Here is a 42,573-nt window from a genome sequence, read left to right as displayed (position 1 = left end):
GTTCCTCTCCCTCGGCGATCCATCTCGGCCTCCTCGACCACGTTGAATCTCCCTTAATATGCGATTCTCAACCCTCCAGATCGCGGCTTTCTGACTCAGTAAGACTAAGGCGCGATGAGATTAGGTTGAATCGTCATCGCGCTTTAGTTCTTTGTTTGAGCATGATCTTTTCGGAAAACCGCTTCGCACTTTTCCGGATCATGCTTTAGCACTTCTCTCTGGCTAACGCTCCGATCTGTGCGCGCTCATGCTCCGCTCTTGCGTGGCAGCGTGAGCGTTCAGCGCTGTCCCGTCGGTGCAATCGGCATCGGCAGTGGCGCGACCGGCTCGGTAATCACCTCGGGCACAGCGGTGTTCAGCTGCAGCACGGTGGCGGCCGCGGGGACCGCGGCATCGGCCATCGCCGCATGGCCTTCGGCGCTCGGATGCACCGCGCCGCCATACACCGCCGACAGGATGCCCCATGTCGCGTCGTGGATGTCGCTTGGCTGCATCGAGGACGGCAGGCCCTGCGGGTAGGTCATCGCCGTGAAGTAGCTGTCATTGGCGTCGCGGATCCAGCGCGCGCGCGGCAGGTAGGCGCGGTATTCGCCGGCGCTGCGGCCGCATTTGAGCGGCTGGTTGGCGGCGGCGACAATGTCCGACACGAAGCTGTCGCCATTGGCGGCAAAGCAGTCGCGGTCGAATTCCGGATCGGTCGACGCACGTGCGCAGAAGCCATGGCTCGCAAACGCGTCCTGATGCGCGTCGATGAAGGTCATGCGGTCGGCCTGCGGATTGCGGCAGATGATGCCGGACTGGCACTGCGCGATCGCCTTGAGCTGCGGCAGGAACTCGTTCTGCACGAAGCTCGAGACCGACGCGAGGCGGTTGGGATCCGCGTTGAACGAGGGATGGATCTCGAAGCCGGCGCGGCCGCCGGGGCAGGGCGCGCCGCCATTGGCCAGCGCCGGATTGGCATAGGCCGTGTAGATCACGTGCGAGAGATCGCCGCCGACCAGCGGCTTCAGCGCGTCGCGCAGCTTGGCAAAATCGGCCGGCAGGTCGCGCGCCAGCGCCGAACGGGCATCGTCGACGCTGGCCATCGAGCCGCCGCGGCTGAACAGCGTGCGCTCGGTCGGCGTGTCGACGATCACGTTGGCGACGAGGCCGGAGAAGTAGATATCGTTGGCGCCGATCGACAGCAGCACGAGGTCGAGGGTGCGGTCGGGCTGACGGCGCTTGGCGGCGGCGAGTGCCGTGCGCAGCTCCGCGATCTGGCCGTTGACGGTGCCCGAGCAGGTGTTGGCTGTCTTCGTCGGCAGGCATTCCCGCGCCTGCTGCGAGCCGAGCAGGCCGTCGGCGATGCTGGCGCCGGTGCAGGCCAGCGGCAGATAGGTCACCGCGATGTGCGGATATTGCACGGCGAGCGCGAGCGCGGTGCGGGTCTGGTAGCTGTACAGCGACCGGTGACAGGCCGAGTTGAGCCAGAGCGCGCTCTGGCGTTGCCAGTTGGTCAGGGTGTCCGGTGCTTCGCAGGCGCGGCCGCCTTTGTAGCCGGCGCGGCTCGGCCGGTAATATTGCGCCCCGCCGAGATAGGAGCGGAAGCAGAAGCCCTCGTCGGAGAGCGCAATCGCGCGGTCGGGATTGCCCTCGCCGGATGCGATGCTGTCGCCGAGGCCCGCGATCAGCAGGTCGCGCACCTCGATCTGCGTCGCCACACGCTGGTTGGCGTCCGAGCCGCTTGCGACGTCGACGGTCGCGACCGTGGTGCGGCCGTAGCGGACGCGCAGGTTGATCGGCTCGGCGCAATCGAATGTCGAGGATTGCGGCCCGTCGCCGTCGTCGAACGACCAGGCACAGGTCGCGCCGACCGGAACCGGGCCGGTGAGCCGCACGACGATCGGATGATCGATCGGCGTCAGATAGCTTTCCTTGACGTTGTCGCGCGTGCAGGGCTCGCTGACGCGGCCCTGCAGGTCGATGCAGAGCCGGTTCACGGTGTTGCGCGCCCAGCCGCGGCCGTCGCTTTGCAGTTCCAGCGTCTGTTCCGAGGCCAGCACGGTGCGGCCAAGCCCGCTTTCGACATGCAGGCGGAAGTCGCGTTCCTCGCGGAACAGGCGGAAGCGGTTGCGGACCTCCCAGGAGATCTGCAGCTGGTTGTCCTGCGCGTCCGCGGCCGATGCGAACACCGCGGCCAGCGCGCTGCCGAGCAGCACGCTGCAGACCGTCACCCGAAACGAAAATCGAACCAAAAAGCCAATCATGGCGCGGTTTGACGCGAGCGGTACGGCGAAAATAAGAGAAGCGGCCGCGAGGATCGAAAATCCGGGGTCGAGGGGCCCGCACAGGGGGCCGATAACGTTGTCCGTTACCGTTTCAGCTGCCTGACCCGCTGCTGCCGGCTTTCGATCGGTTGCCGCACGGTCGCCGAAGCCGTGCAGGCTTGGCTTAGTCGTTTCCGCTCTTGCCAGGGCTGCACCACGTTGAGCCAGAGCTCGCGCATGCCCATGATCGAGATCGAAATCCCGAACGGGATCAGGAAGTAGAGGATGCGGAACACGACCAGCGTCGCCAGCAATTGTTCCTTGCTGAACTCCGGCAGCGCCACCAGCATCGCGGCATCGAACACGCCGATCGAGCCGGGGGCGTGGCTGGCGAAGCCGAGCAGCGTCGCCAGGATGAACACGACCGCCAGCGAGACGAAGTCGATATGCGGCTCGGTCGGCATCAGCAGGTACATTGCGAGCGCGCAGAAACCGAGATCAACCACGCCGATCAGGATCTGCAACAGCGTCAGCTTGGCCGAGGGCAGCACCACCTTCCAGCCGTTCTGGCCGAGCTCGCGGCGCTTCTCGCCGGTCAGGAGCCAGACGAAATAGGCGCCGATGCCGGCAAGGCAGCCGAGCGCGATCAGCCGGTTCATCGCCGGCGGCAGCAGGTCCATCGCCGACGCCGCCGCCGGGTGCCAGGCCATGCCGAAGCCGAGCACGAACAAATTGCCGAGCCAGAAGGTCAGGCCCGACAGAAAGCAGATCTTGGCGACGTCGATCGCGGAGAGGCCATAATCGGAATAGATCCGGAAGCGGATCGCGCCGCCGGTGAAAACCGTGGCGCCGATATTGTGGCCGATCGTGTAGCTCGTGAAGCTCGACAGCGCTGCGATGCGGTAGGGGACATGGATCTTGCCGATCGTGCGCAGCGCGAAGAAGTCGTAGAAGGTCAGCGTGCAGAACGCCCCGACCACGCAGAGCGCCGCCAGCGCGATCCGGTGCGGCGCGATGTTGGTGAGCGCGGAGAGAATGATGCCGGTATCGACGCCCTTCAGAGTGTGAACAAGCGACGTGATCGCGAACGCGATGATCAACACACTCGCGGCGATCCCGAGCCGTTTCCAGCCGATCTTTTCCTTGAAACCACGCCCGAGCGTGGTCAGCAGCCGAAGCATTCATCCTCCCGGCGGGGCGGCAAATTTCAGTGGGACCCGATCACGGACGGCGACGGGGGACGGGCAAACGCACCGTACGCGATGACCCATAAGGCAAAACCGATGCGTTGTGCAGCCCTTGACAAGCCAACCTTCGGCCCTCGTCCAGCGTCATTGTCATATTGGCTACATATGTTCTCGCTCTGCGAAATGTGAGTCGCAGGACCGCGATGGGGCCACTGCATGTTCCGCCGTTTCAGGCGGTTTCGCCGGCTTTTTTGCCGATTTTGCGGCCGTCCCGGCGTCGATGCGGGTTCATTGGCGCGAAGCGAATGGACGATATGCGTCAGCATGGGGACGGCTGAGCCGGCTGTGAGTTTACCAAAGTGTGAAGTCGGCGCGCGCATGCGCATGATCCGCCCTGCGCTCGGGCCGGTGAGCCGCGCGAGGGCGGTCCGTAGGTCTATTGAGGCAAAACGCCGCGCAAGCGGGCCGCCGTCGGACAGATCGGCCAGGCACGCGATTTCACACTTCGATCCGTGGCGAAGTGTTGCGGCGAAACGAAGGCCTATGTCTCGCATTGGTTGCCGAGAGCAAGGACAAGACCATGCAACAGACCTCCCTGAACGTCCGGCACATGCCGGACCGCCGCGCTGCATCGCATCGGCAAACGAGCGGGCTCGCGGCGACGTTGACGCTCGCCGCGATGAGTCTCGGCTATGGCGTCGTGCAGCTCGACGTCACCATCGTCAACACGGCGCTCAACGCGATCGGCGCCTCGCTCGGCGGCGGCGTTGCCGAACTGCAATGGGTGGTCAGCGCCTACACGATCGCCTTTGCGGCCTTCATCCTGACCGCGGGCGCGCTCGGCGACCGGATCGGCGCCAAGCGCATCTTCATGGCCGGGTTTGCGATCTTCACCGCGGCATCGGTTGCCTGCGCGGTCGCGCCTGATGCGACGACGCTGATCGCCGCCCGCTGCGTTCAGGGGCTGGCCGCCGCCATCCTGGTGCCGAACTCGCTGGCGCTGCTCCGCCATGCCTATGAAGACGAGAAGGCGCGGGGACGGGCGGTCGGTGTCTGGGCCGCGGGCGCGAGCCTTGCGCTGACCGCCGGCCCGTTCGTCGGCGGCGGACTGATCGCGCTGGTCGGCTGGCGCGCGATCTTTCTGGTCAACCTGCCGATCGGCCTCGCCGGCTTGTGGCTCGCCTGGCGCTTTGCCAGCGAAACCACGCGTCATCAGCAACACCGGCTCGATCTGCCGGGGCAGGTCGCGGCGATCGCCGCGCTCGGCACGTTGGCCGGCGCGCTGATCGAAGGCGGCACGCTCGGCTGGGGCAACCCGTTCGTGATCGCAGGCTTCGCTCTCGCCGCCGTCTTCTCCGTGCTGTTCGTCTGGCGTGAGTCGCGCGCGCCGCAGCCGATGCTGCCGCTCTCGCTGTTCCGCCACCGGATGTTTGCCCTGACCTCGCTGGTCGGCCTCCTGGTCAATGTCGCGTTCTACGGCCTGATCTTCGTGCTCAGCCTCTACTTCCAGCAGGTCAACGGGCTGTCGGCGTTCGCCACTGGCCTCGCGTTCGTGCCGATGCTCGGCGCCGTGCTGCCCGCCAACCTGATCGCACCGCATGTCGCGGAGCGGATCGGCGCGCCGGCGACAATCGCGCTCGGCGCCGCTCTCTCCGCCACCGGATGTCTTGCGCTGCTGTTCATCGGCCCCGGCACCAGCTACCTCGCGATCTGCCTGCAATTGCTGGGCATGAGCGGCGGCCTCGGCCTGCTGGTGCCGCCCCTGACATCGGCGCTGCTCGGCAGCGCCGAGCCGCAGCATGCCGGCATCGCGGCCGGGGTGTTGAACGCGACCCGGCAGACCGGCAGCGTGCTCGGTGTCGCGCTGTTCGGCTCGATGGTCAGCCGGTCCGCGGCCTTCATCACCGGCCTGCATGCGGCCCTCGTCATCTCCGCCGGCGTGTTGCTGGCGGCGGCTGCGCTGATCTGGATCGGCGCATGGTCACAGGCTCGGCGCTGAGACGAACCGCAGCGAGGCATCTCCGCGTTGCCCTGACCCGATCGCCTGCATTCAAGGCTTCTTGACCATGCGTGGAACCTTGCTGCGGTGCGGTTACCGTTCCTACACGAATGCGTCTGTTCTTATAGGTCCATAAAGGGGGCCTATATGTATCGCGTTCTGACCTGTCTCACTTTGGAACATGACTGGCGGTTGGTCGCCCTCGGCGGGGTGATCTGCCTGCTCGCCAGCGCCGTCGCGATCAGCCTGTTTCACCGTGCCCGCGCTGCGCAGGGGCGGGCCCGCGAGATCTGGATCGGCCTCGATGCGGCGGTCGGCGGTTGCGGTATCTGGGCCACCCATTTCGTTGCCATGCTGGCGTACGATCCCGGCATCGAGGCCGGGTACAACATTCCCATCACGCTGCTGTCGCTGGTGCTCGCGGTTGCGATCCTGGCCGTCGGATTGGCCGTCGCCACGCTCGATGGACGCTGGCAGACGGTTGCGGCCGGTGGCGCGATCGTCGGCGCCGGTGTCGCGGCGATGCATTACACCGGCATGCTCGGGCTGGAGCTGCCCGCGCGCATCGTCTGGTCGCCCGGCATCGTCGCCTCGTCGATCGCGTTCGGAAGCCTGTTCGGCGCGCTCGCGCTCGTCGTTGCCACCCGTGGCGAACGTTTCGGCACCACCGCCGCCGCGACCGGTCTTCTGACCGTCGCGATCGTCTCGCATCATTTCACCGCGATGGGCGCGGTGACGCTCGTCCCGGATCCGACCATCGTTTCCGGCGGACTTACGGTCTCGCCGCGCGTGCTCTCGTTCATGACCGCCGTTGCGGCCTTCGCGATCCTCGGCCTCTCGCTGATCGCCTCGATCCTCGACCGTCGCGCCAAGACCGAACTTCACAAGCAGAAGGTGGTGCTCGATACCGCGCTCGAGAACATGTCGCAGGGGCTGTGCATGTTCGATGCCGACGGCCGCATCATGCTGTTCAACGAGCGCTACAGCGAGATGATGGGGCGCAGTCGCATACCGCTGCAGGGACGCCTGCTGATCGATGTCCTGCAGGACCTCCATTCCATCGGCGAGTGGGACGGCGATCCCGAGGAGTTCTGCAATGCTCTCGTCGCCGAGGCAAAGGCCGGCCACAGCGCGACGCGGATCGTCAGCCGCAACGAGCGCGCGATCCGCGTCGTCGACCAGCCGATGAAGGGCGGCGGCTGGGTCGCGACCTTCGAGGACATCACCGAATGGCAGCAGGCACAGGAGCAGATTTCGCACATGGCGCGGCATGACGCGCTGACCAATTTGCCGAACCGGACGCTGTTCCGCGAGCAGCTCGAGAAGGCCTCGAGACTGGCCAAGCGTTCCGACCAGCTGGCCGTGCTCTGTCTCGATCTCGATCATTTCAAGGAAATCAACGACACGCTCGGACATCCGATCGGCGACGCGCTGCTGCGCGAAGTCGCGCGCCGGCTCGGCGAATGCGTCACCGAGCACGACACCGTGGCGCGGCTCGGCGGCGACGAATTCGCCATCGTGCAGTTCTGCAGCAATTGCGAGCCGTCCGTCGTGTCGTCGCTGGCAAGTCTCGTGGTCGAGCGGATCGCTGCGCCCTACGAGATCGGCGGCCATCAGCTCGTGATCGGCGTCAGCATCGGCATCTCGCTCGCGCCCGAAGACGGCAAGGATCCCGACGAATTGCTGCAAAAGGCCGATCTCGCGCTGTACCGCGCCAAGGCCGACGGCCGCGGTACCTATCGCTTCTTCGAGACCGGGATGGATGCGCGTGCGCAGGCGCGCCGCCTGCTGGAGCGCGACCTGCGGCTTGCGCTCGAGCATGACGAGTTCGAGGTCTACTACCAGCCGATCCGCGATGTCGCGGGCGATCGGATCGTCGCCTTCGAGGCGCTGGCGCGCTGGAACCATTCGCTGCGTGGCCTGATCGCGCCGAACAATTTCATTCCTGTCGCCGAGGAAACCGGGCTGATCGTTCCGCTTGGCGAGATCGTGTTGCGCAAGGCCTGCGCGGATGCCGCGGGCTGGCCCGAGGCCGTCGCGGTTGCCGTCAATCTCTCGCCGGTGCAGTTCAAGAACCCGAACCTGGTGTCGTCGGTGAAGGCGGCGCTGGAAGCATCGGGCCTGTCGGCGGACCGGCTTGAGCTCGAGATCACCGAATCGGTGCTGCTGCAGAACAGCGAGGCGACGCTCGCGGTGCTGCATGAGCTGCGCGGCTTCGGCGTCCGCATCTCGCTGGACGATTTCGGCACCGGCTATTCCTCGCTGAGCTATCTGCGCAGCTTCCCGTTCGACAAGATCAAGATCGACCGGTCCTTCGTCACCGACCTTGCGACACGCGAGGACTCGATGGCGATCGTGCGCGCGGTCACCGGCCTCGGCAAGAGCCTCGGCATCGTCACGACCGCCGAAGGGGTCGAGACCGATACCCAGTTCGACCTGCTGCGTCGGGAGGGCTGCACGCAGGCGCAGGGCTATCTGTTCAGCCCGCCGCGGCCGGCAGCCGACGTCGCCAAGATGTTGCGCAGGACGCCGGAACGGTCGGTCGCCTGAGTTGGAGGGCTAGCTCAGCTCTTGCGCAGGGCAAAATAGGCGCCGCAGAACGCCATCACTGCGCCGAGGCACAGGGCGGCAAGGCCGGCGAGCACGGCGGAAATGGTCGAGACCGTGCTCGGCGCCGACGCGGCCTGGCCGGCACCGGCCAGCATCAGCACGCCGACGACGATCAGGAAGTTACGCATCCGCTGCGGGATCTGGCCGGCCACCGCGCTGTGCATCAGATTGGCGGTGAAGTAGCCGCCCGAAAATCCGACGGTCGCGATCAGCCACCACGCAATCGCGGCGCCCGCCGGCATGAACTCGTGGCTGTCGGAGCGCCACAGGCCGCCGAGATCGAGCCCATAACGCGCGCCGAGCATGTGCACGGCAAGCGCCAGCAGCACGCCGGATATCATCGCGCCGCCGAGGATGAGGTAGCGCGGAAAATAGGTCGTCTCAGGCATGGCTCGCTTGTAGGATAGCCGTGACGTCCCGCGCAAGCGCGTGGATGGATTTGGACGGGTGGAACGGCGGCTTGCCAACAACGTTGCAGGATCGATCGGAGGCAGGCGAGGGCTCGCCGCTGCGCTATGCCCACAAGGCCTCATTGATCGGCTCGGCGCACCAGTTCGAGCTGACCGAGGACGGGCTGGCGTGGCGGATCGCCGGCCGGTCGGGCGTGTGGGACTATGCCGACATCTCCGCGGTGAAACTGTCCTATCGCCCGGTCTCGATGCAGCAGCAGCGGTTTCGCGCCGACATCGACAACGCCAAGGGCGGGCGGATCGCGATCCTCTCGACCACCTGGCAGACCGCGACGCTGGTGGCGCCGCAGGGCCATCTCTACCGCGACTTCATCGTCGAGCTGCATCGCCGGATGCAGGCGGCGGGCAGCAACGCCAGGCTGGTCGGAGGCCTCGGACCGAAGACGTACACCGCCGCGCTGACGCTGCTGGCCTGCCTTGCGGTGGCAATGATCGGATTGCTGCTGACGGCGCTGCTGACCTCGAACTGGATGGGGGCGCTGTTCCTGGTCGGCTTTGCGGCGCTGTTCACTTGGCAGGTCGGCGGTTTCGTCACGCGCAATCGGCCGCGGCGCTACAGCTTCGATCAATTGCCCGATGCGCTGCTGCCGAAGGCGGTTCGCAATCGGTGAAGCGGTTCGCGCGGCCGGACTGTAAGCGGGTTGTAAGCAACGCGCTGTAAACTCGGCGACGGATTTGCTTTTGGCTGGAGCGTCAGATGACAATCCGGACCCCATTTTTGGCTCTGTGCCTTGTGCTTCTGAGCATCCCGCCGGCTCTTTCCAAGGGCAGCGTGGGCAACAAACATGATCCGCTTGATCACAATCACGTCGACAATCTGCCGCCCGACGTGCGGCGATACGTTGCCGGAATTTGCAAGGGAACGCCGGTCGCGCAGCACGACTTTGCGACCTACTCGCCGCAAGAAAAGCGCTGGCGGATAAACCTCGAATATCTGCAGTGCGGCGTGATCGGGGAGTATCGCAAAGGCAACCAGTGCATGGATGTGGACTTCGTAGCCGAGGGCGCGCATTTTCGTGTCGTGAGAAAGACGTATGCGGCCTGTGGCTTTTGATGCCCTGGCGCTCACTGGAAATGGGCCGCTGCGAGTGCCACTCCTATCCAATTCTGGACTGCGGCGCTGCTTCGGAGTGAACGTGCGATGTCACTCCGTCGAGTCAAAATCCTCTTCGGTCGCGCTCAGCATTCCCGCCAGTGTCCGCAGGCCGAGGTCGAGTTGCTCCATCGGCGGTGCGGCCAGTGCGAGCCGCACCGCATTGGGCGCGTGCCCCGGCGTGGCGGCAAAGGTCGTCGACGGCGTCAGCGCGATGTCGCGGCGCGCCGCGGCGGCGACCAGTGTCTGCGAGCGCCAATGCGGCGGCAAGGTCAGCCAGAGATGATACGACTTCGGATTGGTCTGGATTTCGAAATCGGCCAGATGCTTGGCCGCCAGAAGCTGGCGGCGGCCGGCATCGATCCGTTTCAGCCGTGACAATTCGGCGGCGGTGCCGTCGGCCATCAGCCGCTGCCCCGCGGCGAAGGCGTAGCCCGACGCGGTCCAGCCGCCCGAGCGCACCGCGGCCATGATGCTCTCGCGCAGCCGCGGCGGCGACACGATGAAGCCGAGCGCGAGGCCCGGCGCGACCTTCTTCGACAGGCTGTCGAGCACGATGCAGCTGTCGGGCGCGAGCGCGGCGAGCGGCGCCTCATCGTCGAGGAATCCGTAGACGCCGTCCTCGATGACGATGAGGCCGAGCTTCTCCACCACGCGCAACAGCTCGGCGCGGCGCTCGGCCGGCATGGTGATGCTGAGCGGGTTCTGGATCGTGGGCTGGACGTAGATCGCGGACAGGTGCGCCTCGCGATGCGCCTTCTGCACCGCATCCGGTCGCACGCCGTGTTCGTCCATCGCGAGCGGCACCAGCGAGATGCCGAGCCGCGCCGCGATGCCCTTGACGAACGGGTAGGTCAGCGCCTCGACGCCGCAGCGTCCGCCGGGCGGCACCACGGCGGCGAGCGCGGCGGCGATGCATTGCCGGCCATTGGCGGTGAACACGATCTGGTCGGGATTTGGCGTCCAGCTTTTGCGCGCCAGAAATTCCGAGGAGATGGTGCGTGCCGCCCGCGTGCCAAAGCTGGTCGCCGGCCGCAGCGCGCCCTCGAGCACCTCGGGCCGCTCCAGTCCTTCGAGGCTCTTGGCGATCATCGTCGCCTGGTGCGGCAGCAACGGATAGTTGAACTCAAGGTCGATGCGGGCGCCGCGCGGCTCGGTCGGGGCCGTGATGCCGCGGCGTGCCTCGCCGGACACGAAAGTGCCGCGGCCGACTTCACCGACTACCAACCCGCGCCGCAACAGTTCGGTGTAGACCCGGCTCGCCGTCGAGACGGCGATGTTGCGGTCATAGGCGAAATGACGCTGCGGCGGCAGCCGGTCGCCCGCCTTCAGCGCGCCGCTGGCGATCTCGGCGGCCACCGCATCCGCCAGCTTCAGATATTCGAACCTCGACATTATTGCACCGAGAGCAATGTTTTACTTGCTCCGAGCAATGTACCGGATCATTTAAGAGGGAACAAGCCCATGATTGCACCGAGGAGTGCGCAAGCAATCCGAGGTCCCGGCGGCGCAGGCGCTGAAACAGCATTTGCGTCAACGGCGTAGCTTTTGTCTATGGGCAGCGAAGGAGAGATGACAATGTCAGCGATATCCTCAGCCGCCGCAGCGCCCGCGCGGCCTAGTACATTGGGCGGATTGCTCCGATTGCTCCGAGTGTGGGGCGATGCGCTCGCGACCTATTGGGTGCGCCGCGAGGCGATCAAGACGCTGCGCCAGCTCGATGACCGGGCGTTGCGCGATATCGGACTCTCGCGCTGCCAGATCGAGACCGCCGTCACCGGCGACTTCGACCTGGAGCTGGTGCGGATCCGTTAAGATGCCGGTGCTGCGCTAATGCATGATCCGGAAAAGTGCGAAGCGGTTTTCCAAAAAGGTCATGCTCAAACAAAGAGCTAAAGCGCGATGACGATTCAACCCAATCACGTCGCGCCTTAGGGCCGGGCGCCGACTGCCGGTTGCAGAATTCACCGAAACTACACCAAAGAAGCGGAAGAGCTCCATCTCGTCACCGCCGTCGCTCCAAGGTTGTGACGCTCTATGCTAGCCTGTTAGCTGCGTACGCTAGCGTTGAGTTGGGGACCGATGGCCGCTCGCAAATTGTCGCAAGGGCAGGCCCCGACCCGGGAAGCGCGTCGCCGCTGGCATGAGGAGCGATCGCTGCGCTGTGCGATCCGGTTGGCCCGCATGGGCTACTGGGAGTCGCAGAGTGCCGCCGCGACCGATCTCTGGATATCGCCCGAGCTCGCCGCCTTCTACGAATTCGACACCGCCGACGGCTACATCCCCATCGCCACGGTGCGTGAGCGCTATTTGCCTGAAAGCCGGAAGCTCCTGGAGGCGCATTACGCGGCCTGCTGGGCGGAGGGGCGGCCCTATGCGGTGCGCGCGAGACTCCGCAGTTTCGATGGCAGCCTGCTCGACTGCGTGGTGCATGGCGAGCCGGAATTCGACGCGGACGGCCAGGTTCGACGCGTGTCCGGCATCGTCCGCGACGTCACGGAGGAGACCTCCGCGCTGCGGCGCCTGGCGGAGAGCGAGCAACGGCTGGCCGATTTTGTCTCGACCGCCTCGGACTGGTGCTGGGAGAGCGACGCCGAGCATCGGCTGCTGCCCTATCCCAAATCGCTTGCCGGCAATGCGGCGTTCCAGACGGTGGCCGCTGGCAGGAAGGCGCGCTGGGAGCTGACTTATGCGCCCGAGGACGGCGAGGCGATGGCGCGGCACCGGGCCGATATGGAGGCCCATCGCCCTTTTCGCGACTTCACCTATACGCTGATCGGCAAGGACGGCTCGCGCGTCAGTATCTGCACCAGCGGCAAGCCCATCTTCGCCGATGACGGCAGCTTTCTCGGCTATCGCGGCACCTCCAGCGACATCACCCAGCTCAGGGCGGCCAAGGCGCTGCTCGACCAGCGCACGCGGGCGCTGGAGGAGGCCCACCGCCTCGGCAAGATCGGCACCTGGAGCTTCCGGCTGGACAGCGGCCGCACGATCTGGGCGCCCGAACTCTACCAGCTTCTCGGCTTGCCCGACACGTTCGAGCCGACCGATGAGAACATGAGGCCCTATTTCCTGGACGGCGACGCCGACCGCTTCCGGGATGTGCAGAAACGGGTGCTGCGCACCCGCCGGACCGAGGCCACCGACCTGCGCATCCTGCACGCGGACGGTATGCCCCGCGATCTGGCTGTGATCTGCAAGGCGGAGGTTGCCCACGACAAGGTCATCGGCATCATCGGCACCGTGCAGGACGTCACCGAGCGCAAGGAAGCCGAGCGCCAGCTCGAGCAGCTCGCCTACAGCGATCCGTTGACCGGCCTTGCCAATCGCGCGCTGTTCACGCGCCAGCTCGCCGCCCTGACCGAAGGCTGCGCCCGGGGAGGCCGGACTGGTGCGCTGCTGCTCATCGACCTCGATCGCTTCAAGGAGGTCAATGATTCCCTCGGCCATGCCGCCGGTGACGAATTGCTGATCAAGGTGGCGGCTGCGTTGCGGCAGGACTTGGGGCCGCGCGCCTTCATCGCCCGGCTCGGCGGCGACGAATTCGCCGTGCTGGCGGATGGATGCGACACGTCCGACGCCGCGCTGACCGGGCTTGCCGATCGGCTCGTCGGCAAACTGTCCGGCCCCGTCGATCTCGCCGAGGGCGAGGCCTCGGTCGGCGCCACCATCGGCATCGCCCGCCTGCCGGAGCACGGCGCGACGGCGGAGACCGCCGTGCGCAACGCGGACCTCGCGCTCTACATGGCCAAGGAGGCCGGGCGCGGCCGGGCGCAACTGTTCGAGCCGGTCTATGCGCAGGCGGTCGATGAACGGCTCGATCTCGGTCGCCATTTGCGCCACGCGGTGGAGGCCGGCGCCCTCGAGGCCCATTACCAGCCGCAGGTGGACCTGAAGACTGGCCGCGTCTCCGGCTTCGAGGCGCTGCTGCGCTGGGCCCATCCCGAGCGCGGGCCGATCTCGCCGGCGGAGTTCATTCCGATCGCCGAAAGCTCCGGCCTCATCGTCGACCTCGGCCTGTGGGTGCTGCGCGAGGCCTGCCGGCAGGGCCGCGCCTGGCTGGATGCCGGGCTGCCGCCGCGCTCCATCTCGGTCAATGTCTCGCCGGCGCAGATCTGGAGCGTGGATTTCGAGACCGCAGTCGCGGCCGTGCTGGCGGAGACCGGCTTTCCGGCGAAGCTCCTCTGTCTGGAGCTCACCGAAAGCCTGTTCGTGGATCATACCGAGCAGCGGATCAGTCGCACGCTGACGGCCCTGTCGGGTCTCGGCGCCCGGCTGGCGCTCGACGATTTCGGCTCGGGCTATTCCTCGCTCGGCTATCTGACGCGCCTGCCTTTCGACTGCCTGAAAGTGGACCGGGCCTTCGTGGACGGCATTTCCACCGCGCCGGAGAAGCGCAAGCTGCTGGGCGGCATCATCGCCCTGTCGCACGGGCTCGGCATGACGGTCGTGGCGGAGGGCGCCGAATTGTCCGCCGAACTGGACGTGCTCGGCGGGCTCGATTGCGATGTGGTGCAGGGCTTCGTGTTTTCCCCGCCCATCGCCGCCGACAAGGCGCCGCTGGTCGCCGCCAGTATCGAGCGCGAGGTGCGTCGGATGCAGCCGCAACGGAATCGCCTCTAGGCGAACACCGCTCTTGGCCCGCTCCACTCCCGGAAGCGGATTTCGGTAAACCGACCTGCGATATCGAAAGGCTGAAGGAGACGGTGTTGGGCGGCATGGACGCCGCCCAACACGATCATGAATCTCATTTTGCCATTGCCGTCCTGGCGGCCTCGATTTTCGCCTTCACGGCATCGAGGTTGAAGCTCGCGCCCTTCTGCATCGGCGGAAACTCGATCGCGGTCATGGCCAGCTTCTCGACCTCCTGTTGAACGAACACGAAGCGCCAGAACTCATATTTGAACCAGTCGAAGTATTGTTGGGCGCCGTCTTTGGTCCCGCTCTCGGGCCAGCCCGTTCGCTCGAACGGATCAAGGCGGAGGTTGATCAGGTAGGGGACGTCAACTTTGGTTTTTGCACCTAGCCAGCCAGCGGGCTGGTCGATGAAGCGATACTTGTAGTCGTCGATGCGCACGGCTCCCAGCTCGCTCTCGCCGAAGTACCAGATTTCGTGTCGATTCGACGGCCCCTTGCCGGTGATCATGTCCATCTGATTATAGCCATCCAGATGGCACTTGTAGGTGCGATCCCCGATTTGCTTGCCCTTCTTCAGTTCCTCGGCAATGTTCGGATTGCCGGCAGCCGCCAGCAAGGTCGGGAACCAGTCCAGACCGGAGATGATGCCGTTCTCGACCTTGCCCGCCGGCACCTTGCCCGGCCAGCGGATCATCGCCGGCGCGCGGAAACCGCCTTCCATGACCGTACCTTTGCTCTGCGCGAAGGGTGTCTGTCCGCCATCCGGCCAAGTGAAGACCTCGGTGCCGTTATCCGTGGTGAAGATGACAATGGTGTTGTCATCCACGCCCATGTCCTTGAGTTTTTTCATGACGAGGCCGACATCGTCGTCGAGCTGCGCCATGCCGGCTTCATGAATCGACCAGCCGTTCTTGGAGTTGCGCATCGCCTCGTACTTCGGCGACAAATGCGTGACGATGTGCATGCGGGTCGGATTGAGCCACAAGAAGAACGGCTTGTTATCGGCCTTGGCCCTTTCAATGAACGACAAGGCGAAGTCTCGGATCTCATCATCCACCGTTTCCATCCGCTTGGGATAGAGCGTTCCGGCGTCTTCAATCCTCTGCTTACCGACCTTGCCCCAGCGGGGATCCACGGTGGCGTCGTCCACATTGGTCGCCCATGAATGGATCATGTTGCGCGGGCCGACCTTGTTCAACAGCTCCTGCGGATAGGCAGGGTGAGCCGGATCTTCCATCGCGTCGAGGTGATACAAATAGCCGAAGAACTCGTCGAAGCCGTGCACGGTCGGCAGAAATTCGTTCTTGTCGCCAAGGTGGTTCTTGCCGAATTGGCCGGTGGCATAGCCCATGCCCTGGAGCGCGGTGGCAATGGTCACAGCCTCCGCCGGCAAGCCTGTGGGGGCGCCGGCCTGGCCGACCGTTGTCATGCCGGTGCGGATCGGCAGCTCGCCGGTGATGAAGTTGGCGCGGCCTGCGGTGCAACTCGCCTCGGCGTAATAATCGGTAAACAGCATGCCTTCTGCGGCGATCTTGTCGAGGTTCGGCGTCCTGCCGGCCATCATGCCACGATGGTAAGCACCGATATTCCAGATGCCGATATCGTCCCCCATGATGACGACGATATTGGGCCGCTGGCCGCTCGGTGCCTGCTGCGCCTGGGCCAGTGCCTTTTCGACCGATGCGGCGGCGCCTAATGCGGATGCCGCCGCCAGGCTTGTCGTCGCGAGCAAAACATTTCGACGGCTCATATCGCGTGAGGCGTTATCCTGGTCGTCGCTCATCACTTGCTCCCTTCCTTATGATGCATCGAAAGCCAACATGGCTCGTGGACGTGTCCACCGCTTCCGCATGGCGCGCAGCCGGGCGATAGCGACGGCAGTAGTTCGGCGCGCAGAGATGCGAGCCGCCTTTGAGAACCTTGCGGGGAATCTTGATCTTGGGCAGAGACGGATCGTGGCTGTCTTGCTCTCGCCCGCCGCGTGGATCCTGAGGAACGCAACACGCCTTGGCCGCGTCGGGCGCATGCCTGGTGGACCACCAATCGGTGGTCCACTCCCAGATGTTGCCGATCATGTCATGAAGGCCGTAGCCGTTCGGCGGGAACGCCATCACCGGCGAGGTGCGCGCGTGACCATCGTCAGTAAGATTCTGGTATGGAAAAACACCTTGCCAGGTATTAGCCATTGGCCTGCCGCCGGGCATCAGCTCGTCGCCCCAGGCGAACTCGGCGCCGTCGAGGCCGCCGCGCGCGGCAAACTCCCATTCGGCTTCGGTCGGCAAGTCCTTGCCAGCCCATGTCGCGTAGGCCTCGGCATCGCGATAGGCAATGTGGACCACGGGATGATCGTCGAGGCCGCTGATCGAACTGCGGGGGCCATATGGCCGGCGCCAGTTGGCGCCAAATTTGAAATTCCACCATTGCGACCAGTCGCGCAAATCGACCGGACGCTTCGGCGGCGTGAAAACCAGCGAGCCTGCCTTGAGCATGTGCGGCAGTGCGCCTGGATAGTCCTTTGCGTCAGGCCGCGTCTCCGCTGACGTCACGTAGCCTGTTGCGTTGACGAACTTGCGGAAATCGCGATTGGTGACCGGCGTCCGGTCCATCCAGAAGCCGCTCACCGAGACGCGATGGACCGGCGCCTCTTCGGCATAGTGCCGGTCTGAGCCCATGCGGAACGTGCCGCCCGGAATCCAGACCATACCCCCCTCACTGGGCCCATCCGACAAAGATACGCCTGCCGCAACGCCAACGTCGTGCATGGGCTACTCGCAGTGAACGAGTTTCAAAATTACGAGCGTCGCCCCCAGGAATCTCTCGGCAGCTTCCTAGCGTCGATTCTGCCGGGGAGGAGCGCGGCTTAACACCTTAGTTGGTCAACATGACAATCGAACATCTGACGCGGTGGCACGTTCGCAGCGGCACAACCTTCTTATATTGATCTAGATCAATCGAGCCAGGTCGCCTTTTCCTTGTCGGGAGCCCTGAGGACTATGCAAAAAGTGCAAGGGCTGTGGCGTCATGGATACAACCCTTCAATAAACCTCCGGCTGTACGCAAGTATGCCGATTTCGCATGGACGGACGGCGGCGTCAGCTTATTCTTTCCGAGTTTCTACCCCGCCGGAGCGATGGCGGGCTCGCGAGCGTCGGGGATCGGCGATGCGGTGCTTTGGACCGGGTTTGGGACGCAGATTTTTTTCGCAGTGGCAGCATCATTCCCCTTTTGGGGAGGCTCCATGAAATCATTCCTTGCAAGCGTTGGTCTGTTTGCAGTCTGCGTGAGTCTCACAGCGCGTGCCGCAGACTTGCCGGTGAAGGCTCCGCCCGCTTTACCGCCACCCTACAATTGGTCGGGATTTTATCTCGGTGCAAATCTCGGTGGCTCGTGGACGAGCGGCAGCCTGCCTATTTCTGGTAACAACTTGTATGGCGGCATCACCGAATTCATCGGTGGTGTTCAGGCCGGCTACAATTTTCAAGCCGGCCATCTCTTGCTTGGTGTGGAAGGGGATTTCGATGGGGCGACTTTTGGTCATCCCGTACTTCCGACTCCGGCTCTCGGCTCGGTGAGGCCGAATTGGATCGGAACGGTGGCAGGCCGCGTCGGCCTCGTCGAGGATCGTTGGCTTGGCTACGGCAAGTTTGGCGGTGGCTGGGTGCAGAGCACTGCCTCGTTGAATTTTCCCGGCGTCACTTGGCAGGGCTCCAACACGAGCTCTGGCTGGCTGGGCGGCGTGGGCATCGAGTACGGCTTTAAATCGCATTGGACGATCAAGCTCGAATACGATTACATTGGGCTGGGACACTGGACTTCGGCCACGGTCCCGGCGATCCCCCTGAACCGCGACCTCCAAATGGTCAAGTTCGGTGCGAACTATAAGTTCGAGAGCGGGCTTCCCGATACGGTCGCGCCGGCACGTACCGTGCATTCTGCCGTGCGCTCCGAAGGCTCCGAAGGCGAAGACCTAGCCAAGAAATCGCAGAACCCTATCGCCGATATGGTCAGCGTTCCGTTCCAAAGCAACACGAATTTCAACGTCGGGCCGTACAACCGCACCCAGGAAGTTCTCAACATTCAGCCGGTCATTCCGCTGCGCATCAACGCGGACTGGAACGTGATCTCGCGCACCATCATGCCCGTGATCAGTCAACCTAGTCCGCTTTTTAACAACAACACGAATGGAATTGGGGACATTACTCAGCAGTTCTTTTTCACCCCCGCCCATCCTGGCTCTCTAATCTGGGGCGTCGGTCCCGTCTTTACGGTGCCGTCCGCGACCGATCCGATTCTCGGAACCGGTAAGGTGTTGTTCGGTCCGACCGCCGTTGCCCTCGTAACGCCCGGACATTGGGTGATCGGCGTACTGGTTAACAATCAGTGGTCAGTTGGCGGCAATCCGTTGCGGCCGCCCGTGAACGAGTTTCTCGCGCAGCCGTTTGTCAACTACAACATGGCGCACGGGTGGTACCTGACAAGCTCACCAGTTATTACCGCGGACTGGCTGGCGGCGCCGGGTCAGCAGTGGACCGTACCGATCGGTGGCGGCTTTGGTCGAATCTTCAAGCTCGGCGACCAGCCAGTGAGTGCAAATATAGCCGGCTATTACAACGTCGTTCGTCCAACCGGCGCGCCAAACTGGCAATTGCGAGCCCAATTGTCTCTACTGTTCCCGGAGAGATAGAAGCCGTCTGCAACGAGTGAGATTCGGAAAATTTCTGGTCGTGCAACCTCGGTCCGTTACAGGCCGTGGAGGGTGGGAGATCCGCGATGAAGGGCAGGAAATCGATATCGAGGACTAGTTTCGTTTTGCGGTTGGGCGCGGCGGCAGTCGCCGCCTTACTTGGGCTCCCCATTGATGCGGCTCGCGCCGATGAAAATGGCATCAGCTTTTGGATACCCGGATTTTTTGGCAGCCTCGCGGCTGTTCCTCAGCAGGCGCCGGGCTGGTCGGTGAGCACGGTTTATTATCACACCTCTGTTTCCGCCGGCGGTGACGTGGCGCGGTCGCGCGAAATCACGCTTGGTCGCTTTCCCGCGAATCTGACGGCCAACGTGAACGCGAGCGTCAATGCGAATGTGAACCTTGGACTTGTCGCCGGGACCTACACCTTTGCAACGCCGGTGCTGGGCGGTCAGGCCTCTGCCAGCCTGTTGGCGACCTACGGCTCCAACTCCACGTCGCTGGCGGGATCGCTCGTCGGGACATTGACGGGACCGGGCGGCGGCACGTTCCCCTTCTCCCGGTTTGACAGCATCGACAGCTCGCTCATTGCATTCGGCGACCTGATCCCGCAGTTCGCGCTGCGCTGGAATGCCGGTGTCAACAATTACATGACGTACGTTACCGCCGACCTTCCGGTCGGCGCCTATCAGTCGGGCCGCCTGGCGAATTTGGGGATTGGGCACTGGGCGGTCGACGCGGGCGGCGGCTACACCTATTTCGATCCAAAGACCGGGCATGAATTTTCGACGGTGCTGGGATTCACCTACAACTTCGTCAACCCCTCCACCCAATATCAAAGCGGCGTCGACATGCACCTCGACTGGGGCGCATCGCAGTTCCTGACCAAGCAGTGGCAGGTCGGCCTCGTCGGTTATCTCTATCAGCAGCTCGGCTGCGACAGCGGCTCCGGCGATCGCGTCGGCTGCTTCCGGTCGCGCGTGGCCGGCGTCGGCCCGCAGGTCGGCTACATTTTCCCGGTCGGAGACATGCAGGGATACCTGAACCTGAAGGGCTATGGCGAATTCGCCAATGAAAATCGGCCAGCAGGCTGGAACGTCTGGCTGACGTTCAATCTTCAGCCCGCGGCGCCAACGCCGCCGACATCCACAAGGCCGAGATTCACGAAATAGCAATAGCGGTGACGCTGCCACCGGTGCCGTGCTGAAGGCTCAATCTGGCGCGGCGGTAGCGACGCAATCAGCCAATGGATACTCCGCGAGCGTGCGGACATGTCCGGGTTGGGGCCCTGGTTGGATTAAAGCAGGCTGAGATTAGATTAGGCTGCGACCGCAAATAGGGCGCGTCCCGTCTCCCGCCTGGCGGCGAGGGGGACGCGGGAGCGATTTCGGAATACTAGAAGAATATCCCTGAGTTGCCCGACGTGTCAAGTTGTCTGGTCGGGCGTGTCTGGTCGGGCGTGCCTGGTCGAACGTTACCTGGTCGAACGTCGGCCGCCGCCGGCTACTTTGCATGGGGTTGTTTTCGATATTTTGGCAGCGCCGCCTGCGGCGGCCCCGTAACTCATCCCGCTTTAGTGCCGCACCACCAGCACCGAGCATTTGGCGTAGCGCACCACGTGCCCGGCATTCGAGCCGAGGAAGTAGGTGCGCATCGCCGGCCGGTGCGAGGTCATCACGATCAGGTCGGCCTTCATGGTCGCGGCCTCTTCGAGGATCTCGTGATAGATGCCGCCCTGGCGGACCACGCCCGAGATGCGGGAGGGTGCGATGCCGGATTCGCGCGCGACGATCGCAAGCGCCTCTTCCGACGTCTCACGCTGCTGGCTGTCGAAATCCGCCGGCACGTATTCGGCGAGCATCACTGGCGTCATCGGCAGCACGTTGAGCAGACGCACCGTCCCGTTCCATGTTTGCGACAATGTTGCAGCTGTTGCGATCGCCGGTTTCGCCAGGTCGGTATCGGCGAGGTCGATCGGAACGAGAATGGACTTGTACATCTGCGCCTCCTGTCCGCGATTGGTCTGGAGCCGTTTGGTCCCTGTGCCCGGGACGCGCGCCTTCTTTTTCTTGAAGTCGGTCTGGTATCGACGCGAACCGGTCCCCCTGTCGCGCAGACGTCAATATAGCATGGCGGCGCGGCGCTGTCCGCTTGCGTCAGCTGCGCGAGGCCTGCTTCAACAGTTTAGGGCTGACGAACAGGACGAGCTTGCCGCGCCGGAACGAGACGTCGTTCCAGTCGTCGGTCGCGAAGTCGAAAACGGCGAGCCCCGAGGTCGGCAGATTGTCGCCGAGCGCGCGCTTTGCGGCCTCGTCGCCGCTGCCGGTCAAGGTCAGCGCGAGCTCGTGCATGCCGGGGTTATGGCCGATCAGCATCAGCCGCTTCGGATCGGTGACCGAAGCCATCCGGATCGCGGTCAGCAATTGCGCCGGATCGGCGCCGTAGAGGTCCGGCACGAATTCGACTTTCGGCGCATGCCCGGCGCCCTTCAGCACCTCGCGCACGATCTCCCAGGTCTGCCTGGTGCGGACCGCCGGCGAGACCAGCGCCAGATTGGGCAGGGGTGGATGACGGGCGATCCAGCCGCCGATCTCCGCCGCGTCGCGGTGGCCGCGCTCGTCGAGACGGCGGTCCTGGTCGTGCCCCGAAGGCGCGTCGTGTTCGGTTTTGGCGTGACGCAGCAGCAGCAAACGGCGCATGGACTTCCATTCTCGATTCGGTCAGGTCGAATTAATTCTACAGGCTCATGCCCTGGACAAGGTGACAAGCGCCGCAGCGGTCCGTAAGAAACGCCATGAGCGAGAGTTCCACAAGTGCGGCGGACGGCCCCGATCAGGCGGCCTCGCCGTTCCGCGACCGTCTGGCGTTCGACCTCGACGTCGACATTTGCGTGGTCGGGGCCGGGCTGGCCGGGCTGACCGTGGCGCGTGAGGCGGCGCGGCTCGGTGCGAGCGTTGCGGTGCTCGAGGGCCGCCAGATCGGCTGGAACGCCTCCGGTCATCATCTCGGCACCGTGATGCCGGGATTCGGCCTGCCGATATCAGATGTGATCGAGCGCGTCGGCCTCGACGATGCCCGCGAATTGTGGGCGCTATCGAAGGAGGGCGCCGATTATGTCCGCGCCACCGCTACCGAGGATTTGATCCCGGGCATCAAGCCGAGCGACGGCGCGCTGGAAGTCTCCAATGTCGATGTCGGCGAGGCGCTGATCGGCCGTCTGCAGACGCTGGGCGAGGATTTCGCGACCGAGGTCGAGGGCTGGCAGGTCGATCGCGTGCGCAGCGTGCTCAGGACCGGCCGCTATTTCCACGGCATCTATTATCCGAAGGCGCTCCAGATCGATGGCCGCAAATATGTGCACGGCCTCGCCGCGCTGGCGACGCGGGCAGGCGTGCGGATCTTCGAGGAGACGCCGGTCGTCAGCATCGATTTTTCGGGCATCCGCAAGCGCATCGTGACGCCGACGGCGCGGCTGCGGGCCAACCATATTGTCCTCGCCGGCAATATCCATCTCGGTGCGCCGTTGAAGCGGCTGTCCGATACGCTGCTGCCGGTGTGGCGCTACGCGGCGTTGACCGAGCCGCTCGGGGAGCGGCTGGCGGAGTCCATCGCCTTTCCCGGCTCGGTCGTCGACAGCGACGGCATCGACCATTTCCGTGTCGTCGATGGCGATCGGCTGTTGTGGGCCAGCCCCGAAACCACCTGGAACGCACGGCCGGAGCGCCTCGGCGCCGCAGTGCAGCGTCGCGTCGCCACGGTGTTTCCGCAACTCGGCAAGGTTCCGGTCGCGGAGATGTTCGGCGGCGCGGTCGGCGTTACCGTGCACGGCATGCCGCAGATCGGCCAGTTGCGCCGAGGCCTGTGGGTGGCGAGCGGCTTCGGCCGGCAGGGACTCAACACCTCGGCGCTCGCCGGGCAGCTGATCGCGCGCAGCATCCTGTGGGGCGACGATCGCTGGCGGCTGTTTTCGCCGTTCGAGCTGGTCTGGGCCGGCGGCGCCACCGGCCGCGTCGCCGGTCATTTCGTCAGCCTGTGGGCGAGGGGGGCCTCGTCCGTGGCGGGTGTTCTGGCGCGCTACCGCGAGGGTGCGCGTGCGAAGGAGCGCCTGCGCGAGGCGCGGCTCGCCGAGGCCAATCTCAGGGCGGGAACCAGGGGACCTGCACCCCGCCGTCCACCCCCGTCGGCCGTGCGGCCGGCGCGGCCGCCCGCGCCCAGGCAGATTGACGACGGTGAGGCGCCGTATCCGGATGCCTCGCAAGAAAGTGAGCGGATCTCCGACGGACGGATGTAACGTCCGCCGGCGGGGTTCGTATCTCTTGACGAACCTCGGGCGCGCCCCCTGAGCCGTCCGCACCGGAGATGATTGATGATCGATCGCCGCATCCTGCTTGCTTCCGTCGCCGGTCTGTTCGGCTTCGCCGCCTTCCGCTGGCTGCGCGCCTCGCCGGCGCAGGCCGCCGAGAAATTCGAGATCGAGAAGACCGACGCCGAATGGCGCGCCCAGCTGACGCCGCAGCAATACGAGATCCTGCGCAACCAGGGCACCGAGCGGCCGGGATCGAGCCCGCTGCTCAAGGAGCACCGCAAGGGCACCTTCGCCTGCGCCGGTTGCGACCTGCTGCTGTTCTCGTCCGAGACCAAGTATGAGAGCGGCACCGGCTGGCCGAGCTTCTACAAGCCGCTGGAGAATGCGGTCGGCACGACGTCGGACCGCACCTTCGGCATGGTGCGCACCGAGGTGCATTGCCGCCGCTGCGGCGGCCATCTCGGCCACGTCTTCGACGACGGCCCGAAACCGACCGGGCTGCGCTACTGCATGGACGGTTTCGCGCTGGTGTTTCACCCGGCGGCGCCATCGGCGACCTGACATTCCTTCCCGGCAATTGTTGCCGCTCCCGGCAAATGTGCCCCGGTCGAACGACCGGGGCATTTTTTTCAAGCGGATGATTTTGTTACGTTTTGTTTCGTGGCACGACCTTTGCGACATGCTGCGCCGATGCGGCCATTCCTGTGATTGCCAGCCGCCGGGAATCGAATTGGAGAACATGTCATGGGTATCTTCGGCGCTCTCACGACGGCTGTCGGTGGCTTGCGCGCAGGGTCGTACGCGCTCGAGAACATCTCCGGCAACATCGCCAACTCGCAGACCACCGCCTTCAAGCGCATCGATACCTCATTCCTTGACCTCGTGCCGCAGACCGCGCTGACCGCGCAACTTGCCGGCGGCGTCACCGCGCAGTCCCGTTCGACCAACTCGGTCCAGGGCGACGTCCAGTCGGCATCGGTCGCGACCTTCATGGCGATCAACGGCAACGGTTTCTTCGCGGTGCAGAAGCCCGGCAGCTTCACCGACGGCGCCCCGGTGTTCGACGGCGTCGACCGCTATACCCGCCGCGGCGATTTCCAGCTCAACAAGGACGGCTATCTCGTCAACGGCGCCGGCTACTATCTCGAGGGCGTGCCGATCGACCCGACCACCGGCAACCCGGCAGGCTCATCGCCGCAGGTGCTGCAATTCAAGAACGACTTCCTGCCGGCGCAGCAGACCACCAAGATCGACTATCGCGCCAACCTCGCGTCCTATCCCTTGACCACGGCGCACGACACCTCGGTTCCCGGTTCCGAGCTGATCCGGCCGGGCGCGTTCAGCAGTGGAAACAATCCGTTGGTGCTGGGCACGCCGGCTGCGCCGTATACCGATTCCGCCATCACCGGCACCGCGCAAAACAACAAGGCGACGCCGTCGGTGGCCATTACCGCCGCGACCCTGCTTTCGGGCGCAGCCGGCACCGATTCGATCAATACCAACTTCAGCGCCGGCTCTGCGGGCCCGCCCGTCGTGCCCGCCGACACGATCACGGTCAACGGCACCGTCATCACCTTTGTGGCGTCGGGGGCGACCGGCAACCAACTCAACGTCACCGATAGCATCGGAACGCTGCTTGCGAAGATCGACGCGATTACCGGTACCACGACGCCATCGACGATCAGCGGCGGCAAGATCACCCTGCACTCCGGCAAATTGGCCGATCTCAACGTGACGAGCTCGAACGCGACCGCCTTTGCGGCGCTCGGCTTCACCGGGTCGGCGGTCGCGGTTCGCGGCGGCGGCGGCACGGTCGGCACCGGCCAGGTTATCGGCAACGACAACTCGACCTTCCTGAACGAATCCGTCTCGGGCGGCGCCGTCACGGCCTACGACGTCTCGGGTGCGCCGGTGAACCTGCAATTCCGCTGGGCCAAGACCGACAGCTCCTCGCTGGGCAGCGGACATACCGACACCTGGAACCTGTTCTATCAGGTCAATCCCAATGCGACCGGCACGCAGGTCTCCTGGCAGAACGTCAACGTCAACTTCACCTTCGCCTCGAACGGCCAGATGTCGCCGGCGATCTCCTCGGTGGCGCTCACCAATGCCGTCGTCAACGGCGTGTCGCTCGGCAGCCCCGTGATCAATTTCGGCTCCGGCGGCGTGACCCAGTTCGCCGACGCCAACGGCAACGTTCAGGTCAACCAGATCCAGCAGGACGGTTTCCCCGCCGGCCAGCTGCAGTCGGTCAGCGTCTCCACCAACGGCCGTATCGTCGGCAACTACACCAACGGCCGCAACATCGACCTCGCCGAAATCTCGGTGGCGACCTTCAACGGCACTAACTTCCTCAAGCGCATCGACGGCGGTGCGTTCGAGGCGACCGACGAGTCCGGTGCGGCGCTGTTCGGCAAGGCCGGCACCATCGTCGGTTCCTCGCTCGAGAGCTCGAACACCGATATCGCCGACGAATTCACCAAGCTGATCGTGACCCAGCAGGCCTATTCGGCAAACACCAAGGTGATCACCACAACCAATTCGATGGTGCAGGATCTCCTGAACGTGGTGCGCTGATCGCATCGTTGCTGCACGTGTGAAGAAGTAAAGGCGAGTACACATCATGGGTTTGAGCCAAGCCCTTTCCACCGCGATGTCGGGCCTGCGCGCCACGCAGGCCTCGCTCTCGCTCGTGTCGTCGAATGTCGCCAACGCGGAGACGCCCGGCTACGTCAGGAAGACGCTCAATCAGGTCACCGGCACCACCGGCCAGTACGGATCGAGCGTCCTCATCACCGGTGTCAACCGCCAGCTCGACGAATTCCTGCAGACCCAGCTTCGCACCGAGACGTCGGGCGCGGCCTATGCCGACGTCCGCTCGGATTTCCTGGCCAATCTGCAGGGCGTGTACGGCAATCCCGACTCCACCGGCACGATCGAGGACGCCTACAACAAGTTCCTGACCGCGCTGCAGGGGCTGTCGACCAGCCCGGAATCGCAGTCGGCCCGCATCGGCGTGATCAATGCCGCGCAATCGATGGCGCAGCAGCTCAACGCGACTTCGCAGGGAATCCAGACGCTGCGCGCCAACGCCGAGGCCGGCATCAGCGACTCCATCAACAGCGCCAACAATGCGTTGCAGCAGATTGCGCGCCTCAATGTCCAGCTGGCGGCCAATGGCGGCACGACCGATGCCTCGACCGCAGCATTGCTCGATCAGCGCGACCGCTACGTCACGCAGCTCTCGCAGCTGATGGACATCCGTACCGTCACCAACAGCCAGAACCAGGTGAGCGTGTTCACCAATTCCGGCGTGCAGCTGGTCGGCACCGAGGCCGCGACGCTCAGCTTCAACGCCCAGGGCACGATGACGCCCAACACGTTGTACAATACCGACCCGACCAAGAGCACGGTCGGCACCATCACCATCACGTTCCCGCATGGCGGCACCTATGACATGGTGTCGACCAACTCGATTCGCTCCGGCAAGATCGCCGCCTATCTCGAGTTGCGCGACAACACGCTGGCGCAGGCCCAGACACAGATCGATCAGTTCGCGGCCGCGATGTCGAGCGCGTTGTCGGACAAGACGACCGCGGGCACCGCGGCGACGGCGGGGGCGCAGTCCGGCTTCGACCTCGATCTCTCGGGGCTGCAGAACGGCAACACCATCCACGTCTCCTACAAGGACAACACCACCGGCCTCACGCATAATCTGTCGATCATGCGCGTCGACGATCCGAGCGTGCTGCCGCTGAGCAATACCGCGACCGTCGATCCGAACGACGAGGTGCTGGGCATCGATTTCTCAGGTGGCATGAGCTCGGTGCTGTCGCAGCTCAACGGCGCGCTCGGCGGAACCGGCCTGCAATTCTCCAACCCATCCGGATCGACGCTGCGCGTGCTCGACGACGGCGCCGCCAACAAGGCCGATGTGACCGCGGCGTCGGTCACCACGACGGTTTCGTCGCTGACCTCGGGCGATCCGCACCTTCCGCTGTTCACCGACAATGGCGGGCTCTACACCGGCGCGACCACCGCGAACGGCTCGCAGACCACCGGCCTTGCCGCGCGCATCAGCGTCAACACCGCCCTGATCGGCGATCCCTCGCGCATGGTCGTGTACTCGACCAATCCGCAGACGCCGGCCGGCGACACCACGCGCGCCAACCTCGTCCTGAACCAGCTGTCGAACGCCTCGTACAGCTATTCGCCGCAGACCGGCCTTGGCACGTCAGGCGCGCCGTTCACCGGTACGCTGCTCAACTTTGCCAAGCAGTTCATCAGCCAGCAGGGCGAGTCGGCGACCGCCGCCAAGCAACTGGCTGACGGCCAGGACGTCGTGCTGAACACGCTGCAGACCAAGATGGACTCGACCTCCGGCGTCAACATGGACGAGGAGATGGCGCATCTGCTTTCGCTGCAGAACGCCTATTCCGCCAATGCGCGCGTGATGTCGTCGATCAAGCAGATGTACGACGCGCTGCTGCAGCTCACGTGAGGGTAACATGTCGATCGACGGCGTAAGCGGCAGAACTTCCTATATCGGCACCACGATCCTCAACCTGCGGAATCAGCTCAATGACCTGACCACGCAGCTTGCGACCGGCAAGGTATCGACGACCTATGCGGGGCAGGGGCTCGATCGCGGTTTCGCGCTCAGCCTGCGCGCGCAGATCAGCGGCATCAACGCATTCTCCGATACCGCCACCAACCTCAACACGCGCCTGAGTGTCGCTAACCTCACCCTGCAGGGCCTGTCCGACGTCGGGACCCAGGTGAAGAACGCCGCGACGACGGCGACGCTGACGCTCAACGACAGCGGCCAGACCTCGGGCCAGATCACGGCGCAGGCGGCCTTCGCCAACGCGGTCGCGATGCTGAACAGCCAGTCGGGCGACCGCTATCTGTTCTCCGGCCGCGCGATGGATACGCCGGCCACGGTGTCCGCCGATACCATGCTCAAGGGCACGGCAACCCAGGCCGGCCTGACGCAGCTCATCAATGAGCGCAAGCAGGCCGATCAGGGCGCCGGCATGATGGGACGCCTGAGCGTCTCGTCGCCGCCGGCGACCACGACGGTCACGAGTATCGCCGAGGACGGCTCGCCGTTCGGCCTGAAGCTCTTGTCGGTGCAGTCGTCGCTGACGGGTGGCGCCACGGTGACGCAGCCGGCCGGCACGCCGAAGACCGCGTCGGCTGATCTCGGCGCCGTCAATCCGAAGGACGGCGACAAGATCAAGTTCAACTTCACGCTGCCCGACGGCACCACCGAAGCGATCGAACTCACGGCGACGACGACGAACCCGCCGCCCGCCGGCTCGTTCCTGATCGGCGCCGACACCGCGGCGACGACGGCCAACCTGCAATCGACGCTGACCTCGTCGATCAAGACGTTGAGCGACACGTCGCTGGTCGCGGCGTCCGCGGTGGCGGCGTCGAACAATTTCTTCAATCCGGTCGCAACCGTCTCGGGTGCGGCGGTCAACAACCAGAACACGCCGCCGGCGCCGATCAGCGGCGCCACGGCGCTGTCGGGGACGGCGGGCACCGACTCGCTGTCGACGAGCTTTGCCGCCGGCGATACCATCACGGTGAACGGCACGCCGATCACCTTCGTGGCCTCGGGCGCCACCGGCAACCAGGTCAACGTCACCGACAGCGTGCAGACGCTGATGGCCAAGATCGACCAGATCAGCGGCACCAAGAACCCGTCGACCATCAGCAACGGCGCGATCACCCTGCACGGCGCCGACGGCGAGAGCCTGTCGATCTCGAGCTACAACACCGCCGCGCTCGGCGCGCTCGGCATCGCCAACAACACCACCGCAGCGCCGGCGCCGCTCAGGGTAGGAGGACCGCCGTTCGACACCGCGACCAACCTGGTCGCGGGCACGCCCGGCAACACCGTCTACTGGTACACCGGCGAGAATGGCCCGGGGTCGGCGCGCGGCACCGCGGTCGCCCAGGTCGATCAGTCGATCACCGTGCAGTATGGCGCGCGCGCCAACGAGCAGGCCTTCCGCTATTTGCTGCAGAACGTCGCGGTGTACGCAGCCGTCACCACCAATGCCAGCAACCCGAATGCGAGCGCGCAGGTGACGGCGCTCGCGCAGCGCGTGAGCGGCAACCTCGCCCCGCAAAACGGTCAGCAGCAGATCCAGGACGTGCAGGCCGAGTTCGCCGGTGCCCAGACCGCGACCAAGGCGGCCACCGATCGGCAGACCCAGCTGAAGGGGATGGCGGAAACGATGCTCGACTCGGTCGAGGGCGTCAATCAGGACGAGGTCGCGACCAAGATCCTGGCGCTGCAAACCAGCTTGCAGGCGTCGTACCAGACCACGTCGATGCTGTATCAGACGACGCTCCTGAAATACCTACCGATCAGCTGATCGCGCGCTCCTCATCTCCAGCCAGCAAAAAGGCCTCCGCGCGGAGGACTTTTTCGTTGAGGCGAGTGGGGCTGGAGCGTTTTCAAGCGAAGCGGACGCCGGTTCGCGCAAAAGAAAACGCGTCAAAACAAGAAGCTCTATGCGCTCTTGCGTGTGTCGTCCTGCTCGGCGTTCTGCTGGTCGCGCGCGGTTTCCAGCAGCTTCTCTTCGTGTGCGATCAGCTTCTTGGATTCCTTCAGCGCGTGATAGAGGTCGCCGTTGAGGATGAAGTTGTTGACGTTTTCGATGAAGGGCCATGCGCTCGGCATCGCGGTGATGATGTCGCGCACCAGACTGAAATAGGTCGGGTGGTGCGCCATCGGGTCCGGCGATAGATACATCAGCTGCACGGCGAGATAGATCAGCTTCGCCGGCGTGTCCGCGGTCTCGGGCGTCAGGATATCCTTCTCGCGCAGGATCGGGATGCGGTCGCCGTCGATCAGCAGGCGGGCACGCTGGTCGGTGTTGGTGATCACGCAATTGCCGACGATGATGCGTTCGTTCGGTTTGAGTTCGACCTTCAGGGCCATGACCGTTCTCCTTTGCCTGCAGTCGCGCGATGTCTTCGCTGGCGGAGCGAAGTGGTTCGGCACTGCTTAGCAGCCGCCGTTGCGGGCAGGGGCCGATGCGACAGCGATCCTTTCCCATGATGGTTAATGCTTGGTGAACGAGGGGCGGGCGCTAGCGTCGTTATCTAGCCGGAATTGTCAGTCGTCTCAGTAGTTTTCGGGGCGAACCTCGCCCAATGGCGACAATTTTATTCTTCGGCCTTTGTCTCAAATACCGTGCCGGAGATTTCTTTTTCCTTCGCGGCCAGACCGCAGGATCGGCCATCCGCCCGATCAGAAAGGATTGGAGCGGCTTTTTCCTCAGTTTCACACCAGAAAGGTATGAAAATGTCCGATATCATTCTCTCCTCCTCCGTTCGCCAGAACCTCCTCTCCCTCCAGTCCACCGCCGATCTGCTCTCCACGACGCAGAACCGCCTTGCCACCGGCAAGAAGGTCAACACGGCGCTCGACAACCCGACCAACTTCTTCACCGCGCAATCGCTCGACAACCGCGCCAGCGACATCAACAACCTGCTCGATGGCATCGGCAACGGCGTGCAGGTGCTGCAGGCCGCCAACACCGGCATCACCTCGCTACAGAAGCTGGTCGATACCGCGAAGTCGATCGCCAACCAGGTGCTGCAGAGCCCGACCGGCTACACCACCAGGTCGCAGGTCGCTTCGACTGCGGCGCTCGGCGGCACGTCTGCCAACCTCGTCGACGGCACCACGATCAAGAGCGGTGACGTGCTGGCGATCGCGGCTTCGGCCGGCCAACCCGCCTTCAGCTTCACCTTCGGGGCCAGCACGTCACTGGCGCAGCTGAACACGTCGCTGGCGGCCAGCAACCTGACGGCGAGCCTCGACAGCTCCAACAAGCTTGTCATCACCACGACCAATGACGCGGCGTCCTCGACGATCGGTGCGGTGACCTTCACCAACACCGGCGGCGGCACCGCGACGTTCAGCGCGGCCGGCACGGCCCCGGTCGCCGACCAGGCCTCGCAGTCGGCGCGTGCCGCTCTGGTGACGCAGTACAACAACACCATCGCGCAGATCACGACCACGGCGCAGGACGCCTCGTTCAACGGCATCAACCTGTTGAACGGCGACAGCCTGAAGCTGACCTTCAACGAGACCGGAAAGTCGACGCTCAGCATCACCGGCGTCACCTTCAATGCCAGCGGCCTCGGACTGAAGGCGCTGACCGCCGGCACCGACTTCCTCGACAACAACTCGGCGAACAGCGTCATCTCGTCGCTGAGCTCGGCGAGCTCCGCGTTGCGCAGCGAAGCCTCGACGCTGGGTTCGAACCTGTCGATCGTGCAGATCCGTCAGGACTTCTCGAAGAACCTGATCAACGTGCTGCAGACCGGTTCGTCCAACCTGACGCTGGCCGACACCAACGAGGAAGCGGCCAACAGCCAGGCGCTGTCGACCCGCCAGTCGATCGCGGTCTCCGCGCTGGCGCTCGCCAACCAGAGCCAGCAGAGCGTGCTGCAGCTGCTCCGCTAAGCGCGCCGGCAAGTGCTTCGAGAACGGCGGGGGAAACCCCGCCGTTTTCTTTTGTCTCCGGGATATTACGGTGTCTGTCCATGCCGTCAGAATGACGCATTTCGTAACGCCTGCTAACCATATTTAAAGGCGCCGGATGCATAAATATCGGGCGCTAGAATTGCGTCTTCGCGGCTCGAGAAATCCGCATCCCATCGAGGTCATTGAATGTCGAATGCAGCCCAGGCCTACGCTCGTACCTCCACGACGACGGCGTCCCCACGTGAAATCGAAGCGCAGGCGCTGTTGAAGGCCGCGCGGCAGCTGCAGGAAGTCCAGACGAACTGGAACGGTCCCGACAAGGCGCTCGATCACGCGTTGCTGTTCAACCGCCGGCTGTGGTCGATCTTTCTCAGTGCCGCGCAGGGCGACGACAATCCGCAGCCGCTCGAGATTCGCCAGAACATCGCCAATATCGGCGTGTTCGTGATGAAGCAGACCGTCGACATCCAGATGAATCCGGATCCGGCGAAACTGAAGTCGCTGATCGATATCAATTGCAATATCGCCGCCGGCCTCTCGGGTCGCGGCTGATCGATCGATTCCTGACGGAGCCCTCGGCATGGCCGACGTGTTGAGCATCCTATCGGCCAACTACAAGGCCGCCGGCCTGACGGTCCCGTCGAAGACGCCCTATGTGGCCGTCGATCCGAACCTCTATGAGGGCAGCTGGAGCGGCAAGTACGCCAACAACAAGTCGTTCAACATCTCGGTGTCGAACGTCGATGGCTTCCGCGCCAAGGTCCACTACCAGAGCGACGGCACCAGCAAGTATCAGGACGTGCTGATCAAGGATGGTGGGTTCCGGATCGGCGATACCAAGTTCGCGCTGGTGCAGCAGGGGACGGCGTTGATCGCCAATGTCGTCACCGATCCGGCCACCGGGGCGACCTATCTCGACAAGGCCTACGCCACGCAGAAGACCTGAGCGGTCGTTGGTCCGCGCCTAGGCGCGGCGATCGGTGGCACGCACCCGCGTCGGCGCGTCCTTGCTGAGATCGAGCGCGTGGAAATAGGCGCGGCGGCGCAATACGGCTTCTTCCGGAAACTGCCTCACCACCAAATTCGTGCGATTGTCGACCACCTGATAGACCACGGCGCGCGCGTCGCGGTCGATGATGACCTGGTCGCTGACCGACGGAGCCTGATTTGAAATCGATGCGTTGACGGCGTCGGGATCGATGGTGACGCGCACGCTCGGCTCCGGAGCGGTGACGGTCTGGCTCGCCGGCAGTTCAGTCTTGACCGCCTTCTGCGCCGTATCGCTCGTGGGAGAGACCATCGGCGCCGCGACCGGTGCCCCCACCGGCTTGATGTTGAAATCTGTACTCATGGCAGCCTCGTAGTGCACAGGCACTAGTTTGCTTGAGTCAAATCCCAACCCCTCACGGTCCGCAACTCTACGGGGAACCTCTCAACAGGCTGTTAGAAAACACGCTGAATGCCGCGCTGCCTGGGCGGCGTCGAATTGAGCTAAATTGTAAGCGTAGGCGTCAGAGCGTGCGGCTGACCGCGATCGGCGTCATGTTGCGGGGGCCCGGCGTGGCGCGCTGTCCGCTCGCGGTATAGGTGTTCGGAATGTTGCGGCGCTGCACCTCGGCATTGACGCCGCGCACGATGCCTTCGGAGACGGCGTGCGCCGTTGCGAGCACGGTCAAATTGACCTGCAGCATGGCGCGGAATGTCTCGTGATGACGGCGCAGTGTCGCGAGCAGCTCGGGATCGGTCTGCGACAGCATCTTCTGCATCGATTTCAGATGCTCCACCGCGAGCATGTAGCGCCGCGACAGCTCGGACTTCTGCGGCTCGAGCCGCATGCTCTCGCGGATCTTGCCGGCGCGGACGAACTCGGTCTCCTGCTCGATCACGGCAAGCAGGCCGCTCATCACTTCGGTCAGCTCGTTGGCGAGACGCGCGACGTCCGGCGGCGTCGACGTCGCGGACCGCGCGGCGGAGGCGGATGCTACTGGCCGCGGCTGCTGTGGACGCTGGTTCATCGCGCTGCTCCTTGAAACCCTAGCTCTTGTTCGCCTGCTGCAGGATCAGCGAGCGGAACACTTCGTTGGAAATGCCGACGCCGCCGGCCTTGGCGAAATTCTTCGAGTATTCGTCGGTCAGCATCGACCGCCACGCGCCGGTGCCGACGGTGTCGCCGTACGGGCCATCGCCCTTCAGGCCGGTCGTCATCTGCGAGAACATCGAATTCAGGAACATCGATTCGAAATCGGTCGCGGTCGCCTTCGCCTTGGCGGCCTGCTGCGGCGTCACCTTCTTCAGCGCGTCCTGCAGTACGGGATCGGGGCGGCCGTTGAACATCGGCATCAACGCCTTGTTCGGCATGCTGCCGGTGGTGCTGTTGATCAGGCTCGCCATCACATCACCTCGATGTCGGCTTCGATCGCGCCGGCGGCCTTGATCGCCTGCAGGATACTGATGAGGTCGCGCGGTCCGATGCCGAGGCCATTGAGGCCGTCGACCAGCTGCTGCAGCGAGACGCCGTCCTTGACCACGGCGAACTTCTTGCCGTCCTCGCTGACGCCGACGCTGGTGCGCGGTGTCACGACTGTTCGGCCGCGCGACAGCGGATTGGGCTGGCTGACCTGCGGACTCTCGGAGATCGAGACGGTGAGATTGCCCTGCGCGACCGCGACGGTGGCGACGCGGACGTCGCGGCCCATCACGATGATGCCGGAACGCTCGTCGATCACGATCTTCGCCACCAGATCGGGATCGACCTGCAGCTGCTCGATCTCGGTCAGGAAGGCGACGACGTTGCCCTTGAACTCCGTCGGGATCGAAAGCTGCACCGTGGAGGGATCGATCGGCTCGGCGGTCTTGACGCCGAGATAGTCGTTGACGGCGGCGGCGATTCGCTTGGCGGTGGTGAAATCGGCGTTGCGCAGCGCGAGGCGCACATTGGGCAGGCGGTTGAGCGCGAATTCGATCTCGCGCTCGATGATGGCGCCGTTGGCGATCCGGCCGACGGTCGGCACGCCGCGCACGACGCTGGCGGCGGCACCTTCGGCCGCGAAGCCGGCGACCGCCACCGATCCCTGCGCCACCGCATAGACATTGCCGTCGGCGCCGAGCAGGGGGGTGACGAGCAGGGTGCCGCCCTGCAGGTTCTTGGCATCGCCGAGCGCCGAGACGGTGACGTCCATGCGCGTGCCCTGGGTGCCGAACGCCGGCAGATTGCCGGTCACCATCACCGCGGCGACGTTGCCGGTGCGGATGGTGGCGCCGCGGATGTTGACGCCCATGCGCTCGAGCATCGCTTGCAGCGATTGCTTGGTGAAGGGGATGTTGTTGAGCGTATCGCCGGTGCCGTTGAGGCCGACCACGAGGCCGTAGCCGATCAGCTGGTTCTGGCGCACGCCCTCGATATTGGCGAGATCCTTGATCCGCGACGTCGCGGCCGCCGGCATGACGGAGGTCGCCAGCGCCAGCAGCGCGGCGCAGGCCACTCCGAACAGATTTGCGATGCGGATGCCGGGCATCCCGATGCTCCCCTCGAACTGAACTCGCGGATCGCGCGACACTCCCATGACGGCGATCCGCCATTAACCATGCGAGCTGCGTGCCACTCTGCTTCGCTTGGGCAATGTGTTGATATATTTATCGAAATTGTCGGGTCGTCATTTTGCTCCGGTTCGCCAGGGAGCGCGAAACTGCCGCGCGGCGGCAGAAATTGCCGGGTCGTTTACGCGCCGTTAACCATAAAACAGCGATGCTCGGCCCATTCAGGCCTGCGGGATCATCACGACGATGCGCATCTACGGACCGAACGGCACCACGCTTGGCACGTCCACCAGCGCCTCGCGGCGCACCTCGTCGAGCGGCTTCTCGCTGCCGGTTGCGACGACCGCGCAGGAGGAGGTCCGCTCCACCGCGGCGCCGAAGGCCGCCGCCAGCCTCGATGCGCTGCTCGCGCTGCAGGGCGTCGAGGACCCGACCGAGCGCCGCAAGCGCTCGGTGGCCCGCGGCAAGGGCGCGCTCGACGTGCTCGATGCGCTCAAGCTCGGTCTGCTGTCCGGCAATTTCGATTCCTCCACGGTGAACCGGCTGCGTGACGCCGCGGCGAGCCTGAAGGAATCTTCCGGCGATCCCGGTCTCGATGCCGTGCTCGGTGAGATCGAACTGCGCGTCGAGGTCGAGCTCGCCAAGGCCGGGCAATACTAGGCTCCTCCCGATCAACTCACCTGTCCGACGCCGCTGGTGCCTGCAGGTGCCTCAGGCCGCCAGCGTCTTGCGCTGCGCGTCGTAGCGGCGCTGCGCGGCCAGCACGTCCTTCAGATTCCGTTCGGCCCAGTCGCGCAGCGGGTCGACGGCTTCGGCGAGCGTCGATCCGAGCGGCGTGATTGAATACTCCACCGTCACCGGCACCGTTGCGATTGCCCGGCGGCGCAGCAGCCCGTCGCGCTCCAGGCTTTTCAGCACCTGCGACAGCATCTTCTGCGAGATGCCTTCGATGGCGCGTCGGAGCTGGTTGAAGCGCATCGGCTCGCTGCGTAGCAGCAGCAGGATCAGCACCGCCCATTTGTCGCCGACCCGGTCGAGGATCTGGCGCGTCGGGCAATTGGCGGCATAGGCGTCCGGCTTGAGGCTCGTGGCTTTCATCGCGGTTACTCCGGCGTGATCAGGTGAGGCGAGAGTGCCTTCTTCACACCTACATCCTTTTCGCTATCTAGTCACCATTGGAAACCATCAATTGGAGACTTGAGATGAAGATCGCCATCGCCGGCGCGTCCGGCCAGGCCGGCTCGCGCATCACCGCGGAACTCTCCCGCCGCGGCCACGCCGTCACCGCCATCGCCCGCAACCCTGAGAAGATCGCCAGCCTGCCCAATGTCGCCGCCCGCAAGGGTGACGCGAACGACCAGGCCGCCCTGGCCGCGCTGTGGGCCGGCCACGATGCCGCGATCAGCTCGATCCATTTCCTGGTCAGCGACCCCGCCAAGCTGATCGGGGCGGCCAAGGCATCCGGGGTCGGCCGCTATCTCGTGGTCGGCGGCGCCGGCAGCCTTGAGGTGGCGCCGGGCGTCCGCCTGGTGACCACCCCCAACTTTCCGCCCCAATACAAGGCCGAGGCCTCCAAGGGGGCTGAATTCCTGGACCTGCTGCGCCAGGAGAAGGACCTGAACTGGACCTTCTTGTCGCCCTCGGCGCTGTTCGTGGCCGGCGAGCGGACCGGCAAGTTCCGCCTCGGAACCGACCAGCTCCTGACCGCCGCCGACGGCAAAAGCTCGATCTCCTTCGAGGATTTCGCAGTTGCACTCGCCGACGAAATCGAGCGCCCGGCCCATATTCGCCGGCGTTTCACGGTCGGCTATTGAGGGGCAGGGGCCGTCCCCGGGCAGGGCGGATAAGTTTGCCTGTGCAAGGCCTTGGGGGCGGCCCGCCTTTCGCGGTGGCAGATATTGTCTGTCACATGACGTGGCTATATAAGGCGCCGCGCGGAGGAGTTGTGTTCCCTCCGCCTGACAGGGACATGGCTGCCTTTGGAAAAGCTGAAGAACTACCGGCCGACTGAAAAAGAGCCTTTCATGAATGAGCGGCAGCGCGATTATTTCCGCGCTAAGCTGCTGGCCTGGAAGGATGAAATCCTCCGCGAATCGAAGGTCACGTTGCAGACGTTGCAGGAAGAGAACGTCAATCATCCCGACCTCGCGGACCGAGCGTCCTCGGAAACCGACCGCGCGATCGAACTTCGTGCCCGCGACCGTCAGCGCAAGCTGATCTCCAAGATCGACGCGGCGCTCCAGCGCATCGAAGACAACACCTACGGCTATTGCGAAGAGACCGGTGAACCGATCTCGCTGAAGCGGCTCGAAGCCCGCCCGATCGCAACGCTGTCGGTGGAGGCGCAGGAACGCCACGAGAAGCGCGAGAAGGTCTATCGCGACGAATAGTGGCGACGGATCGCCACGGATTGCTGCCGGCGCGTACCGGTTGTACGTTCGCGCCGCCATGATGACACGCACTCTCAGCATCGCTTCGGTGTTTTTGCTGGGCTGATCCCGCTTCCTCCTGGAAGCGCTGAGCGGCCCCACGAGCTTTCGCTCCTGGGATTCCAGTGAAACCGAATGAGCCGGTCAGGTTCCGCGCATCGCGGAGCATCGATGGCTGGCGACAGTTTGAGAGACAATCATGACCCATCGAAACGACGCGCGTGCGCTTGACGGCGCGCAGATCGAGCAATTCATCCAACAGGGCTTTGTCCGGATCGACAGCGCCTTTCCCCGGGAACTCGCCGACCGGGGACGCGCCATCATGTGGCGCGACCTGCCATGCAGCGAGCACGACCCTTTGACTTGGACCCAACCGGTGATCCGGTTGCCGGGGTACGGCGGTACGCCGTTTCGCGAAGCGATCAACACGCCGCTACTGCACCGGGCGTTCGATCAGATCGCCGGTCCCGGCCGCTGGCGTCCGCGCGACGACATCGGAACCTTTCCGGTGCGCTTCCCGCATCCGGACGATCCCGGCGATGCTGGCTGGCACATCGACGTCAGCTTCCCCGGCGAGGATTGCGACCCGAACGAGCGCAGCGACTTCTCCGCCTGGCGGGCCAATGTCGTCTCGCGCGGCCGGGCGCTGCTGATGCTGTTCCTGTTCTCCGACGTCGGCGAGGACGACGCGCCGACCCGGATCAGGGTCGGCTCGCATTGGCCGATGGCGCGCCACCTCGCGCCGGCGGGCGAGGCCGGGCGCGCACGCATGGTGCTCGACGATGTCGGCGCCGACTGCGAGGTCGCGCTCGCGACCGGCGAGGCCGGCACGGTCTATCTGTGTCATCCGTTGCTGGTGCATGCCGCGCAGAAGCATCGGGGCACGACGCCGCGCTTCATGGCCCAGCCGTCGCTCGCTGCCGGCGAACCATACCGGCTGGAACGCGCGGATGGCGCGTATTCGCCGGTCGAGATCGCGATCCGAAAGGCGCTTGGCATGGAGTGATCGGACGCCGATCTGAAGGCGAGGCGATATTCAGGCCAACCCGGCTCCGAGTATCGCCTCGCTTGCCTCCGCCTGACGGCGCGGGCCGAACGTCTTCGACCATGCCAGCAATTCGCGGAAAGCCGGCGTCAGGCTCCAGGCCGAATCCGTCAGTATTCGACCTGCAGCGGCTTCTCGGCGAGCACCCTGCGCGCCACCAGGCCGTCGCGCTCGAGCTCGCGCAGCTGCGCAGTCAGCATGTGCTGGGTGATCGGCGCGAGCGCGCGGCGCAGCGCGCCGAACCGCACACCGCCATTCATCAGCGTGAACAGGATCTCGAGCTTCCATTTCCCCCCGAGCGCATGGATCGCGTGCTTGAATTCGATCAGCACATTGGGGTCGCTGGGGCAGCTCTCGCATTCACCGCCGTCACACATATCGCTGGTATTGTTTTCCATAGCGGTCTCGAATTTCAGCCTACTTGTCCAAGATCAGATAGTGACCAGATGCGGCCTGTGCAGGGCGGGCAGTGCAATGTTGGGCCCATCCGCCGAACCATGAAGAGGGCAGGGACATGAGCACGGTTTTGGTCACAGGCGGATCGGGATTCATCGGCGTGCATACGATTCTGCAGCTGCTCGCCGACGGGCACGCGGTGCGAACGACGGTGCGCAATCCGGGTCGCAGCAACGACGTGATCGCGATGCTGCGCGAGGGTGGCGCGCTGGCGCCCGACCAGGTCGGCTTCGTCACCGCCGACCTGCTGCGCGACGATGGCTGGCGCGAGGCGGCCACCGGGTGCGACTACGTGCTGCATGTCGCATCACCGCTCGGCGCCTATGTGCCCGAGGACGAGAACGAGCTGATCGTCCCGGCGCGGGAAGGCACGCTGCGGGTGTTGCGCGCCGCGCGCGACGCCGGCGTCAAGCGCGTGGTCGTGACATCGTCGTTCGCGGCAATCGGTTACGGCCATCCGCCGCAGGCGGCGCCGTTCAACGAGACAGTATGGTCCAATCTCGATGGCGAGGGCGTGCAGGCCTATCCGAAATCCAAGACGCTGGCCGAGCGCGCCGCCTGGGATTTCGTGGCGCGCCAAGGCAATGGCCTCGAGCTTGCCGTGGTCAACCCCACCGCGGTGTTCGGCCCGGCGCTCGGTGCCGATTTCTCCGAGTCGATCGGCATCATCAAGGCGCTGCTCGACGGCGCGATGCCGGCGGTGCCGCGGATCCATTTCGGCCTCGTCGACGTCCGCGATGTCGCCGACCTGCATCTGCGCGCCATGATGTCGCCCGAGGCCAGCGGTGAGCGCTTCCTGGCGGTCGCCGGCGAGACCATGTCGATCCTCGGGGTCGCCCGAGTGCTGCGCGCAAAACTCGGCAGCAAGGCGCGGCGCGTGCCGCGGTTCCAGGCGCCGGACTGGATGATGCGGCTCGCCGCACGGCGCAACCCGATGGCCCGTGCCGCGCTGCCGCTGCTCGGCAAGGTGCGCCGCGCGACCAGCGCCAAGGCGCAGCACCTGCTCGGCTGGCGCCCGCGCGGCAATGAGGAGATGATCGTCGCGACCGCCGAGAGCCTGATCCGGCTCGGCCTCGTCAAGGCCTGACGGCAGCTCCCGTGCAGCGTGCTTGCCAGACGCGTCGGCGAGTGCTGAATTGCAGCGAGCAGACGGAGGCGCCACCGCGCCGCCGAGAACACCAGGGAGGCTGCGCAGATGGATCGGGTCCTCGCGGCCGCAAAGGCGATCGCCAGCGCGCGCCGCAGCCGGGCGCCGCTCAAGGCGCTTCCGAAGGACGTGGTGCCGCGCGACGAGGCCGAAGGCTATCAGGTGCAGTACGCGTTGCACGCTCTGATGCAGCCACACGTCGGCAGCCTCGTCGGCTACAAGATCGGCTGCACCAGCGCGGTGATGCAGGAATATATCAACATCCCGCACCCCTGCGTCGGTGGCGTGTTCGAGAAGGTCGTGCATGACAGCGGCGTGCGGCTGCCGGCGGCCGAGTTCGTCCATGTCGGCGTCGAGTGCGAGATCGCGGTGCGGCTCGCCCGCAATCTCGCTCCCAGCGAGGCGCCGTTCACCGCCGAATGGGTCGCGGAAGCGATCGATGCCTACTATCCCGCGATCGAGATCGTCGACGACCGCTACGTCAAATGGGAGACATTGGGCGCGCCGACGCTGATTGCCGACGACTTCTTCGCCGCCGGTTGCGTGCTCGGGGAGGAGGTGCCGCGCATCACCGTGCCCGATTTGCGCGCGGTCGCGGGACGCGCGATCGTCAACGGCAAGGAAGAAGGCCGCGGCACCGGCGCCGACGTGCTCGGGCATCCCCACAACGCGCTCGCCTGGCTCGCCAATCATCTCGCCACTGAAGGCCGTGGCTTGCATGCCGGCCAGATCGTACTGACCGGCAGCCTGGTCAAGACGGTGTGGCTGAACGCGGGCGACACGGTCGTGATGGAGCTCGACGGCCTCGGCAAGGTGGAAGCGGCCTTTACGTGAGGTGACGTTGTGCGAGCCTGCCTCCACATAAGGACGTCGTCCCTGCGAAAGCAGGGACGACACCGAGTGTGTTGCGCGACCTTGACCTGACTTTACTGAATTCACCTGACTTTCAAGTCGCCGGGCGCTTGGCGTCCGTGACCAGTTCGACCTTGCCGTCGGTCAGCCGGTAGACCGCGCCGACCACCTTGAGCTTGCCCTGATCGACCGCGGCGCTGAGGATCGGCGTTGCCGATTTCAGCTTCGCGACGTTGTCGATGACGTTCTGCCTGATGGCGTTGGCGAGCCGGTCGCCTCCCTTGCCTTCGGTCGCCTTCACCGCCGGTGCGATCGCATTGACCAGCGAGGGCAGATGACCGGGCAGGGTGGTGTTGTCCTTCAGCGACTTGATGGCGGCGTCGACTGCCCCGCAGCTGTCGTGGCCGAGCACCATGAACAGCGGCACGTTGAGCACGGCCGATGCATATTCCAGGCTCGCGATGGTCTCGTCGCTGGCAAAATTGCCCGCGATGCGGCAGACGAACAGATCGCCGCGGCCGGTGTCGAAGGCGTATTCCGGTGCGATGCGGGAGTCCGCGCAACTCAGGATGCCGGCGAACGGATTCTGTCCGCCGGCCAGCGCCTCGCGCTCGTGCTTGAAATCATGCCGCCGCGAGACGCCTTCGACATAGCGCAGATTGCCCTTCACCAGCCGCTCCAGCGCCGCGTCCGGCGCCAGCACATTCTGCGGCTTCGGCGGCGATTTGGTTTCCCTGGCGGAAACCGGCGGGGCAAGGGCGAGGCTGGCGGCGGTGCAGGCCGCGGCAGCGAGGAAGCGGCGCCGGGAGGTCTGGGTGGGAGCTGGGATTTCGCAAAGCTGGCACATCAAAAATCTCCGTAAAATTATCCGAGACTAGCAATCGTGTCCGTGCAAAGGTTGTAGATCATGCGCAGTGCCACCGCAACGACACGGTTTCATGCTCGGTCCCTGCTCCCATGTGCAATTGCGCACAAGGCAGGGATGACGGTGAGGACGAGTCGCAATTCAAGATGTCAAACAGCGCGGTGTGATGACCCGCTAAAGCGAAAGCGGGTGATCCAGTATTGCAGAGACGGCTGTGCTTGAGCCGAGCGGCCGCGGCGTACTGGATCGCCCGGTCCCGTCTTCGCCAAGGCTTCGACGAGGCCGTGCATCCTTGGCGCGCCGAAGCTTCAGCGGAGGCGGCGAGCCGGGTGATGACAGAGCGGATTCCACACACACACACGATCGTCGTCCTGGCGAAAGCCCATAGGCGCTAAAATAGGATTTGCGCCTTGGCTTCGCTTGTGATTCCAAGATGGAATGGCACACGAATCGCTTGTGAACAAAGATTGGGCGCGCGTTGTCGCCCGACT

Annotated in this window: 38 protein-coding genes and 1 pseudogene; 22 read left to right on the top strand and 17 right to left on the bottom strand. The window is 64.8% G+C overall.

The features are described from left to right. Window positions 1-278 precede the first annotated feature (278 nt). Together ACZBJS_RS35785 and ACZBJS_RS35780 are read right to left on the bottom strand one after the other, a co-directional pair. The gene (locus ACZBJS_RS35785) at window positions 279-2,246 is read right to left on the bottom strand and encodes an SGNH/GDSL hydrolase family protein (protein ID WP_463439854.1); all 1,968 of its coding nucleotides are present in this window, start codon (window positions 2,244-2,246) and stop codon (window positions 279-281) included. A gap of 104 nt (window positions 2,247-2,350) precedes the next feature. Next, window positions 2,351-3,427: a lysylphosphatidylglycerol synthase transmembrane domain-containing protein gene (locus ACZBJS_RS35780; RefSeq protein WP_316397433.1), complete on the bottom strand. Its 1,077-nt coding sequence runs from the start codon at window positions 3,425-3,427 to the stop codon at window positions 2,351-2,353. 586 nt (window positions 3,428-4,013) lie between these two features. Between ACZBJS_RS35780 and ACZBJS_RS35775 the strand changes: the two genes are divergently transcribed. Together ACZBJS_RS35775 and ACZBJS_RS35770 are read left to right on the top strand one after the other, a co-directional pair. Continuing rightward, entirely contained in the window at window positions 4,014-5,432 is a 1,419-nt protein-coding gene (locus tag ACZBJS_RS35775) for an MFS transporter (RefSeq protein ID WP_410469763.1), read from the top strand. Window positions 5,433-5,579: 147 nt separating this feature from the next. Further along, on the top strand, window positions 5,580-7,982 hold the full coding sequence (locus ACZBJS_RS35770; protein ID WP_316397432.1) for an EAL domain-containing protein: 2,403 nt from the start codon (window positions 5,580-5,582) through the stop codon (window positions 7,980-7,982). A 14-nt stretch (window positions 7,983-7,996) separates the two neighbouring features. On the opposite strand, the gene ACZBJS_RS35765 is transcribed toward ACZBJS_RS35770, so the two are convergent. Continuing rightward, window positions 7,997-8,431 carry a hypothetical protein gene (locus ACZBJS_RS35765; RefSeq protein WP_016840859.1) on the bottom strand — a complete coding sequence of 145 codons (435 nt, stop codon included), beginning with the start codon at window positions 8,429-8,431 and terminating at the stop codon, window positions 7,997-7,999. Between the two features lie 44 nt (window positions 8,432-8,475). Here ACZBJS_RS35765 and ACZBJS_RS35760 point away from each other — a divergent pair, with 44 nt between their 5' ends. After that, window positions 8,476-9,123: a hypothetical protein gene (locus tag ACZBJS_RS35760; RefSeq protein ID WP_463439853.1), complete on the top strand. Its 648-nt coding sequence runs from the start codon at window positions 8,476-8,478 to the stop codon at window positions 9,121-9,123. A gap of 86 nt (window positions 9,124-9,209) precedes the next feature. Next, window positions 9,210-9,566 carry a hypothetical protein gene (locus ACZBJS_RS35755; protein ID WP_316397430.1) on the top strand — a complete coding sequence of 119 codons (357 nt, stop codon included), beginning with the start codon at window positions 9,210-9,212 and terminating at the stop codon, window positions 9,564-9,566. A gap of 90 nt (window positions 9,567-9,656) precedes the next feature. Here ACZBJS_RS35755 and ACZBJS_RS35750 read toward each other — a convergent pair whose 3' ends face one another. After that, window positions 9,657-11,000 (bottom strand): aminotransferase-like domain-containing protein, encoded by a 1,344-nt coding sequence (locus ACZBJS_RS35750; RefSeq protein WP_229159674.1) that lies wholly within the window; start codon window positions 10,998-11,000, stop codon window positions 9,657-9,659. A 183-nt stretch (window positions 11,001-11,183) separates the two neighbouring features. On the opposite strand from ACZBJS_RS35750, the gene ACZBJS_RS35745 reads away from it, so the two are divergent. Continuing rightward, the gene (locus tag ACZBJS_RS35745) at window positions 11,184-11,420 is read left to right on the top strand and encodes a DUF1127 domain-containing protein (RefSeq protein ID WP_057016744.1); all 237 of its coding nucleotides are present in this window, start codon (window positions 11,184-11,186) and stop codon (window positions 11,418-11,420) included. Window positions 11,421-11,687: 267 nt separating this feature from the next. Then, window positions 11,688-14,228: a sensor domain-containing protein gene (locus ACZBJS_RS35740; protein ID WP_316397427.1), complete on the top strand. Its 2,541-nt coding sequence runs from the start codon at window positions 11,688-11,690 to the stop codon at window positions 14,226-14,228. A 124-nt stretch (window positions 14,229-14,352) separates the two neighbouring features. Here ACZBJS_RS35740 and ACZBJS_RS35735 read toward each other — a convergent pair whose 3' ends face one another. Together ACZBJS_RS35735 and ACZBJS_RS35730 are read right to left on the bottom strand one after the other, a co-directional pair. Beyond that, window positions 14,353-15,993 carry an arylsulfatase gene (locus tag ACZBJS_RS35735; RefSeq protein ID WP_463439855.1) on the bottom strand — a complete coding sequence of 547 codons (1,641 nt, stop codon included), beginning with the start codon at window positions 15,991-15,993 and terminating at the stop codon, window positions 14,353-14,355. A 13-nt stretch (window positions 15,994-16,006) separates the two neighbouring features. Next, a complete protein-coding gene (locus ACZBJS_RS35730) occupies window positions 16,007-16,945 on the bottom strand; it encodes a formylglycine-generating enzyme family protein (RefSeq protein ID WP_316397424.1) in 939 nt (312 codons plus the stop codon). Window positions 16,946-17,481: 536 nt separating this feature from the next. Here ACZBJS_RS35730 and ACZBJS_RS35725 point away from each other — a divergent pair. Both ACZBJS_RS35725 and ACZBJS_RS35720 read left to right on the top strand, forming a co-directional pair. Then, window positions 17,482-18,927, top strand: a complete 1,446-nt coding sequence (locus tag ACZBJS_RS35725) for an outer membrane protein (RefSeq protein ID WP_316397422.1) — start codon at window positions 17,482-17,484, stop codon at window positions 18,925-18,927. Window positions 18,928-19,013: 86 nt separating this feature from the next. Then, a complete protein-coding gene (locus ACZBJS_RS35720; protein WP_316397420.1) occupies window positions 19,014-20,099 on the top strand; it encodes a SphA family protein in 1,086 nt (361 codons plus the stop codon). 401 nt (window positions 20,100-20,500) lie between these two features. Here the strand turns inward: ACZBJS_RS35720 and ACZBJS_RS35715 are convergent, their stop codons facing one another. Together ACZBJS_RS35715 and ACZBJS_RS35710 are read right to left on the bottom strand one after the other, a co-directional pair. After that, a complete protein-coding gene (locus ACZBJS_RS35715) occupies window positions 20,501-20,926 on the bottom strand; it encodes a universal stress protein (RefSeq protein ID WP_016840840.1) in 426 nt (141 codons plus the stop codon). 157 nt (window positions 20,927-21,083) lie between these two features. Then, window positions 21,084-21,626, bottom strand: coding sequence for a SixA phosphatase family protein (locus ACZBJS_RS35710; protein ID WP_316397418.1), 543 nt, complete (start codon window positions 21,624-21,626; stop codon window positions 21,084-21,086). A 95-nt stretch (window positions 21,627-21,721) separates the two neighbouring features. On the opposite strand from ACZBJS_RS35710, the gene ACZBJS_RS35705 reads away from it, so the two are divergent. The 5 genes from ACZBJS_RS35705 to ACZBJS_RS35685 all read left to right on the top strand — a co-directional run bounded on the left by ACZBJS_RS35705 (window position 21,722) and on the right by ACZBJS_RS35685 (window position 29,625). Next, complete coding sequence (locus ACZBJS_RS35705) at window positions 21,722-23,218, top strand: NAD(P)/FAD-dependent oxidoreductase (protein ID WP_316397417.1); 1,497 nt, start codon at window positions 21,722-21,724, stop codon at window positions 23,216-23,218. 75 nt (window positions 23,219-23,293) lie between these two features. Further along, window positions 23,294-23,794 (top strand): peptide-methionine (R)-S-oxide reductase MsrB, encoded by a 501-nt coding sequence (gene msrB, locus ACZBJS_RS35700; RefSeq protein WP_316397416.1) that lies wholly within the window; start codon window positions 23,294-23,296, stop codon window positions 23,792-23,794. Between the two features lie 183 nt (window positions 23,795-23,977). Continuing rightward, entirely contained in the window at window positions 23,978-25,810 is a 1,833-nt protein-coding gene (locus ACZBJS_RS35695; protein WP_057016673.1) for a flagellar hook-basal body complex protein, read from the top strand. A 46-nt stretch (window positions 25,811-25,856) separates the two neighbouring features. After that, the gene (flgK, locus tag ACZBJS_RS35690) at window positions 25,857-27,734 is read left to right on the top strand and encodes a flagellar hook-associated protein FlgK (protein ID WP_316397415.1); all 1,878 of its coding nucleotides are present in this window, start codon (window positions 25,857-25,859) and stop codon (window positions 27,732-27,734) included. A 7-nt stretch (window positions 27,735-27,741) separates the two neighbouring features. Next, window positions 27,742-29,625, top strand: coding sequence for a flagellar protein (locus ACZBJS_RS35685; protein WP_463439852.1), 1,884 nt, complete (start codon window positions 27,742-27,744; stop codon window positions 29,623-29,625). Window positions 29,626-29,762: 137 nt separating this feature from the next. Here ACZBJS_RS35685 and flbT read toward each other — a convergent pair whose 3' ends face one another. Together flbT and ACZBJS_RS35675 are read right to left on the bottom strand one after the other, a co-directional pair. Further along, complete coding sequence (gene flbT / locus ACZBJS_RS35680) at window positions 29,763-30,194, bottom strand: flagellar biosynthesis repressor FlbT (RefSeq protein ID WP_316397411.1); 432 nt, start codon at window positions 30,192-30,194, stop codon at window positions 29,763-29,765. Between the two features lie 227 nt (window positions 30,195-30,421). Beyond that, a complete protein-coding gene (locus ACZBJS_RS35675; RefSeq protein WP_159109478.1) occupies window positions 30,422-30,574 on the bottom strand; it encodes a hypothetical protein in 153 nt (50 codons plus the stop codon). Between ACZBJS_RS35675 and ACZBJS_RS35670 the strand changes: the two genes are divergently transcribed. The 3 genes from ACZBJS_RS35670 to ACZBJS_RS35660 all read left to right on the top strand — a co-directional run bounded on the left by ACZBJS_RS35670 (window position 30,561) and on the right by ACZBJS_RS35660 (window position 32,697). Beyond that, window positions 30,561-31,730, top strand: a complete 1,170-nt coding sequence (locus ACZBJS_RS35670) for a flagellin N-terminal helical domain-containing protein (protein WP_316397409.1) — start codon at window positions 30,561-30,563, stop codon at window positions 31,728-31,730. The two genes, ACZBJS_RS35675 and ACZBJS_RS35670, sit on opposite strands and share 14 nt — an antisense overlap. Before the next feature lie 207 nt (window positions 31,731-31,937). After that, the gene (gene flaF, locus ACZBJS_RS35665) at window positions 31,938-32,303 is read left to right on the top strand and encodes a flagellar biosynthesis regulator FlaF (RefSeq protein WP_016846762.1); all 366 of its coding nucleotides are present in this window, start codon (window positions 31,938-31,940) and stop codon (window positions 32,301-32,303) included. Window positions 32,304-32,331: 28 nt separating this feature from the next. After that, window positions 32,332-32,697 (top strand): hypothetical protein, encoded by a 366-nt coding sequence (locus ACZBJS_RS35660; protein ID WP_016846761.1) that lies wholly within the window; start codon window positions 32,332-32,334, stop codon window positions 32,695-32,697. 18 nt (window positions 32,698-32,715) lie between these two features. Here ACZBJS_RS35660 and ACZBJS_RS35655 read toward each other — a convergent pair whose 3' ends face one another. The 4 genes from ACZBJS_RS35655 to ACZBJS_RS35640 all read right to left on the bottom strand — a co-directional run bounded on the left by ACZBJS_RS35655 (window position 32,716) and on the right by ACZBJS_RS35640 (window position 35,266). After that, complete coding sequence (locus ACZBJS_RS35655; protein WP_316397406.1) at window positions 32,716-33,102, bottom strand: hypothetical protein; 387 nt, start codon at window positions 33,100-33,102, stop codon at window positions 32,716-32,718. Window positions 33,103-33,262: 160 nt separating this feature from the next. After that, window positions 33,263-33,766, bottom strand: a complete 504-nt coding sequence (locus ACZBJS_RS35650) for a hypothetical protein (RefSeq protein ID WP_057016670.1) — start codon at window positions 33,764-33,766, stop codon at window positions 33,263-33,265. Window positions 33,767-33,785: 19 nt separating this feature from the next. Then, the gene (gene flgJ, locus ACZBJS_RS35645) at window positions 33,786-34,142 is read right to left on the bottom strand and encodes a flagellar assembly peptidoglycan hydrolase FlgJ (protein WP_028337696.1); all 357 of its coding nucleotides are present in this window, start codon (window positions 34,140-34,142) and stop codon (window positions 33,786-33,788) included. Continuing rightward, window positions 34,142-35,266, bottom strand: a complete 1,125-nt coding sequence (locus ACZBJS_RS35640; RefSeq protein WP_316397405.1) for a flagellar basal body P-ring protein FlgI — start codon at window positions 35,264-35,266, stop codon at window positions 34,142-34,144. Before ACZBJS_RS35640 ends, flgJ begins: the two co-directional genes overlap by 1 nt. Before the next feature lie 268 nt (window positions 35,267-35,534). Here ACZBJS_RS35640 and ACZBJS_RS35635 point away from each other — a divergent pair, with 268 nt between their 5' ends. Then, complete coding sequence (locus ACZBJS_RS35635) at window positions 35,535-35,948, top strand: flagellar assembly protein FliX (protein ID WP_316397403.1); 414 nt, start codon at window positions 35,535-35,537, stop codon at window positions 35,946-35,948. 51 nt (window positions 35,949-35,999) lie between these two features. Here ACZBJS_RS35635 and ACZBJS_RS35630 read toward each other — a convergent pair whose 3' ends face one another. Then, on the bottom strand, window positions 36,000-36,386 hold the full coding sequence (locus ACZBJS_RS35630) for a winged helix-turn-helix transcriptional regulator (RefSeq protein ID WP_168854996.1): 387 nt from the start codon (window positions 36,384-36,386) through the stop codon (window positions 36,000-36,002). Between the two features lie 104 nt (window positions 36,387-36,490). Here ACZBJS_RS35630 and ACZBJS_RS35625 point away from each other — a divergent pair, with 104 nt between their 5' ends. The 3 genes from ACZBJS_RS35625 (at window position 36,491) to ACZBJS_RS35615 (ending at window position 38,723) form a co-directional block, all read left to right on the top strand. Continuing rightward, on the top strand, window positions 36,491-37,102 hold the full coding sequence (locus ACZBJS_RS35625; protein WP_316397402.1) for an NAD(P)-dependent oxidoreductase: 612 nt from the start codon (window positions 36,491-36,493) through the stop codon (window positions 37,100-37,102). 210 nt (window positions 37,103-37,312) lie between these two features. Then, entirely contained in the window at window positions 37,313-37,678 is a 366-nt protein-coding gene (gene dksA, locus ACZBJS_RS35620; protein WP_170991616.1) for an RNA polymerase-binding protein DksA, read from the top strand. A gap of 238 nt (window positions 37,679-37,916) precedes the next feature. Continuing rightward, the gene (locus tag ACZBJS_RS35615) at window positions 37,917-38,723 is read left to right on the top strand and encodes a phytanoyl-CoA dioxygenase family protein (protein ID WP_253623683.1); all 807 of its coding nucleotides are present in this window, start codon (window positions 37,917-37,919) and stop codon (window positions 38,721-38,723) included. 30 nt (window positions 38,724-38,753) lie between these two features. Here the strand turns inward: ACZBJS_RS35615 and ACZBJS_RS35610 are convergent. After that, window positions 38,754-39,160: pseudogene (locus tag ACZBJS_RS35610) on the bottom strand (winged helix-turn-helix transcriptional regulator). 116 nt (window positions 39,161-39,276) lie between these two features. On the opposite strand from ACZBJS_RS35610, the gene ACZBJS_RS35605 reads away from it, so the two are divergent. Both ACZBJS_RS35605 and ACZBJS_RS35600 read left to right on the top strand, forming a co-directional pair. After that, entirely contained in the window at window positions 39,277-40,305 is a 1,029-nt protein-coding gene (locus ACZBJS_RS35605; RefSeq protein WP_057016666.1) for an SDR family oxidoreductase, read from the top strand. Between the two features lie 108 nt (window positions 40,306-40,413). After that, a complete protein-coding gene (locus tag ACZBJS_RS35600) occupies window positions 40,414-41,199 on the top strand; it encodes a 2-keto-4-pentenoate hydratase (protein ID WP_057016665.1) in 786 nt (261 codons plus the stop codon). Between the two features lie 112 nt (window positions 41,200-41,311). On the opposite strand, the gene ACZBJS_RS35595 is transcribed toward ACZBJS_RS35600, so the two are convergent. Beyond that, on the bottom strand, window positions 41,312-42,064 hold the full coding sequence (locus ACZBJS_RS35595; RefSeq protein WP_316397398.1) for a carbonic anhydrase: 753 nt from the start codon (window positions 42,062-42,064) through the stop codon (window positions 41,312-41,314). Window positions 42,065-42,573: the final 509 nt, after the last annotated feature.

Source organism: Bradyrhizobium sp. KZN70725 (genome assembly GCF_055264925.1).
Note: the sequence above shows the minus strand (reverse complement) of the source record. Positions and strands in the feature narration are given on the sequence as shown.

What these genes read in the sequence shown, in the direction of transcription:
- ACZBJS_RS35785 (WP_463439854.1), bottom strand. Translation starts at nt 2,246, where the DNA reads ATGATTGGCTTTTTGGTTCGATTTTCGTTTCGGGTGACGGTCTGCAGC.
- ACZBJS_RS35780 (WP_316397433.1), bottom strand. Translation starts at nt 3,427, where the DNA reads ATGCTTCGGCTGCTGACCACGCTCGGGCGTGGTTTCAAGGAAAAGATC.
- ACZBJS_RS35775 (WP_410469763.1), top strand. Translation starts at nt 4,014, where the DNA reads ATGCAACAGACCTCCCTGAACGTCCGGCACATGCCGGACCGCCGCGCT.
- ACZBJS_RS35770 (WP_316397432.1), top strand. Translation starts at nt 5,580, where the DNA reads ATGTATCGCGTTCTGACCTGTCTCACTTTGGAACATGACTGGCGGTTG.
- ACZBJS_RS35765 (WP_016840859.1), bottom strand. Translation starts at nt 8,431, where the DNA reads ATGCCTGAGACGACCTATTTTCCGCGCTACCTCATCCTCGGCGGCGCG.
- ACZBJS_RS35760 (WP_463439853.1), top strand. Translation starts at nt 8,476, where the DNA reads ATGGATTTGGACGGGTGGAACGGCGGCTTGCCAACAACGTTGCAGGAT.
- ACZBJS_RS35755 (WP_316397430.1), top strand. Translation starts at nt 9,210, where the DNA reads ATGACAATCCGGACCCCATTTTTGGCTCTGTGCCTTGTGCTTCTGAGC.
- ACZBJS_RS35750 (WP_229159674.1), bottom strand. Translation starts at nt 11,000, where the DNA reads ATGTCGAGGTTCGAATATCTGAAGCTGGCGGATGCGGTGGCCGCCGAG.
- ACZBJS_RS35745 (WP_057016744.1), top strand. Translation starts at nt 11,184, where the DNA reads ATGTCAGCGATATCCTCAGCCGCCGCAGCGCCCGCGCGGCCTAGTACA.
- ACZBJS_RS35740 (WP_316397427.1), top strand. Translation starts at nt 11,688, where the DNA reads ATGGCCGCTCGCAAATTGTCGCAAGGGCAGGCCCCGACCCGGGAAGCG.
- ACZBJS_RS35735 (WP_463439855.1), bottom strand. Translation starts at nt 15,993, where the DNA reads ATGAGCCGTCGAAATGTTTTGCTCGCGACGACAAGCCTGGCGGCGGCA.
- ACZBJS_RS35730 (WP_316397424.1), bottom strand. Translation starts at nt 16,945, where the DNA reads ATGGTCTGGATTCCGGGCGGCACGTTCCGCATGGGCTCAGACCGGCAC.
- ACZBJS_RS35725 (WP_316397422.1), top strand. Translation starts at nt 17,482, where the DNA reads ATGAAATCATTCCTTGCAAGCGTTGGTCTGTTTGCAGTCTGCGTGAGT.
- ACZBJS_RS35720 (WP_316397420.1), top strand. Translation starts at nt 19,014, where the DNA reads ATGAAGGGCAGGAAATCGATATCGAGGACTAGTTTCGTTTTGCGGTTG.
- ACZBJS_RS35715 (WP_016840840.1), bottom strand. Translation starts at nt 20,926, where the DNA reads ATGTACAAGTCCATTCTCGTTCCGATCGACCTCGCCGATACCGACCTG.
- ACZBJS_RS35710 (WP_316397418.1), bottom strand. Translation starts at nt 21,626, where the DNA reads ATGCGCCGTTTGCTGCTGCTGCGTCACGCCAAAACCGAACACGACGCG.
- ACZBJS_RS35705 (WP_316397417.1), top strand. Translation starts at nt 21,722, where the DNA reads ATGAGCGAGAGTTCCACAAGTGCGGCGGACGGCCCCGATCAGGCGGCC.
- msrB (WP_316397416.1), top strand. Translation starts at nt 23,294, where the DNA reads ATGATCGATCGCCGCATCCTGCTTGCTTCCGTCGCCGGTCTGTTCGGC.
- ACZBJS_RS35695 (WP_057016673.1), top strand. Translation starts at nt 23,978, where the DNA reads ATGGGTATCTTCGGCGCTCTCACGACGGCTGTCGGTGGCTTGCGCGCA.
- flgK (WP_316397415.1), top strand. Translation starts at nt 25,857, where the DNA reads ATGGGTTTGAGCCAAGCCCTTTCCACCGCGATGTCGGGCCTGCGCGCC.
- ACZBJS_RS35685 (WP_463439852.1), top strand. Translation starts at nt 27,742, where the DNA reads ATGTCGATCGACGGCGTAAGCGGCAGAACTTCCTATATCGGCACCACG.
- flbT (WP_316397411.1), bottom strand. Translation starts at nt 30,194, where the DNA reads ATGGCCCTGAAGGTCGAACTCAAACCGAACGAACGCATCATCGTCGGC.
- ACZBJS_RS35670 (WP_316397409.1), top strand. Translation starts at nt 30,561, where the DNA reads ATGTCCGATATCATTCTCTCCTCCTCCGTTCGCCAGAACCTCCTCTCC.
- ACZBJS_RS35675 (WP_159109478.1), bottom strand. Translation starts at nt 30,574, where the DNA reads ATGATATCGGACATTTTCATACCTTTCTGGTGTGAAACTGAGGAAAAA.
- flaF (WP_016846762.1), top strand. Translation starts at nt 31,938, where the DNA reads ATGTCGAATGCAGCCCAGGCCTACGCTCGTACCTCCACGACGACGGCG.
- ACZBJS_RS35660 (WP_016846761.1), top strand. Translation starts at nt 32,332, where the DNA reads ATGGCCGACGTGTTGAGCATCCTATCGGCCAACTACAAGGCCGCCGGC.
- ACZBJS_RS35655 (WP_316397406.1), bottom strand. Translation starts at nt 33,102, where the DNA reads ATGAGTACAGATTTCAACATCAAGCCGGTGGGGGCACCGGTCGCGGCG.
- ACZBJS_RS35650 (WP_057016670.1), bottom strand. Translation starts at nt 33,766, where the DNA reads ATGAACCAGCGTCCACAGCAGCCGCGGCCAGTAGCATCCGCCTCCGCC.
- flgJ (WP_028337696.1), bottom strand. Translation starts at nt 34,142, where the DNA reads ATGGCGAGCCTGATCAACAGCACCACCGGCAGCATGCCGAACAAGGCG.
- ACZBJS_RS35640 (WP_316397405.1), bottom strand. Translation starts at nt 35,266, where the DNA reads ATGCCCGGCATCCGCATCGCAAATCTGTTCGGAGTGGCCTGCGCCGCG.
- ACZBJS_RS35635 (WP_316397403.1), top strand. Translation starts at nt 35,535, where the DNA reads ATGCGCATCTACGGACCGAACGGCACCACGCTTGGCACGTCCACCAGC.
- ACZBJS_RS35630 (WP_168854996.1), bottom strand. Translation starts at nt 36,386, where the DNA reads ATGAAAGCCACGAGCCTCAAGCCGGACGCCTATGCCGCCAATTGCCCG.
- ACZBJS_RS35625 (WP_316397402.1), top strand. Translation starts at nt 36,491, where the DNA reads ATGAAGATCGCCATCGCCGGCGCGTCCGGCCAGGCCGGCTCGCGCATC.
- dksA (WP_170991616.1), top strand. Translation starts at nt 37,313, where the DNA reads ATGAATGAGCGGCAGCGCGATTATTTCCGCGCTAAGCTGCTGGCCTGG.
- ACZBJS_RS35615 (WP_253623683.1), top strand. Translation starts at nt 37,917, where the DNA reads ATGACCCATCGAAACGACGCGCGTGCGCTTGACGGCGCGCAGATCGAG.
- ACZBJS_RS35605 (WP_057016666.1), top strand. Translation starts at nt 39,277, where the DNA reads ATGAGCACGGTTTTGGTCACAGGCGGATCGGGATTCATCGGCGTGCAT.
- ACZBJS_RS35600 (WP_057016665.1), top strand. Translation starts at nt 40,414, where the DNA reads ATGGATCGGGTCCTCGCGGCCGCAAAGGCGATCGCCAGCGCGCGCCGC.
- ACZBJS_RS35595 (WP_316397398.1), bottom strand. Translation starts at nt 42,064, where the DNA reads ATGTGCCAGCTTTGCGAAATCCCAGCTCCCACCCAGACCTCCCGGCGC.